Source organism: Enterobacter sp. Acro-832 (assembly GCF_011752745.1).
In the GTDB taxonomy this organism is placed as follows: Bacteria; Pseudomonadota; Gammaproteobacteria; order Enterobacterales; family Enterobacteriaceae; genus Enterobacter; species Enterobacter quasiroggenkampii.
In genome coordinates, this window is the sequence record NZ_VWWX01000006.1 from 172,721 (window position 1) to 229,290 (window position 56,570).

General features: G+C 56.7%; 56 protein-coding genes and 1 other annotated feature (2 of these 57 running past the window's edge). Of the genes, 19 read left to right on the forward strand and 37 right to left on the reverse strand.

What is annotated here, in order from left to right:
• From F3J31_RS19280 to F3J31_RS19320, 8 genes are all read right to left on the reverse strand, one after another.
• Positions 1-379, reverse strand: partial view of an MFS transporter gene (locus F3J31_RS19280; RefSeq protein ID WP_126288224.1) — the beginning only. Its footprint begins 941 nt before the window's first position; the window shows 379 of its 1,320 coding nt (coding positions 1-379); its start codon is at positions 377-379; its stop codon lies off the left edge, out of view.
• Positions 372-1,877 carry a signal transduction histidine-protein kinase/phosphatase UhpB gene (uhpB, locus tag F3J31_RS19285; protein ID WP_167214793.1) on the reverse strand — a complete coding sequence of 502 codons (1,506 nt, stop codon included), beginning with the start codon at positions 1,875-1,877 and terminating at the stop codon, positions 372-374. The genes F3J31_RS19280 and uhpB overlap by 8 nt, the downstream gene beginning before the upstream one ends.
• Complete coding sequence (gene uhpA, locus F3J31_RS19290; protein ID WP_022646555.1) at positions 1,874-2,467, reverse strand: transcriptional regulator UhpA; 594 nt, start codon at positions 2,465-2,467, stop codon at positions 1,874-1,876. The genes uhpB and uhpA overlap by 4 nt, the downstream gene beginning before the upstream one ends.
• A gap of 81 nt (positions 2,468-2,548) precedes the next feature.
• Positions 2,549-2,836, reverse strand: coding sequence for an acetolactate synthase small subunit (gene ilvN, locus F3J31_RS19295; protein WP_008500144.1), 288 nt, complete (start codon positions 2,834-2,836; stop codon positions 2,549-2,551).
• Positions 2,837-2,839: 3 nt separating this feature from the next.
• Complete coding sequence (ilvB, locus tag F3J31_RS19300; RefSeq protein ID WP_167214796.1) at positions 2,840-4,528, reverse strand: acetolactate synthase large subunit; 1,689 nt, start codon at positions 4,526-4,528, stop codon at positions 2,840-2,842.
• A 106-nt stretch (positions 4,529-4,634) separates the two neighbouring features.
• On the reverse strand, positions 4,635-4,733 hold the full coding sequence (gene ivbL / locus F3J31_RS19305) for an ilvB operon leader peptide IvbL (RefSeq protein WP_057979964.1): 99 nt from the start codon (positions 4,731-4,733) through the stop codon (positions 4,635-4,637).
• Positions 4,734-4,840: 107 nt separating this feature from the next.
• Positions 4,841-5,320, reverse strand: a complete 480-nt coding sequence (tssD, locus tag F3J31_RS19310; protein WP_167214799.1) for a type VI secretion system tube protein TssD — start codon at positions 5,318-5,320, stop codon at positions 4,841-4,843.
• A gap of 207 nt (positions 5,321-5,527) precedes the next feature.
• Positions 5,528-6,232, reverse strand: coding sequence for a hypothetical protein (locus tag F3J31_RS19320; RefSeq protein WP_069719808.1), 705 nt, complete (start codon positions 6,230-6,232; stop codon positions 5,528-5,530).
• Positions 6,233-6,924: 692 nt separating this feature from the next.
• Here F3J31_RS19320 and tisB point away from each other — a divergent pair.
• The 4 genes from tisB (at position 6,925) to emrD (ending at position 9,781) form a co-directional block, all read left to right on the forward strand.
• Entirely contained in the window at positions 6,925-7,014 is a 90-nt protein-coding gene (tisB, locus tag F3J31_RS19325; protein ID WP_008500146.1) for a type I toxin-antitoxin system toxin TisB, read from the forward strand.
• A 64-nt stretch (positions 7,015-7,078) separates the two neighbouring features.
• Positions 7,079-7,525, forward strand: a complete 447-nt coding sequence (locus F3J31_RS19330) for a GNAT family N-acetyltransferase (protein ID WP_167214802.1) — start codon at positions 7,079-7,081, stop codon at positions 7,523-7,525.
• Positions 7,526-7,587: 62 nt separating this feature from the next.
• A complete protein-coding gene (locus tag F3J31_RS19335; RefSeq protein WP_069719807.1) occupies positions 7,588-8,421 on the forward strand; it encodes an EamA family transporter in 834 nt (277 codons plus the stop codon).
• 175 nt (positions 8,422-8,596) lie between these two features.
• The gene (gene emrD / locus F3J31_RS19340; protein ID WP_032676063.1) at positions 8,597-9,781 is read left to right on the forward strand and encodes a multidrug efflux MFS transporter EmrD; all 1,185 of its coding nucleotides are present in this window, start codon (positions 8,597-8,599) and stop codon (positions 9,779-9,781) included.
• On the opposite strand, the gene F3J31_RS19345 is transcribed toward emrD, so the two are convergent.
• Together F3J31_RS19345 and dsdC are read right to left on the reverse strand one after the other, a co-directional pair.
• Positions 9,684-10,772: a cellulase family glycosylhydrolase gene (locus F3J31_RS19345; RefSeq protein WP_126535082.1), complete on the reverse strand. Its 1,089-nt coding sequence runs from the start codon at positions 10,770-10,772 to the stop codon at positions 9,684-9,686. The two genes, emrD and F3J31_RS19345, sit on opposite strands and share 98 nt — an antisense overlap.
• 84 nt (positions 10,773-10,856) lie before the next feature.
• Positions 10,857-11,783, reverse strand: a complete 927-nt coding sequence (dsdC, locus tag F3J31_RS19350) for a DNA-binding transcriptional regulator DsdC (protein ID WP_048030332.1) — start codon at positions 11,781-11,783, stop codon at positions 10,857-10,859.
• 204 nt (positions 11,784-11,987) lie between these two features.
• Between dsdC and dsdX the strand changes: the two genes are divergently transcribed.
• Together dsdX and dsdA are read left to right on the forward strand one after the other, a co-directional pair.
• On the forward strand, positions 11,988-13,325 hold the full coding sequence (dsdX, locus tag F3J31_RS19355; protein WP_024907381.1) for a D-serine transporter DsdX: 1,338 nt from the start codon (positions 11,988-11,990) through the stop codon (positions 13,323-13,325).
• A 17-nt stretch (positions 13,326-13,342) separates the two neighbouring features.
• Entirely contained in the window at positions 13,343-14,629 is a 1,287-nt protein-coding gene (gene dsdA / locus F3J31_RS19360) for a D-serine ammonia-lyase (protein WP_048030329.1), read from the forward strand.
• 83 nt (positions 14,630-14,712) lie between these two features.
• Here the strand turns inward: dsdA and F3J31_RS19365 are convergent, their stop codons facing one another.
• The 4 genes from F3J31_RS19365 to F3J31_RS19380 all read right to left on the reverse strand — a co-directional run bounded on the left by F3J31_RS19365 (position 14,713) and on the right by F3J31_RS19380 (position 18,431).
• Positions 14,713-15,060, reverse strand: a complete 348-nt coding sequence (locus tag F3J31_RS19365; RefSeq protein WP_045909368.1) for a DUF202 domain-containing protein — start codon at positions 15,058-15,060, stop codon at positions 14,713-14,715.
• Positions 15,050-15,397, reverse strand: a complete 348-nt coding sequence (locus tag F3J31_RS19370; RefSeq protein WP_024907384.1) for a YidH family protein — start codon at positions 15,395-15,397, stop codon at positions 15,050-15,052. The genes F3J31_RS19365 and F3J31_RS19370 overlap by 11 nt, the downstream gene beginning before the upstream one ends.
• A gap of 92 nt (positions 15,398-15,489) precedes the next feature.
• Entirely contained in the window at positions 15,490-16,812 is a 1,323-nt protein-coding gene (locus F3J31_RS19375; RefSeq protein WP_167214805.1) for a 6-phospho-alpha-glucosidase, read from the reverse strand.
• A complete protein-coding gene (locus F3J31_RS19380) occupies positions 16,809-18,431 on the reverse strand; it encodes an alpha-glucoside-specific PTS transporter subunit IIBC (RefSeq protein ID WP_024907386.1) in 1,623 nt (540 codons plus the stop codon). Before F3J31_RS19380 ends, F3J31_RS19375 begins: the two co-directional genes overlap by 4 nt.
• Before the next feature lie 221 nt (positions 18,432-18,652).
• Here F3J31_RS19380 and F3J31_RS19385 point away from each other — a divergent pair, with 221 nt between their 5' ends.
• On the forward strand, positions 18,653-19,399 hold the full coding sequence (locus tag F3J31_RS19385) for a GntR family transcriptional regulator (protein ID WP_023618235.1): 747 nt from the start codon (positions 18,653-18,655) through the stop codon (positions 19,397-19,399).
• Here the strand turns inward: F3J31_RS19385 and F3J31_RS19390 are convergent.
• From F3J31_RS19390 to ibpA, 3 genes are all read right to left on the reverse strand, one after another.
• Positions 19,367-21,028, reverse strand: a complete 1,662-nt coding sequence (locus tag F3J31_RS19390; RefSeq protein WP_111967621.1) for a putative transporter — start codon at positions 21,026-21,028, stop codon at positions 19,367-19,369. The genes F3J31_RS19385 and F3J31_RS19390 overlap by 33 nt on opposite strands.
• A gap of 172 nt (positions 21,029-21,200) precedes the next feature.
• Positions 21,201-21,629, reverse strand: coding sequence for a small heat shock chaperone IbpB (ibpB, locus tag F3J31_RS19395; RefSeq protein WP_008500161.1), 429 nt, complete (start codon positions 21,627-21,629; stop codon positions 21,201-21,203).
• 136 nt (positions 21,630-21,765) lie between these two features.
• The gene (ibpA, locus tag F3J31_RS19400) at positions 21,766-22,176 is read right to left on the reverse strand and encodes a small heat shock chaperone IbpA (protein ID WP_008500162.1); all 411 of its coding nucleotides are present in this window, start codon (positions 22,174-22,176) and stop codon (positions 21,766-21,768) included.
• Positions 22,170-22,241: a sequence feature (ROSE (Repression Of Heat Shock gene Expression) occurs in the 5'-region of heat shock genes and acts as an RNA thermometer to modulate expression.), on the reverse strand. It overlaps the preceding gene by 7 nt.
• A gap of 249 nt (positions 22,242-22,490) precedes the next feature.
• On the opposite strand from ibpA, the gene F3J31_RS19405 reads away from it, so the two are divergent.
• Entirely contained in the window at positions 22,491-22,823 is a 333-nt protein-coding gene (locus tag F3J31_RS19405) for a YceK/YidQ family lipoprotein (RefSeq protein ID WP_167214808.1), read from the forward strand.
• Here the strand turns inward: F3J31_RS19405 and F3J31_RS19410 are convergent.
• The 3 genes from F3J31_RS19410 to F3J31_RS19420 all read right to left on the reverse strand — a co-directional run bounded on the left by F3J31_RS19410 (position 22,820) and on the right by F3J31_RS19420 (position 26,052).
• Positions 22,820-24,049 carry a DUF3748 domain-containing protein gene (locus F3J31_RS19410; protein ID WP_167214811.1) on the reverse strand — a complete coding sequence of 410 codons (1,230 nt, stop codon included), beginning with the start codon at positions 24,047-24,049 and terminating at the stop codon, positions 22,820-22,822. The two genes, F3J31_RS19405 and F3J31_RS19410, sit on opposite strands and share 4 nt — an antisense overlap.
• A 50-nt stretch (positions 24,050-24,099) precedes the next feature.
• On the reverse strand, positions 24,100-24,912 hold the full coding sequence (gene yidA, locus F3J31_RS19415; RefSeq protein ID WP_008500165.1) for a sugar-phosphatase: 813 nt from the start codon (positions 24,910-24,912) through the stop codon (positions 24,100-24,102).
• Between the two features lie 114 nt (positions 24,913-25,026).
• The gene (locus tag F3J31_RS19420) at positions 25,027-26,052 is read right to left on the reverse strand and encodes an NAD(P)-dependent alcohol dehydrogenase (RefSeq protein ID WP_167214814.1); all 1,026 of its coding nucleotides are present in this window, start codon (positions 26,050-26,052) and stop codon (positions 25,027-25,029) included.
• Positions 26,053-26,161: 109 nt separating this feature from the next.
• Between F3J31_RS19420 and F3J31_RS19425 the strand changes: the two genes are divergently transcribed.
• Positions 26,162-27,097: a LysR family transcriptional regulator gene (locus F3J31_RS19425; protein ID WP_045909363.1), complete on the forward strand. Its 936-nt coding sequence runs from the start codon at positions 26,162-26,164 to the stop codon at positions 27,095-27,097.
• A gap of 34 nt (positions 27,098-27,131) precedes the next feature.
• Here F3J31_RS19425 and gyrB read toward each other — a convergent pair whose 3' ends face one another.
• From gyrB to dnaA, 4 genes are read right to left on the reverse strand one after another with little or no spacing between them, the layout of a single operon-like run.
• Complete coding sequence (gyrB, locus tag F3J31_RS19430; protein ID WP_045909362.1) at positions 27,132-29,543, reverse strand: DNA topoisomerase (ATP-hydrolyzing) subunit B; 2,412 nt, start codon at positions 29,541-29,543, stop codon at positions 27,132-27,134.
• 28 nt (positions 29,544-29,571) lie between these two features.
• Positions 29,572-30,645 carry a DNA replication/repair protein RecF gene (gene recF, locus F3J31_RS19435; protein ID WP_048030318.1) on the reverse strand — a complete coding sequence of 358 codons (1,074 nt, stop codon included), beginning with the start codon at positions 30,643-30,645 and terminating at the stop codon, positions 29,572-29,574.
• Entirely contained in the window at positions 30,645-31,745 is a 1,101-nt protein-coding gene (gene dnaN, locus F3J31_RS19440) for a DNA polymerase III subunit beta (protein WP_008500170.1), read from the reverse strand. The genes recF and dnaN overlap by 1 nt, the downstream gene beginning before the upstream one ends.
• A gap of 4 nt (positions 31,746-31,749) precedes the next feature.
• A complete protein-coding gene (gene dnaA / locus F3J31_RS19445; protein WP_039267117.1) occupies positions 31,750-33,144 on the reverse strand; it encodes a chromosomal replication initiator protein DnaA in 1,395 nt (464 codons plus the stop codon).
• A 599-nt stretch (positions 33,145-33,743) separates the two neighbouring features.
• Here dnaA and rpmH point away from each other — a divergent pair.
• The 9 genes from rpmH (at position 33,744) to F3J31_RS19490 (ending at position 41,263) form a co-directional block, all read left to right on the forward strand.
• Positions 33,744-33,884 carry a 50S ribosomal protein L34 gene (rpmH, locus tag F3J31_RS19450; protein ID WP_000831330.1) on the forward strand — a complete coding sequence of 47 codons (141 nt, stop codon included), beginning with the start codon at positions 33,744-33,746 and terminating at the stop codon, positions 33,882-33,884.
• Positions 33,885-33,900: 16 nt separating this feature from the next.
• Positions 33,901-34,260 (forward strand): ribonuclease P protein component, encoded by a 360-nt coding sequence (gene rnpA / locus F3J31_RS19455; RefSeq protein WP_024907873.1) that lies wholly within the window; start codon positions 33,901-33,903, stop codon positions 34,258-34,260.
• Positions 34,224-34,481, forward strand: coding sequence for a membrane protein insertion efficiency factor YidD (gene yidD, locus F3J31_RS19460; protein WP_001307474.1), 258 nt, complete (start codon positions 34,224-34,226; stop codon positions 34,479-34,481). The genes rnpA and yidD overlap by 37 nt, the downstream gene beginning before the upstream one ends.
• 2 nt (positions 34,482-34,483) lie before the next feature.
• Positions 34,484-36,127 (forward strand): membrane protein insertase YidC, encoded by a 1,644-nt coding sequence (yidC, locus tag F3J31_RS19465; protein WP_023617679.1) that lies wholly within the window; start codon positions 34,484-34,486, stop codon positions 36,125-36,127.
• Between the two features lie 72 nt (positions 36,128-36,199).
• On the forward strand, positions 36,200-37,564 hold the full coding sequence (gene mnmE / locus F3J31_RS19470) for a tRNA uridine-5-carboxymethylaminomethyl(34) synthesis GTPase MnmE (protein ID WP_021242672.1): 1,365 nt from the start codon (positions 36,200-36,202) through the stop codon (positions 37,562-37,564).
• A gap of 111 nt (positions 37,565-37,675) precedes the next feature.
• Entirely contained in the window at positions 37,676-38,851 is a 1,176-nt protein-coding gene (locus F3J31_RS19475) for an MFS transporter (protein ID WP_167214817.1), read from the forward strand.
• Complete coding sequence (gene yidZ / locus F3J31_RS19480; protein ID WP_045909359.1) at positions 38,820-39,791, forward strand: HTH-type transcriptional regulator YidZ; 972 nt, start codon at positions 38,820-38,822, stop codon at positions 39,789-39,791. Before F3J31_RS19475 ends, yidZ begins: the two co-directional genes overlap by 32 nt.
• Positions 39,792-39,913: 122 nt before the next feature.
• The gene (locus F3J31_RS19485; protein ID WP_167214820.1) at positions 39,914-40,660 is read left to right on the forward strand and encodes a phosphopantetheinyl transferase; all 747 of its coding nucleotides are present in this window, start codon (positions 39,914-39,916) and stop codon (positions 40,658-40,660) included.
• A gap of 36 nt (positions 40,661-40,696) precedes the next feature.
• Positions 40,697-41,263: an NADPH-dependent FMN reductase gene (locus F3J31_RS19490; protein ID WP_014833835.1), complete on the forward strand. Its 567-nt coding sequence runs from the start codon at positions 40,697-40,699 to the stop codon at positions 41,261-41,263.
• Positions 41,264-41,354: 91 nt separating this feature from the next.
• Here the strand turns inward: F3J31_RS19490 and adeP are convergent, their stop codons facing one another.
• Entirely contained in the window at positions 41,355-42,692 is a 1,338-nt protein-coding gene (gene adeP, locus F3J31_RS19495) for an adenine permease AdeP (protein WP_021242668.1), read from the reverse strand.
• A 165-nt stretch (positions 42,693-42,857) separates the two neighbouring features.
• Between adeP and yieH the strand changes: the two genes are divergently transcribed.
• Positions 42,858-43,523, forward strand: coding sequence for a 6-phosphogluconate phosphatase (yieH, locus tag F3J31_RS19500; RefSeq protein ID WP_032648584.1), 666 nt, complete (start codon positions 42,858-42,860; stop codon positions 43,521-43,523).
• A 31-nt stretch (positions 43,524-43,554) separates the two neighbouring features.
• On the opposite strand, the gene F3J31_RS19505 is transcribed toward yieH, so the two are convergent.
• The 12 genes from F3J31_RS19505 to atpA all read right to left on the reverse strand — a co-directional run.
• Positions 43,555-44,730, reverse strand: coding sequence for an alpha/beta hydrolase-fold protein (locus F3J31_RS19505; protein ID WP_045909357.1), 1,176 nt, complete (start codon positions 44,728-44,730; stop codon positions 43,555-43,557).
• A 134-nt stretch (positions 44,731-44,864) separates the two neighbouring features.
• Positions 44,865-45,590, reverse strand: a complete 726-nt coding sequence (phoU, locus tag F3J31_RS19510) for a phosphate signaling complex protein PhoU (RefSeq protein ID WP_008500182.1) — start codon at positions 45,588-45,590, stop codon at positions 44,865-44,867.
• A gap of 26 nt (positions 45,591-45,616) precedes the next feature.
• Entirely contained in the window at positions 45,617-46,390 is a 774-nt protein-coding gene (gene pstB, locus F3J31_RS19515) for a phosphate ABC transporter ATP-binding protein PstB (protein WP_008500183.1), read from the reverse strand.
• Positions 46,391-46,437: 47 nt separating this feature from the next.
• Positions 46,438-47,328, reverse strand: coding sequence for a phosphate ABC transporter permease PstA (gene pstA / locus F3J31_RS19520; protein ID WP_024907882.1), 891 nt, complete (start codon positions 47,326-47,328; stop codon positions 46,438-46,440).
• A complete protein-coding gene (pstC, locus tag F3J31_RS19525; RefSeq protein WP_023309793.1) occupies positions 47,328-48,287 on the reverse strand; it encodes a phosphate ABC transporter permease PstC in 960 nt (319 codons plus the stop codon). Before pstC ends, pstA begins: the two co-directional genes overlap by 1 nt.
• Before the next feature lie 126 nt (positions 48,288-48,413).
• Positions 48,414-49,454 carry a phosphate ABC transporter substrate-binding protein PstS gene (pstS, locus tag F3J31_RS19530; protein ID WP_032675678.1) on the reverse strand — a complete coding sequence of 347 codons (1,041 nt, stop codon included), beginning with the start codon at positions 49,452-49,454 and terminating at the stop codon, positions 48,414-48,416.
• 321 nt (positions 49,455-49,775) lie between these two features.
• Positions 49,776-51,605 carry a glutamine--fructose-6-phosphate transaminase (isomerizing) gene (glmS, locus tag F3J31_RS19535; protein ID WP_021242665.1) on the reverse strand — a complete coding sequence of 610 codons (1,830 nt, stop codon included), beginning with the start codon at positions 51,603-51,605 and terminating at the stop codon, positions 49,776-49,778.
• A gap of 224 nt (positions 51,606-51,829) precedes the next feature.
• Positions 51,830-53,200 (reverse strand): bifunctional UDP-N-acetylglucosamine diphosphorylase/glucosamine-1-phosphate N-acetyltransferase GlmU, encoded by a 1,371-nt coding sequence (glmU, locus tag F3J31_RS19540; protein WP_126535069.1) that lies wholly within the window; start codon positions 53,198-53,200, stop codon positions 51,830-51,832.
• A gap of 138 nt (positions 53,201-53,338) precedes the next feature.
• Positions 53,339-53,758: a F0F1 ATP synthase subunit epsilon gene (locus F3J31_RS19545; protein WP_003862360.1), complete on the reverse strand. Its 420-nt coding sequence runs from the start codon at positions 53,756-53,758 to the stop codon at positions 53,339-53,341.
• A 20-nt stretch (positions 53,759-53,778) separates the two neighbouring features.
• Complete coding sequence (gene atpD, locus F3J31_RS19550) at positions 53,779-55,161, reverse strand: F0F1 ATP synthase subunit beta (protein WP_003862362.1); 1,383 nt, start codon at positions 55,159-55,161, stop codon at positions 53,779-53,781.
• Positions 55,162-55,192: 31 nt separating this feature from the next.
• On the reverse strand, positions 55,193-56,056 hold the full coding sequence (atpG, locus tag F3J31_RS19555) for a F0F1 ATP synthase subunit gamma (RefSeq protein ID WP_024907886.1): 864 nt from the start codon (positions 56,054-56,056) through the stop codon (positions 55,193-55,195).
• 51 nt (positions 56,057-56,107) lie between these two features.
• Positions 56,108-56,570, reverse strand: partial view of a F0F1 ATP synthase subunit alpha gene (gene atpA / locus F3J31_RS19560; protein ID WP_003862367.1) — the final stretch only. Its footprint extends 1,079 nt past the window's final position; 463 of the gene's 1,542 nt are visible here — the last part of the coding sequence; its start codon lies off the right edge, out of view — the gene reads right to left on this strand; the stop codon is at positions 56,108-56,110.

Sequence of the window (56,570 nt, forward strand, 5' to 3'; positions counted from 1 at the left end):
AGGCGTTAAGCGCCCACAGCAGGGCAAAGGCCCACAGCGAGGTAGAGAAGCCAAACAGAATGTTCACCACGCCGGTGGCGATCAGCCCTACGCCCATGAAATAACGCGCGTTGGAGCGATCGCTGACGATGCCGGAGAAGAACTTCGACAAGCCGTAGGTGATGTAAAACAGCGTCGCCAGCAGGCCGATGTCGGTGCGCGTCATCACGCCGCTGGCGAGAATTTCCGGCGCGGCGGCGTTGAAGCTTTTGCGGGTAAAGTAGAACAGCGCGTAGCCGAGCCAGATGGCGATCAGAATATGGCGACGCCAGTAGCGGTAGCGGGCGTCGATTTCCGCTTTGTCGCCAATCGGCGCGGCGCTGGCAGGGGTTTTAAACATGATAACTCCGTAGCGGCAGGCTGACGCTGACGCGCGTCCCGTGGGTGCAGGAGAGGTTTAGCGTGCCGCCCAGCGCCTTTACGCGCTCGCGCATGCCCGCCAGGCCAAAGCCCTGGTGGCCGGAGCCCGGCGGCAGGCCGCAGCCGTCGTCTTCAATTATCAGCATCAGGCGTTCGTCCTGCTGCCAGCCCTGGATCGTGACCGCGCTGGCATTGGCGTGTTTAACAATATTGTTCAGCCCTTCCTGACAGACGCGGAAAAGGGTTACGCGCTGGCCTTCGCTCAGCACAGATTCGTTAATTCGCCAGTTGAGATGGCTGACAATGCCGCGGCTTTCCAGCTCCATCTCGCGCATCAGGGAACGCACCGCCTGCTCCAGCGACAGGTCGTCGAGCTGGCGCGGACGCAGCCTGCCGAGCAGGCGTCGCACCGAGTCATACACACCCAGTGAAAGCTGCTCGATATGCGCCCCACCCTGCTTTACGCCCGCGTTTTCCGCCGCCAGACGCTGGACAATGCCCGCCTGGGTGCGGATGGCGGTGATCGTCTGGCCGATGTCATCATGCAGCTCGCGGGCGACCTCCTGCCGCACGCTCTCTTCGGTCTCCAGCAGGCGTTCAGCCAGACGCCGGTTGCGCGCCAGCTCGGTTTGCAGGGACTGGTTCAGCTCGCGCAGACGCTGAATGCCCGCCCCGAGCAGCAGCCCGGTCAGGCTCTGGGCCAGCAGCGAGAGCAGCAGATCCACCGGATGGTCGTGCCAGGTCTGGCTGGCAATCAGCGCGATGGCGTTCATCAGGGTCGCGATCAGCGCCCCCTGCCAGCCGTAGTGCCAGGCCAGGGCAATAATCGGCAGCGCCAGGCAAAACGGCGTGAAGCGTGAAAGCTCGGCAGGTAAACCGAGCTGAAGCCAGAGGCTCACCACGAACAGCAGCAGATACCAGATGAGATGCCGGGCGCGCCAGTTCACCGGTTGGGACACCAGCCCCGGCCCAAGCGGTTGCCAGACGGTGCTGGAGAGATAGTGCCAGATAACGAGGCAGGTCGGCGCAAGCGTCAGGCCACCGGTGAGGGTGAGCAGCAGCGCGTTGAGCATCTCCTTGTCGCCAACCCACGGCAGGGACTGCAGCAGCGCGGCGGCAATCAGTGCCGCCCCCTGACGCAGCAGCGTGCGCCAGTCGCGCTGGTGACGATAGCGGGAAATGAGCGCAACCGGGAGAAGCGTAAGCAGGCTTCCGGTCATCAATAATGGCAGATGCGCCAAAGCGACTTCCTGCGCCAGCCAGACCAGCAGCAGCCACTCTGCGCCCAGCAAAACGGGCCAGTAGCCGCGCGGGCACTGGAGCATTAACCCCAGTCGCAGGCCGAAGGGAAAGAGCAGCACCGCCAGTTCAGGACGTTCCACCAGATGCAGGCTGATGCTCCACAGGCAGAACCACGCGGCAGAGAAGATAAAAAAGCTCGCAACGACGGCGATCAGCCGCGAAAACACGGGACTCATTGCCAGCTGTCGAACATGCGGCGCGCCAGCTCGACGTCGTTGCTGACGTTGAGTTTTTCCATCAGGTTGGCGCGATGGACGTGCACGGTCTTCGGCGACAGATCCAGCTCGGCGGCAATCTCTTTTACCGACATCCCCTGCGCGAGCTTCTCAGCCACCTGACGCTCGCGTCTGGTGAGCGGATCCTGTCGTCCGGCCGCCAGCTTGATGGCGATATCCGGCGTCAGGTAGCAGCCGCCGGTGGAGACGGTGCGCACGGCGGCAATCAGCTCGTCCGGGCTACAGCGTTTGGAGAGGAACCCGCGCGCGCCCGCGTTGAGCGCCTGCTCGACCAGCGCCGGGCTGTCGTGGACCGAGAGCATAATGGTTGCCATCCCTTTCGGCAGCTGGCTTAACAGCTCCAGCCCGGAGAGATCCGGCATCGAAATGTCGCAGATACAGACCTGCACTCCGCGCCCCGGCAGACCCGCCAGCGCTTCGCGACCGGAGCCAAACTCGGCCACGACCTGGAAATCCGGTTCGAGGTTGAGAAGCTGGGCAAAGCCAGAGCGGACGATAAGGTGGTCGTCGATAAGGGCGATGGTGGTCATGTGTGTTCCTGCGGTCTGAAATGCCGGATAGCGCTGCGCTTATCCGGCCTACAAGAGCGAAAGACGCTTACCTTAAGCGATCTATTCGAAGAACACCGCAATTTTGTTAAACATGGTGGGATCGGACTGGTTGCGCGCCACGTTGGTGACGTCCTCCAGCTTGTCGATCTGCGCCATCATCTGCTCCAGACGCTGGTCATCGTTGACCAGTAGCCAGATGCGGCTGTGCTCGCTGCCCTGAATCGGCAGGCAGAGAATGCCTTCCACGTTAAACGCCCGGCGGGCAAACAGCCCGCAGACGTGAGTCATGACGCCAGGATGGTTGCGGACGGTGAGTTCCAGAATGACGTTATCATGTTGTTTCTGCATGGCTTATTCTCCCACCATCTCAGTATTTGCCGCACCCGGCGGCACCATCGGATACACTTTTTGTTCAGGGTCGATACGGACGTGGATCAGCGCCGGGCCCGGACGCGAGATCGCCGCCTGCAGCGCCGCGTGGGCATCCTCTTCCGCGTTCAGATCGCAGGTGTGCAGGCCAAAGCCGGCGGCAATCTGCATAAAGTTAATCATCCCCGGATAGGTTGCCGCAAACACGCCCTGCTTGTAGAACAGGCTCTGCTGCTGGTGCACCAGGCCCAGCGCCTCGTTGTTCATCAGGATGATTTTTACGTCTAATTGGTTTTCGGCTGCGGTCGCCATCTCCTGAATGTTCATCATCAGGCTGCCGTCGCCGGAGAAGCAGATGACCTTGCGGTCCGGATTCGCCAGCGCCGCACCAACTGCTGCAGGCAGACCGAAGCCCATGGTTCCCAGACCGCCGGAGGTCAGCCACTGGCGTGGACGGTTCAGCGGGTAGGCTTGGGCGGTCCACATCTGATGCTGTCCCACGTCGGTGGTGATAATCGCGCTGTCGTCGACGCAGGCGGCCACGGCGTTGATCAGGCCGTAATGGCTCAGCGGATCGCCTTCAGTTGGGATCGCGCCCGGGAACTCGCGCTGCAGGTCGGCCACCAGCTGGCGCCAGTCGGCGCGATCGGTCGCCTCGGTTTGCGGGATCAACTGCGCCAGCACTTCGGCTACGTCGCCCTGAATCGCCACGTGCGGCTGCTTGATTTTACCCAGCTCGGCGCGATCGATATCCACGTGAATGATTTTGGCATTCGGACAGAACTGCTCGGTTTTGCCAATCGCCCGGTCATCAAAACGCGCGCCCATAACAATCAGCAAATCCGCCTCTTGCAGGATGTAGTTGGTGCTGCGCGCGCCGTGCATGCCCAACATCCCCAGGGACAGCGGGTGCGCTTTTGGCAGCATGCCGAGCGCCATCAGGGTCATGGTGGTCGGCAGGTTGGCTTTTTCCGCAAACTGGCGGATTTCATCCGCGGCGTTGATCGCCCCGCCGCCCAGATAGAGCACCGGACGTTTGGCGGCGTTAATCATGGCGGCGGCGTCGCGCACGCTCTCCGCGCTAAATGCTGGCGCGGGGGCACGCTCGCCCGGTTCAGGCAGAACGTCGATCTCAATTTCTGCGGTCTGGACATCCTTAGGAATGTCTATCCACACCGGGCCCGGGCGGCCAGACTGCGCAATGCGGAAAGCATCGCTGATAACCTGAGGAAGCTCGGCGATGTCGCGAACTAAATAGTTATGTTTGGTGATGGGGATAGAGATGCCGTAGGTATCCACTTCCTGGAACGCATCGGTACCGATCATCGAGGACGGCACCTGGCCGGTAATGCAGATCAGCGGAATGGAGTCGAGACGCGCGTCGGCGATGGCAGTGACCAGGTTGGTTGCGCCCGGGCCGCTGCAGGCCATACAGACCGCCGGTTTACCCTGTGTGCGCGCCATGCCCTGAGCGATGAACCCCGCCCCCTGCTCGTGGCGCGCCAGCACGTGGCGGATCTGCGTGCTTTGGCTTAACGCATCGTACAGCGGCAGCACCGTGCCGCCGGGGATGCCCGCAACCGTGGTAATGCCCTGTCGCTCCAGCAGATGAACGATCAGCTGCGCGCCGGTAAAACGCGTCTTGGTGGATGTTGTGCCCGAACTTGCCATGCTCCAGTCCTTTTCTTCTGAGCCGACTTTCCGGGGAGGGTCCTAAACGAAAAACCCCGCCCGGTTTGCGCCGGCGGGGTTTTGGATTCGTGTGTTGATCCAGTCCCTACGGCGCATTGCCGACGACCACCACCACACGCACGACGACCACTGCGGCTGGTTGCGCAGTTTTTAGTAGGGTCGAAGTGAAGATGGATGAAGTCATTGGGGACCTGTGTTTGGAATCATTGATTGAATTTATACAAACACAGGTTTTCGGGCGTGACAATGGAAAAATTTTCATCTGCGCAAAAATGCGTCAGGGATCACGTTTCAGTACGTTGCCCGCTCATTCCAGGAGTCACTATAGATGACATTGCCGTCGCAATGCTTCCAGGTGATTTGCTCATAGCGTATAAGAACCGTTTCAAGGTGTGTTCCCGTGTTTGCGCCGGGATACAGGTCAGGTGTGATTGAGGTTATTTTCACATTCTCCAGGAGGATATTAAAATATTCCTGTTCTAAACCCGCCTCATTAATCTGATACATCTTAATGGTGGCTGACTGGAGTGTTCTTCCCGTACTCAGCGCGCGAAAGAGAAGCGGGGTTACACGATCAAATTCTTTCTGAAACATGATGGGCATGTGGATGCGCGTGCCCGTCAATTTCCCGGTATTCCCGTCGACTGGGATGTTGACATTATGAGTGAACGATTTAAGTTCAATTGAACCTTCACGCCCTGTCACAAGGCAGGGGCCAACCATGGGGGAACCATTTTCATCTGTAAGAAATAAATAAGCCGGATTTGACATAAGGAATACTTTTTTTTAAAAAATCAATCGTACTTATCAAAACGACCGAAAATTATTGGATGAACAATGATAAATACACCGATAGCAATAAATGTGAGTAATACCCAGTGGTCAGGTACCAACCACAGAAAAAAAGAGGCGCATACAAAAACATAAACAGGAAATAAAATATCCGTAAAGAGAATTGATAACAGACTCTTAAACACGCTACTTGTCCCTTAAGTCGTCATAAATCGCTTCAAAATCCCTGTAGAATCCCATTTGAACCTTCTTAATGAGTTCAGACAGGAATGGTTCAATAAAGTAATAGAGCATCTCCAGTTGTGCGGCATAGAGAGTGGCGTAATACTTTGGGTCCAACGTTTTCAGGCGACGAGCAGCAAGCGCGCACTTCTGGTCCGTGCCAATGAGTTGAAATGCCATGACAACGTTCGGTACACGACGTGCAAGCCGTTCGACGACGATTTCTGAGAGCAGGCCAGATTTGGAAAGATATATTGCCAACCCCCATGCTATTGCTAAACGCGCTGCTTTGCTTGTAGGGATATTTTTAACAAGTCCGGTTACTTGTGAACCCGTCTTGCGGGCGCGATTTTGTTCATTTCCATTTTCAGAGTCATTTAGAATACTTTTAAAATAAAGATAAAGCATCTGTGCTATTACATCGCGATAACGGTAAAGAGACACAATTGAGAGGTACATCCTCTTTTCTTCTGAGAGAAGCTCATCACATACATCGTGATAGCTGGGGATTAAGCATGATGAGTACCAGCTTACACGCTCCATTCCTGAATAGATATCAGAGCCGATTCCCTTTAATGCTTTCCATGTCCCGGCAACGCCTTGCTGTCCATAAATAGCCAACTGTCTGTCGCTCTGGAACTTCATCTTCAAATAATCCGATGCTTGCATAACATATCCATATCATGCCTGTGGTTATAAGAATATACATTGGAAAGCAGAGTAATTCAAACCGGTGAAATTGCCTCAAAAACACATTCACGAGAAAAATAATTCGATTAAATATTATTTTTTACGTCTATATGCGTTGCGATTTTAATATCCTGGTGAGTCTGTTGTTTATATTAAATGGCTTATTTGGTGCTGCATCTCGTAAAACTATCCTTGTTCACCTGCATAAAATTGATTTCTTAAGAAGCCTAACCAGGCCACTGCTTATCCCGGTATTTTTTTGTGGGCAGACCAGAAAACAAAAAACCCCGCCTAAGCGAGGTTTTTATCAGGGTTTTGCGGTTGGTCGCCGCAGAACACACTGTGTTACGTCAACGCGAAAAGTATACGCGATCGAAGACGAACGCGCAATTCCGGCACGGATTTTGACGTTTTTGAGTATGGATCGCCTTTCGATTTTTGTCCAAAAAATACTGTTCATACATACAGTATTTATCTATACTGAGGGTGTTCGCAGTGAGCGAAGGGGCCGCAGTTCTACCGGCGCAACGAAGTCCTGGCTGAAACGGGTGGTGCCGTCAGTGCCTTAACCCCTGAAGTGAGCACACTGTGTTACGTCAATCCAGGTGCTGGCAACAGGCGGCGGAAAGGTAAGCCAGCATCGTGCTCCTTTTAACCAAAAGGAGACGCGTATGAGCGTAGTGGATATGGTGATACTTATCCTTAAACTCATTGTTGCTGTACTGCAACTGCTTGATGCTGTCCTGAAATTCGTTCGGTAATTCAGGTTCAAGTCGCACCTGAGAGGGGCGGGCAACCGCCCCTCTTTAATAACGAGGGAATGCTATGTCGCGTCTGTTAATTGAGCCTGTTACGCCTGATGAGCCGGGGTTTATCGCCCTGAAGGCGGAAAGTATTGCACTGAATTTTAACATGCTGCGCAGGCTTGAAGAGAGCTGGCAGCGGGGTGAGAACCGCTTTAACGCGCCGGGCGAAAAGCTGCTGGGTGCGTTTCTTAACGGCAAGCTGGTAGGCGTGTGCGGCCTCAACCGCGATCCGTTCAGCCAGCAGCCGCGCGCTGGACGTATTCGCCATCTCTACGTCAGCGAGAAGTGCCGCGGGCTGGGGATTGGCAAGCAGCTTTTAACCGTCGTGATGGCCGATGCCAGCATCTGGTTTGATTTCCTCAATACCCATGCGCCGGACGCTGCCTACGGGTTTTATCGCCGGGCAGGTTTTACGCTGGTCTCGGACGAACCGCGGGTGACGCACCGCCTTTTTTGTGCGGTGTAACCGGCTGGCAGCTTCAGGACGTGAATGTTACAGTTGAGTGACAATTCATCACCCGATACGCCATGACCATCACCGTATTCTGCATTTTGCTGTTCGCAGCCCTGCTGCATGCCAGCTGGAATGCCATCGTTAAAGCCGGAACGGACAAGCTCTATTCCGCGATTAGCGTCAGCGGCTCCGCCACGCTGATTGCCCTGGTGCTGCTCCCCTTCTCTCCACAGCCCTCTGCCGCAAGCTGGCCGTTTTTGTTAGTCTCCTGCGCCTTACAGGTGGTGTACACCGTGCTAGTGGCAAAGACCTATCAGGTCTCCGATATGAGCCAGACCTATCCGCTGATGCGCGGCACCGCACCGCTGCTGGTGGCGCTGATCAGCGTGCTGGCGCTTGGCGATCGTCTCTCCTGGCTCGCCTGGTCCGGCATTGGGGTAATTTGCCTGTCGATTCTGGCGATGGCGATGAACGGGCGCATGCAGTCGCGCAAGGGGATCTGGCTGGCGCTGCTGAATGCCTGTTTTATCGCCGGGTATACCCTGGTGGACGGCACCGGCGTGCGGCTGTCGGACACCGCACTGGGCTATACGCTGTGGACCTTCTTTATGAACGGCTTCTGCCTGCTCGGCTGGGCGATGCTCGCGCGTCGACGCGAGGCGTCCGGCTACCTGCGTCTGCACTGGAAAAAGGGGCTGCTCGGCGGCGTTGGCACCATGGGCTCGTACGGTCTGGCGCTGTGGGCAATGACGCAGGCACCGCTGGCGGTGGTCGCGGCGCTGCGGGAAACTTCCATACTCTTTGGCGCGCTGATCGCATTTTTGCTTTTAAAAGAAAAGGTTGCGGGCCTGCGCATCGCGGCGGCGCTGGGCATTGCCGGCGGCGCCATTCTGCTGCGTCTGGCGTAAAGCACTGGCAACATTAGTTGCCGTTCTTGTTTACAAATCCTGCCTTTACCGGTTTTTTCATTCACCACAACAATGCTTAAATTGTCATCTCTCTGTGGTAGATTCCTCGCGCATTTATGGGAATGCGCAGTCACTTATTCTTCATTTTTCTCTTTTGGCAAAAGTATTCAGCGACATGAAAAAGCAACGGAACGTTAACTTATTGTTGATGCTGGTGTTACTGGTGGCCGTCGGTCAGATGGCGCAAACCATCTACATTCCGGCGATTGCCGACATGGCAAAGGAATTAAACGTCCGCGAGGGCGCAGTACAGAGCGTAATGGCAGCTTACCTGCTGACCTATGGCGTTTCGCAGCTCTTCTACGGCCCGCTCTCCGACCGCGTCGGGCGTCGCCCGGTGATCCTGGTGGGCATGAGCATTTTCATGGTGGCGACCGTCATTGCGATGACCACCCATAACCTGACCGTATTGATTGCCGCCAGCGCCCTGCAGGGCGTCGGGACCGGCGTCGGCGGGGTGATGGCGCGAACCTTACCGCGCGATATGTATCAGGGTACCCAGCTGCGCCATGCCAACAGCCTGTTGAATATGGGCATTCTGGTCAGCCCGCTGCTGGCCCCGCTGATCGGCGGCCTGCTGGACACCATGTGGTCCTGGCGCGCCTGTTACGCCTTCCTGCTGGTGCTCTGCATGATTGTCACCTTCAGCATGGCGCGCTGGATGCCGGAAACGCGCCCGCAGGACGCGCCGCGCACGAAGCTTATCGCCAGCTATAAAACGCTGTTCGGCAACGGCGCGTTCACCTGCTACCTGCTGATGCTGATTGGCGGCCTGGCGGGTATCGCGGTGTTTGAAGCCTGCTCCGGCGTGCTGCTGGGCGCGGGGCTTGGCCTGAGCAGTATGGTGGTGAGCATTCTGTTTATTCTGCCGATCCCGGCGGCGTTCTTCGGCGCGTGGTTTGCCGGGCGACCAAACAAACGCTTCTCCACCCTGATGTGGCAGTCGGTGATCAGCTGTCTGCTGGCGGGTCTGATGATGTGGATCCCGGGGCTGTTTGGCGTGATGACCGTCTGGACGCTGCTCATCCCGGCGGCGCTATTCTTCTTTGGCGCGGGGATGCTGTTCCCGCTCGCTACCAGCGGCGCGATGGAGCCGTTCCCGTTCCTCGCAGGTACGGCGGGCGCGCTGGTGGGCGGTTTGCAGAACATCGGTTCCGGCGCGCTGGCCTGGCTCTCAGCGATGATGCCGCAGACCGGGCAGGCTAGTCTGGGGTTGTTGATGACGCTGATGGGGCTGCTGATTTTACTGTGCTGGCTGCCGCTGGCGTCGCGTGTCCCGCATCACGAGCAGCCGGTTTAACCGCATGATGGCCCGGCTTCTCGCCGGGCTTTTCACAGACAGGGGCGATCATCGCCTGCAATAACGGCTCTGGCGCAGGCCGCCAGGCGCCCTCTTCCCCGTCGTAAAACTGGAAATCCGCGTTAAGCGCATACGGGATTTTCGCCTTTTGCAGCTCGCAGGCCATAAAGGTAGCGAACGCTATTTGCGAGGCGGTTGGCGTAAAGCGGCTTGATTCTCCCACGCCCCAGCCCCCAACCCAGCTAACGTGCCCGGTTTTTTGCTGCCAGTGCAGCGCGGCATTGATGCGGTTACGGATTGCCGCTTTCTCCGCCGCCGTGCCGGACGTCCACGGGTATTTACCGCCATTCTTCAGCGGCCCCCACGGGAAAATATGCCACTCCGCCAGCAGATAGTTTTGGCTGTGCGCGGGCAGCTTCAGACTGGATAACTCCTCCGGCGCGGCACGCAGGCGCGGCGCAATGAAGATCATGCGCTGTGGGTCGATGTCGTGGATCGCTTTGATGGTCTTTTCATAGACGCGGTTTAACGACGCCAGATTGTGGTTGAGCTTGTCGGCCGGTTCATAGATGAGGTCAAAACCCAGCAGCGGGTAGCTCTGACCGAAATAGTGCGCCACGGCAATCCACCAGTTGACCGTCTCTTTCTCGTTATCGGCTTTCGGGTCGTTTTTATATTCATCAGCCTGATACGCGACTATCGGGATCACGCCATACTGCTCGCAGGCTTCCACCAGCTTGCGCAGGTGGATCAGCCGCGCTTCCGTCGGCTCATCGGCGACGCGGATGCGCACGTGGGTAATGCCTTTAGCCCGAAAATCGCGTACCACCAGCGGGTCGAATTCACGTATGCCGCGCTCGGTGCGTGCCCAGTCCACATCCATCCCGACGCCCAGCTGCTGCGCATAAAGGGCGGCCGTCAGCGGCGGCTCAGCGGCAATGGCCCAGCCGGAAGAGATCAGTAATGCACAGGCAATAAAAGGCTTTAACACGGTTTACCCTGGATAAATCGAAAGCATTACCTGTATTTAGCACGCTTTTTCACATTTGGTGTAGCGCGAAAGCGTAATAATTCTTCAACCTGCCAGTTCTCTCAGCCAGCTGATAAAGGCGTCAATTTTCGGCCACTGACGGCCAGAAAGCGTCGAAATATAGTAGTGCTGATGACATTTCAGGGTCTTGTCACCAAACGGAGCGATCAGTTCGCCCCGTTCAAGCCGTTTTTGCACCAGCCGCTTTCTGCCCATCGCGACGCCGACGTGGTTGATGGCCGCAATGATCGCCAAATCGGAACGATCGAAACCAATGCCCGATGATGGCGGCATATTCACCGCAAAGTGCTGCGCCCAGCTCAGCCACTCATCCGTACCAGAATCATTACTCCAGGCCTGACGGTCATGCAGCAGCGTGCAGTGGCTGAGGTTATCGGGGTTTTTCAACAGCTCATGCTCGCGGGCATACTGCGGCGAGCAGACGGGCAAAATCTCTTCGTCCATCAGGAAGTGGTGAGACAGATGGTTTGGCGGGGTATCGTCGAAGTAGAGCGCCAGATCGACACCTGTTCGCTGCATATTGACGTAATCATTACCGGTCAGGATGGTGAGCGAAATTGACGGATAGCGGCGGGTAAAGTCGCCCAGCATGGGTACCAGCCAGCACTGGGCGATCGACGGCCGGGAGTAGACCGTCAGCGTGCCGGACAGCGCCTGGTTTTTGATGTCCAGGATCTCCTGATTCAGGGTGTCGAGGGACGATTTTAGCGTCCAGTAAACGCGCTTTCCCTCCTGCGTCAGCTCAACTTTACGGTGCGAACGGACAAACAGCTGAATACCCAGCTCCTCTTCCAGCAGATTAATGCGGTGGCTCACCGCGCTGGGGCTAAGCGACAGTTCCTCCGCCGCCAGCGCGAAGGATTCATGCCGGGCCGCCACTTCAAAGGTGTACATTTTCGACAGTTGCCAGCCGTTGAGCAGCCGGTTTCTGGCTTCATTTGCATCGGTCATCACAATTCTCACGCGTGGTTTCTGCGCTCAGCATACCGTTTAAGGGTGAATTTATGTGAACCTAATGCGGATTAAGTGCGTTTTTTAGAGCGCAGTCACTCAGTTGATTCAATCTGGCTCACCTGAACGCCAATTTATATCGTTTGTCAGCCCACGCCGCTTTTTCGTCCAATACCCCCAGATGACATAAGGGTGAGGTGAGATATGGGATCTCAGGTCTGGGTTGTGGCAACGCTGCTGGTCAGCATTGTGTTGATTGTTTTAACCATCGTAAAACTGAAGTTTCACCCGTTCCTCGCGCTGCTGCTGGCGAGCTTTTTCGTCGGCGCAATGATGGGAATGAGCCCGCTGGATATGGTAAACGCCATTGAGAGCGGGATTGGCGGCACGCTGGGCTTCCTGGCGGCCGTGATTGGTCTTGGGACCATTCTCGGCAAGATGATGGAGGTTTCCGGCGCGGCAGAGCGCATCGGGATCGCCCTGCAGCGCTGCCGCTGGCTGTCAGCAGACGTGATTATGGTACTGGTCGGCCTGATCTGCGGCATTACGCTGTTCGTGGAAGTGGGCGTGGTCCTGCTGATCCCGCTGGCGTTTTCCATCGCCAAAAAGACCCACACGTCGCTGCTCAAGCTGGCCATTCCGCTCTGTACCGCGCTGATGGCGGTGCACTGCGTGGTGCCGCCGCATCCGGCTGCGCTGTTTGTGACCAATAAATTAGGGGCGGACGTCGGGACGGTGATCGTCTACGGCCTGCTGGTGGGCCTGATGGCCTCTCTGGTCGGCGGCCCGCTGTTCCTGAAACTACTCGGCAATCGTCTGCCGTTTAAACCGGTTCCGGCGGAATTTTCAGACCTGAAGGTGCGGGAGGAGCATACCCTGCCGTCGCTGGGCGCCACGCTGTTTACGGTGCTGCTGCCGATTGCCCTGATGCTGGTGAAGACCATCGCCGAACTGAATATGGCAAAAGACGGCACGCTGTATACGCTGCTGGAGTTTATCGGCAACCCGATCACCGCGATGTTTATCGCCGTGTTTGTCGCCTACTACCTGCTGGGGATCCGCCAGCACATGGGCATGGGCGCGATGCTGACCCATACGGAGCACGGCTTTGGCTCTATCGCCAACATTTTGCTGATTATCGGCGCGGGCGGCGCGTTCAACGCCATCCTGAAAACCAGCGGACTGGCGGACTCGCTGGCGCATATTCTCTCGAACCTGCACATGCACCCTATTCTGCTCGCCTGGCTGGTGGCGCTGGTGCTGCATGCCGCCGTTGGCTCCGCGACGGTCGCGATGATGGGTGCCACGGCCATCGTCGCGCCGATGCTGCCCCTCTATCCGAACGTCAGTCCGGAGATCATTACCATTGCCATCGGTTCCGGCGCAATTGGCTGCACGATCGTCACCGATTCCCTCTTCTGGCTGGTGAAGCAGTACTGCGGCGCGACCCTGAATGAGACCTTCAAATACTATACGACGGCGACGTTTATCGCCTCGGTGCTTGCACTTGGCGGCACATTCCTGCTTTCTTTCATTATCTGAGCGCGAAGAGACGTATTATGGAAAACGCAACTATCACCACTTTAACCGCACAGTTTCCTCTGGTTGAGGATCTGATTGCCCTGAAAGAAACCACCTGGCTTAACCCGCGCACCACCACGCTGGCGGAAGGGCTGCCCTATGTCGGGCTGACCAAAGCCGACGTGGACGACGCCCATGCGCGACTCAACCGCTTCGCGCCGTATCTGGCGAAAGCCTTCCCGGAGACGGCGGCAACGGGTGGGATTATTGAATCCGAACTGGTCGCGATCCCGGCAATGCAGGCGCGGCTGGAGAAAGAATCTGCTAAGTCTATTCCCGGCACGCTGCTGCTGAAAAAAGACAGCCACCTGCCGATTTCCGGCTCGATTAAAGCGCGCGGCGGTATCTATGAGGTGCTGACCCACGCGGAAAAGCTGGCTCTGGACGCCGGATTACTGAGCGTGGAGGATGACTACAGCATCCTGCTGGAGCCGCGCTTTAAGGACTTCTTCAGCCAGTACAGCATTGCGGTAGGCTCAACCGGCAACCTGGGGATGTCCATCGGTATCATGAGCGCCCGCATCGGCTTTAAGGTGACGGTGCATATGTCCGCCGACGCCCGCGAGTGGAAGAAAGCCAAACTGCGCAGCCACGGCGTCATCGTCGTGGAATATGAGCAGGATTACGGCGTGGCGGTGGAGCAGGGACGCAAAGCGGCAGAAAGCGATCCGAACTGTTTCTTCATTGACGATGAAAACTCCCGCACCCTGTTCCTGGGCTACGCGGTGGCAGGCGAGCGGCTAAAGGCGCAGTTTGCCGCACAGGGCCGCGTGGTGGATGCCGATCATCCGCTGTACGTCTATCTGCCGTGCGGCGTCGGCGGCGGCCCTGGCGGCGTGGCGTTTGGCCTGAAGCTGGCCTTTGGTGACAACGTCCACTGCTTCTTCGCGGAGCCCACGCACTCCCCGTGCATGCTGCTGGGCGTCTACACCGGCCTGCACGACGAGATTGCCGTACAGGACCTGGGCATTGATAACGTAACGGCAGCGGACGGGCTGGCGGTAGGACGCGCGTCCGGCTTCGTGGGCCGCGCCATGGAGCGCCTGCTTGACGGGTTCTATACGCTTTCCGATCAGAGCATGTACGACATGCTCGGCTGGCTGGCGCAGGAGGAAGGCATTCGGCTGGAACCGTCCGCGCTGGCGGGCATGGCCGGGCCGCTGCGCGTGCCTTCAGATGCCAGCGTTACCCACCTGGTGTGGGCGACCGGCGGCGGCATGGTGCCGGAAGACGAGATGGCGAAGTATCTGGCGAAAGGGAAGTAATTATGCCGGGTGGCGGCTGCGCCTTACCCGGCCTACGGTTCGCGGCAGTTGTAGGCCCGGTAAGGCGTAGCCGCCACCGGGCTTTAAAAGCTCACAATTTGCTGAATGTGGGTCATCGCAAACAGCAGTGAGAGAGAAAGCACGGCCAGGGCGATCAGGAACTTATCCCGCACCGCCTTCGGCTGCACAACATCCTCTTTTGCCACGTCCATCAGGTTACGACTGCGGGTATAGCGCCATAAAACGATCGCCACCAGCGCCAGCACAACAAGCGAGATCCAGAACGGCACCCCGGTACGGTGCCAGTTGTGCTTAATCGCCAGGGCAATCAGCGCACCATACCCCAGCAGCGTGCGCAGCCAGGCGAGTGACGTCCGCTCCGGCTGCAGGCCGGGGTCCGCTTCGCGTCGCGCTTTGCGGCTATCCGCCATAGAACACCAGCACCATCACCACACCCGCCACCGCCAGCAAAATCGCGCTGATGATAAGTAATCCACGCGTATAGGGCAGATCCTGCTTCAAACGCATCGCCTTCTCATTGCGCAGCCAGCGCAGGTAGCCGTAAATTGCCAGCACGCCCGCGAACAGGCACAGCAGCAGCGCCAGCACCTCGCGAATCAGCGGGGTGGCGAAATCAGGCGCGAGCTGGTCGAGCCCCACCCCGGCGGCAAGGAATCCCAGCGCGGTGCGGATCCACGCTAAAAACGTGCGTTCATTAGCCAGCGAGAAGCGGTAGTCCGGCGCTTCGCCGAGGCGGGAAATTTTCATGAAAGTTCCTTGTCGAGCTACGGGCAGGCTTCAGCATAGCGTAAATCGACAAGGACAAGGAGACCGGCATCGGGCGATGCCGGTCGGGACGATCAGTGCAGCGCTGGCCAGTAATCCTTGTTGGCCTCGATCAGGTCATCCAGAATCGCTTTCGCAACAGACGCGCTCGGCACGGTTTTCGACAGGGTAATCGCCTGCCAGAGTTTCTGGTACGAACGCTGCTCCCAGGCATCCACCACCAGTTTTTCCACCGCCACCTGCTGGCTCATCAGCCCTTTCTGGAAGTGCGGAATATCGCCCACCGTGAGCGGCTCCGGTCCGTTATGGCCCACCAGGCAAGGAATTTCCACCATCGCATCGGCATCAAAGTTATGGATGGCCCCGTTGTTTGGCACAATCAGCAGCATCCGCTCCTGGGTGTTAAAGGCAATGGCGGTTGCCAGATCGACGATGTACGACGCGTGTTCGTCGATTTCCAGCTCACCGGCGGAGGATTTTCCCGCCTCGATAATCGCCCGGCAGGAACTGAATACGTTCTTCTCACGGTGGTCCATGACCTCATTGGCGCGGGTGCGTTCCGGGTTGGAATGCGCGACCACGTAGTCCGGGAACAGATAATACTTGAGGTAGGTGTTCGGCATGGTGTCCGGATCCAGCGCCTGCACGTCTTTGGCTTTGGCGAACGTATCGTTCCAGCTCGCCTCGGTGTGAGCGTTGTCAGAAGGCGGGACATAACCGTTTTTCGCAACGTATTCGCGCAGCTTCGGCATCAGATCGTTGCCGTTCAGGTCTTCAATTGACGTCCACCAGCCGAAATGGTTCAGGCCGTAGTAGCGCACGCGCATCTCTTTGCGGTCTTTCAGGCCGACAATCTGTGCCATGCGCCCTTCGATGCCGATCGGCATATCGCAGATATTGAGGATTTTGGCGTTCGGACGCAGGCGGCGCGTGGCTTCCGCGACAATCGCCGCCGGGTTGGAGTAGTTCAGCATCCACGCGTTCGGGGAGTACTGCTCCATGTAATCCACCAGCTCCAGCACGCCGCCGATAGAGCGCATGCCGTAGGCAATCCCGCCCGGGCCGCAGGTTTCCTGGCCCAGCACGCCGTGGCGCAGCGGGATTTTTTCATCTTTTTCGCGCATCGGGTATTTGCCCACGCGGATATGCGCCATCACGAAATCGACATCGCTAAACGCCGCTTTCGGATCGGTGGTGTAGCTGAATTCAATCTCCGGAGCCTGCTCCTTAAGGATGATTTTGCACGCTTCGGCGATGGTCTCCTGACGCGCGCCGTCGTTGTCATAGAACTTCAGCGCGCGCAGCGGGAAACGGTCACGGTTGGCTAACAGCATCAGGACGATACCAGGCGTAAAGGTGCTGCCGCCGCCTGCAATGACAACTGAGAATTTTTTCATGATATAGCCTCTGTCAGGGTGGTTTGTTCATTCGTTAAGGGGGTTTTCATCAGCGATTCCAGCTGGTCGCGCACCTGAGGAACGTGCAGGCCGACAATCACCTGAATGCCGTTACCGCGTCGCACCACGCCGTGGGCGCCGAGGGCTTTGAAGACGTCATCGCTTTGCGTTTTCGCCATATCGACCAGGGCGATGCGCAGGCGGGTGGCGCAGTTGTTGATGCTTTCGATGTTGGCCGCGCCGCCGAGCGCCTGCAGGAATCCGGCGGCCTGCCCGACCTGCTGGCTGGCCGCGGCCGGGGCGGTGGTTTGCCCGCGCGCCGCCTTATAGTCGGCCTTGCTGTAGAGCTTGATTTCGCTCTCCTCCCGGCCCGGGGTTTTCAGGTTCAGACGTGCAATCAGCGTTTTGAAGACCACGAAGTAAATTCCGGTGAAGCAGACGCCAATGCCGATCTGGGTAAAGACCGTCGCGGCGTGGTTATGGAACATCGGGATCCAGTTTTGCGGCAGGAACTGGTCCAGCAGGCCGCCGCCCATGTTCCCGACCACGCCGAAGGTGTACATCACCGTCGCCATGGTCGCCGCCAGCACGGCGTGAACGGCAAACAGCAGCGGCGAGATAAACAGGAAGGTGAATTCGAGCGGTTCGGTAATGCCCACCAGCACCGCGGTAAGCGTGGCCGGGACCAGCAGCCCCGCGACCTTGACGCGGTTTTCCGGCGACGCGGTGTACCAGATCGCCAGCGCAATCCCGACCGAACCGAACACTTTTGAGTTACCGTGCAGGGCGAAGCCGCCTTCCGGGAAGAGGGTTTTCAGCGGCAGGGTGCTCTGGCTGAATTCCTGCAGATGCTGCGCCCAGTAGACCTGAATCCCCCCTTCCACCGCCGCCGGGCCGAAGATGAACGGACCGTAGACGAAGTGGTGCAATCCGGTTGGGATCAGAATGCGTTCCAGGAAGGTATAGACCCACACGCCCAGCGCCCCGGCAGAGCGCAGGAACGCCTGCAGGGACTCAATGCCCATCTGCACTTTCGGCCAGCCCAGCAGCGTCAGCCAGGCGCAGGGGATCATGACGAAGAACGCGAGGATAACGACAAACGAGCTGCCCTGGAAAATCCCCAGAAACACCGGCAGCGGCTTGTCAAAATAGCGGTTGTGGATGGCGGTGACGATGCCTGAAATCACGATGGCGCCGATGATGCTGGTATCGAGCGTTTTGATGCCGGCAATCATCGCCAGCCCGCTACCGGCCGTCGGTTCGGCGGAGAAGTCGACGCCAAAGAAGTGGCCCCAGGTCATCCCCATAGCGTTGATGAAATAGTTCCAGGTCAGGAAGCTAATCAGCACCGCCAGACAGGCGCGGCCCTGGGCCTGCTTCGCCAGGCCAATCGGCAGGCCGACGGCAAAAATCAGCGGCATATTGCGGAACACCGCCCAGCCGCCTTCTTCAATGATGTGAACAATCTGCGCGAAAAGATGATCGGGGGCCGTTAAGGCTTCGCCGACAAACAGCGGGTTGCGAAGCATGATGGCGATTCCCACCACGATCCCGGCGAACGGAAATAGCAACACCGGGGTAAACATGGCACCGCCAAAACGTTGTATTTGACTGAGCATTTTTAAATCCTCATGAAACAACCTGTAGGGGTAGAGGCCTTTATGGTTTTTTGCTGGCCTGAGGTGAGCATAAGAACTTACTGATGCGCGAACATGGCGTGCCGCTGCGATTCGTGATCGCATTCATGGTTTTATTTTGACCAATCAGGTCTACTTTTTGCGGTAAATATGGACATGTCAGGACGCCATCCACGCCCTGATAAGGGCAGAGAGGTCTACTGGTGATCTACAAATCCATTGCTGACAGATTGCGGCTGCGGCTGAATTCGTCGGACTACAACATCGGCAGTCCGCTGCCGGGCGAGAAAGCGCTGGCGCAGGAGTTCGGCGTGGCGCGAATGACCATCCGCAAGGCGCTGGATCTGCTGGTGAGCTGGGGGCTGGTTGAACGGCGGCACGGCAGCGGCACGTTTGTGTCACGCAAAGACGTTCACCACGAAACCACCAACCTGACCGGGCTGGTGGAAGTGCTGCGTCAGCAGGGAAAAGAGGTGCAGAGCAAGGTGCTGCAGTTCGAAGTGATGCCCGCCCCGCCCGCCATCGCCAGCCAGCTGCGAATTCAGGTGGATGAGCGGATCTACTTTTCCCGACGGGTGCGCTACGTGGACGGAAAGCCGCTGATGCTGGAGGACAGCTTTATGCCGGTGAAGCTGTTTCGCAATCTGTCGCTGGCGCATCTTGAAGGGTCAAAGTTTGATTACATCGAGAAGGAGTGCGGGATCACCATCAGCGGCAACTACGAGAGCCTGACGCCGGTGCTGGCCGATAAGCAGCTGGCGGGTTATATGAACCTGCCGGAACAGACGCCGCTGCTGCGTATCACCTCCCTTTCCTACAGCGACAGCGGCGAGTTCCTCAATTATTCCGTGATGTTCCGCAATACCAGTGATTACCAGGTGGACTACCATCTGCGGCGCATCCACCCGGACGACCTGCTAGCCCATCCCCCAGAACAGCACCGCCAGTAGCTGCGGGGTGATGATGCGCAGGAACATCACCAGCGGGTAGACGGTGGCATAGGAGAGCGCAGCCGCGCCGCTGGTGGTATGCAGGTTGTTGGCAAAGGCCAGCGCGGGCGGATCGGTCATGGAGCCCGCCAGCATGCCGCACAGCGTCAGGTAGTTCATTTTGGCGAACATCCGCGCCAGTATGCCTACCGTCAGCAACGGAATCGCCGTGATAAAGATGCCGTAGCCGACCCAGCTCATCCCTTCGCCCTTAATCAGCGTATCGACAAAATCCCCGCCGGACTTCAGCCCGACCACCGCCAGGAACAGCACGATGCCCAGCTCGCGCAGCGCCAGGTTGGCGCTCGGCGGCATAAACCAGTAGAGCTTACCGATGCAGCCGATACGCCCGAGGATCAGCGCCATAATCAACGGCCCGCCCGCCAGGCCCAGCTTGAGCGCAACCGGGAAACCCGGCACGTACAGCGGGATGGAGCCAAGGAGTACGCCAAGTCCAATACCGATGAACACCGGCAACATCTGCACCTGCTGCAGCTTCTGCTGGGCGTTACCCACCATATCCGCCACGGCGTCGATGGACGAGGGGCGACCGACCAGGTTGAGGATATCCCCGAACTGCAGGCTGGCCTCGGGGCTGGCGACCAGCTCGACACCCGCACGGTTGAGGCGGGAGATCACCACGTCATAGCGTTCTTTTACCTGCAGATCGCGTATTTTTTTGCCAAGGACGTGCTCGTTAGTCACCACAACGCGTTCCACGCGCATATCGGTGCCACGGGTTGAGAGAGAGGTATCCACTTCCTGACCAATCACCAGCCGCGCGTTGTTTAAATCGCCGGGCTGGCCGACCAGATGCAGCAGATCGCCCTGCTGAATGATGGTGCCAGGCGCGGGCACCATCAGCATATCGTCGCGCTTAAGGCGCGAGCAGATGATATTGGCGCTGTTCAGGATCGGTACGTCCTGAATCGCCATATTGTTCAGGTTGGGGTTATCAACCCGAATGTTGATGGTTTTAATCGGCATATGGCCGTTGGTGAGCGTGGTTTCGTGGTCTTTCGCCTCTTTATCAACGTTAATGCGAAACAGGACGCGGACCAGCCACATGGAGAGCAGAATGCCGCAAATGCCAAACGGATAGGCCATGGCGTAGCTCATCCCCATCTGGTCGACGATGCCGGGTTCGATGCCCAAATCGCGCAGGATTTGCTGTCCGGCACCGAGCGCGGGCGTGTTGGTGACCGCTCCGGAGAAAATGCCCAGCACCACGGGCAGCGGGATAGCAAAGATTTTATGCAGAATGGCGGTGACCAGCCCGCCCATCACCACAATGCCGAGGGCAAACAGGTTGAGCCGCAATCCGGAAACCCGAAGTGAGGCGAAAAACCCCGGCCCCACCTGAATCCCGATGGTATAGACGAAGAGGATCAGGCCGAACTCCTGAGTAAAGTGGAGCATCTCGGCGCTCAGCACCAGCCCGAGCTGGTCGGCAAAGTGGCCGACAAAAATGCCGCCAAACAGCACCCCGCCGATCCCAAACCCGACGCCGCGGATTTTGATATTCCCTATCCACAGGCCAACAACAGCGACCAGGGCCAACACGCTGACGGTTAACGCGATATCACTCATGATCCACTTCCTTGGCATAACCTTAGTTATGCTAAGGATTCTCTCAGAGCCGTGGGCGGTTGTATGGGCGATGGCGCACAAAAAAGCCCTGCCGGGGCAGGGCCTTGTGCGGTCTGTGAGCGGTGTCGGGTGGCGGCTGCGCCTTACCCGACCTACAGGTTCGGTGGGCTTGTTAACTGTTTAACGCCGGCCGGTCGCTAATGGCGATACGCTGCGGCGCGATGGCTTCCGGTACGTTACGGGTCAGGTCAATATGCAGCAGCCCGTTGGTAAACGTTGCGCCGGAGACGTCCATATGGTCTGCCAGAGTAAAGCTCAGGCTAAACGGCTGATTAACCAGCCCCTGATGCAGCCATTTGGTCTCGGTCTCTTGTTTCTCCGGCGTACCTTTCACGGTCAGACGCGTGCCTTCGAGCTGGATATCCAGATCCTCCTGACGGAAGCCGGCCAGCGCCAGGGTGATGCGATAGTGGTTATCGTCGCTTTTTTCGATGTTGTACGGCGGAAACGTCTGTTGCTCAGCGGTGTTTTGCAGGGCATTAGCCAGTTTGTCAAAACCAATCCACTGACGAAGTAAGGGGGATAAATCGTAGTTACGCATACTAAATCTCCTTCTGAGAAGCGAGTTCGGCACAGTTTAATTTTGTGCGCAGTTGTTCCTGCAAATCCGGATGGATTCGCATATGCTCCCGTTACGGCAAGCAAGTCTGGGTGGGCCGCTCGCGCGACCCGCATAATTAGTTAATTTCGATACGACGCGGTTTTTTCTCTTCCGGAATCACACGTTCCAGTTCGATAAACAGCAGGCCGTTGACCAGGTTCGCGCCTTTCACGTGAATGTTCTCGGCTAACTGGAACTTGCGTTCAAAGTTGCGCTCAGCGATGCCCTGGTAAAGGTAGGTACGTTCTTTCTGCTCGGCCGTATGGGAACCTTTCACCACCAGCAGGTTGTCCTGCGCGGTGATCTCCAGTTCGTTTTCTGCAAAACCGGCGACGGCAATGGCGATGCGGTAGTGGTTTTCATCAACCAGCTCAACATTGTATGGAGGGTAGCCGTTGCTCTGGCTTTGGTTATTTTCTAAATGGTTAAACAGGCGGTCAAAACCAATTGCAGAACGGTATAGCGGAGAAAGATCGAAGTTACGCATAAATAAAACTCCTGAAATCAGCGAGAAAATTAAGCCTTCCACCATGGACAGGCCTTTGCGCCCCCCGAACACCCATCAGGCGAGTTCGTTATCGGGTCGTATTCTTAAAATGGGTCTGCAACCGGGCTTTTCAAGCACGACGACTGCACTTTTTTTTGCACTTTCCTGCATCTCGCTTAGACTGGGACAACAGCACAAAGGGTTAAATTGCGATGGCTGCCACAGTGCGGGGTTATCGGGCTATCCATTTTGGTTAAGGCTCGTTATAACCCTGAGTTGCAGGTCTATGCAGTGCCATTAACGATGACTGAGTGATGATGAAAAATGTTCTGATAAAGCTGACGACGTTCAGCGGGGCTGTTTTACTTTGCGGGTGTTCGAGCGTGATGTCTCACACCGGCGGTAAAGAAGGAACATATCCGGGGACGCGCGCCAGCGCGGCGATGATCTCCGATGACGATACAAACTGGGGCACCAAATCCCTGGTTATCCTGGATATGCCGTTTACGGCTGTGGCGGATACGCTTTTGCTGCCGTGGGATATGTTTCGTAAGGACAACTCCGTGCGCTCACGGGTAGAAAAAAGCGAGCAGGAGAATCTGGCGACAAACGCCGTTATCCCGCCCGCTGACATGCCTTCACGCTAGTTCTGCGCGGTTTCCGTTAACCAAAGTTGACGGAAACCGCCTGTCTCTTCCATCCACGCGATAAAGCGCCCGTCCGGGGAAAACACGACGGCATCAGCAGACGGCGGATTGCCGTGATCGGACGTCAAAAACGTCACCTCTCCAGTCTGCGCGTCACAGCAGGCGATCCGGTTTTCGAGCACAACCCCCAGTCGGTCACCCGCCGGATGCCAGTTAAACGCAGACTGAATACCGCTCGCGGTCTGCGTCAGCTGGCGCGGCTCGCCGCCCTCAGGCGAGATCAGCCACAGCTGCACAATGCCGTTATCGTCGCGCATCAGAAACGCGATCTGCGTTCCCTGCGGGTTGCTGCGAACCCAGTGACGCGGCACGTTCACCAGACCCGGATAAGCCCTCTGATGCGTAAAGGTCAAACGACGCTGCTTCACCCCTGCAGGCGGGGCTGGCAGGGTCTCTTCGGTGCCCTGCAGCGGCGCATCGCCCGCACGCTTCCAGCCCTGCTCGTCTTCCGGCAGGTCGACGATAAACAGTTCCGGGACTTTTTCGCCCTGCGCAGAGAGGGTATCGCCGATAAACGCCAGCCTGGTGTTGCCCACCCAGCCCTCTTCATAGGCGCGGTTAATCTCGTCGCTGCCCGGCTTCGGGTTGGGCGTCGTGCGGCTGACCAGCACGCTCCAGTAAGCGCCCGGGTATTCGCGGGAATGGTTACCCTGCGGATTCACCGGGCCATAAGGCGCCGCCACGCCGACGTTGCGTAAATCACGTTTAGGATCGCGCACGTGCAGCACGTGGTCGTTATAGGTAAAGCTGACAAGCTGGCCGTTCGGGCTGAAGACATGGACGTGGCTGCCGCCGCGCAGCGCGCCAGGGGTGTACGGCGAAGTGATATCCATCGCGTCCAGGTTGCTCACCTGACCGTGATGCGCAATCACCCCCTGACGATGATGAAAATCGTAGTGCCAGTCTGCATCCGGGTTTTTCGGACCGTGGATAAAGACGTATTTCTCTTGCGCAGGATGAACGGTCACCACGCCAACGTGCGCGCCGTCAGTGGCGCGATAAACCACGTCTACCTCGCCCGTGCCGACGTTGACCCGCTCGATGGTTTCTCCGGTGAACGATGCACCTGACGGGCGCACGTCATAGACCAGCCACTGGCTGTCCGGCGTCCAGGTATTGATGTTGGTCAGCTGGTGGTTGCGGGAAGCGAAGGTGATTTGTTTCATGAGGATACCCTGATGCGCTGTTATCGCATCAGGGTATAGCAAGCGGGTGTTTAGTTCAGCACAAACTTCTCAATGGCGTAAGCCACGCCGTCTTCGAGGTTAGATTTGGTGACAAAATTAGCCACTTCTTTCACCGACGGAATGGCGTTATCCATCGCCACGCCCATGCCCGCGAATTCAATCATCGCGATGTCGTTTTCCTGGTCACCCAGCGCCATGATTTCGTCCGGCTTGATGCCCAGCGCGTCGGCCAGCGATTTCACGCCGGTGCCTTTATTGACGCGTTTATCGAGGATTTCAAGGAAGTACGGCGCACTTTTCAGCACGGTGTATTTCTCTTTCACCTCGGCCGGAATGCGCGCAATCGCTTTATCCAGTATCTCCGGCTCGTCGATCATCATCACTTTCAGGAACTGGGTGGCCGGATCCATTTTCTCGGCTTCACAGAACACCAGCGGAATGGTCGCCACGTAGGATTCATGTACCGTGTAGTAGCTGATATCACGGTTGGCGGTATAAAGCGTATTGCGATCGAGGGCGTGGAAGTGGGAGCCCACTTCACGGGACAGTTTTTCCAGGAACCGGTAGTCATCGTAGCTCAGCGCGGTTTGCGCAACCGTACTGCCATCCGCGGCTTTCTGTACCAGCGCGCCGTTATAGGTGATGCAGTAGTCGCCAGGCTGATTCATGTGCAGCTCTTTCAGGTAGCTGTGCACGCCCGCATACGGTCGCCCCGTGGTGAGGACCACATTCACACCCTTGGCGCGTGCCGCGGCGATCGCGTTCTTAACGGCTGGAGAGATAGTGTGGTCTGGCAGCAACAGCGTGCCGTCCATATCGATTGCAATAAGTTTGATAGCCATGAGTTCCCCGGGATAAATGAGTGCTGCCTCATGCTAACGCGATTAAGCACACAAAAATAGAGCTATATTGCGCAACAAAAGCCCCCTTTTACGCTTCTCCCGGGGAATAAAAAATTACTCGCGAGTGAGAACGATTTTACCAAACGCACCGCGATCCAGATGCTCAAGTGCCTGTTCAAGCTCGTTAAAACGGTAGCGATGCTCAATCACGGGTTTCAGTCCGGTGACATCAACAGCGCGGACGAAATCTTCCAGCGCCCTGCGGTGTCCTACGCCGATCCCCTGAATGACGGGAGATTTCAGCAACAGTTCGCCAGCAGAGAGCGAAATGTCAGTGCCGGCCAGCACGCCAATGACCGAGATACGTCCATGAACGGCAACGGCGCGCAGGGAGTGCTTCAGGTTCTCCCCGCCCACGGTTTCAATAATATGGTCGATGCCGCGATCCTGCGTCAGTGCCAGCGTATTTTCAGCCCAGTCGCCTTTCAGGCGGTTGATGCCCTGGCTGGCCCCCAGTTTTTTGGCCAACGCCAGCTTTTCATCGCTCCCCGAGGTGACAAATACCTCTGCGCCGTGCGCTTTGGCAATTTGCAGGGCGAAAATCGCCACGCCGCCCGTCCCCTGTACCAGCACCGATTGCCCGGCGCGCAGCTGGCCGCGTTCCACCAGCGCGAACCAGGCGGTAAGCCCTGCACAGGGTAAGGTGCTAGCCTCTGCGTCATCCAGGGTTTCCGGTGATGCCGCCAGCGCGTCTTCCTTCACAATCACATACTCGGCCAGCATTCCCTGGAAGTATCCGCCGGACGTTCTATAGGGCAAATTGCGCGCGTCCGCCTGCGGTTTACCGTCGATCCACTCCGGGAAGAAGGTTGAGATAACGCGAGCGCCGGGCTGGAAACGCGTGACGCCTTCACCAACGCTGTCTACGACGCCCGCCATGTCAGACGCCGGAGTAAACGGGAAGGAAAGCGGAATCGGCATCGTGCCTTCAATCACCATTTTATCGCGATAGTTGAGCGCAACGGCATTCACCCGTACGCGTACTTCACCCGGGCCTGGCTGTGGAATGGGCTCCTGAGTGAGTGTGAGGCTCTCGCGCCCGAGGGCGTTCATCGTCCAGCGTTGCATTGTCTGCGTCATTTCTATCTCCTGCGATCAAATAAGCTTCAGTACCGACAGTCTAGCGTTGACTCCTAGTTACCAGTGGCGATAAGTTTTCGCTTTATTGATGCCTGAATGGATACAATCCATGACCGATACGCTGAAAGATATTCCTGTTTTTGTCGCTGCCGTGGAGGCAGGAAGCTTTGCACAGGCCGCAGTTCGCCTGCACCTGTCGCGCTCGGCGGTGGGAAAAAGCATTGCTCGCCTTGAGGAACGCCTCGGAGTACGGCTCTTTCAGCGCACCACACGCAGCCAGCGGCTGACCGATAACGGTGCCCTGTTCTACGAGCGCTGTCTGCGCGCGCTGGAGGAGATTCGGGGCGCAGAGTCGCTGCTTGAAACAGGGAAACAGCAGGTCAGTGGCCGCCTGCGTGTTGCCATGCCGGTGCTCTTTGGTCGCCAGTGTGTCGCGCCGCTGTTGATTGAACTGGCGCAGGAACACCCCGGGCTTGAGCTTGAAATGTCGTTCAGTGACCGCGTGGTGGATCTGGTAGAGGAAGGGTTTGATATGGCGGTGCGTAACGGCACGCTGCAGGACAGCAGCGTGCTGGTCGCCAGAAAGCTGGGGGAACACCGCATGGTGCTATGTGCCGCGCCGGATTATCTGCAGAAGAAAGGCCAGCCGCAAAGCGTGGCTGATTTACCCCATCATACGGCGATTAACTATCTGCGCGCAGGCAGAGTCCTCTCCTGGCAGCTGATGGATAATGAAGGGACCTCGCACAGCTTTACTCCTCGTTCATCACTCAATATGGATGATTTGCAGGCCATATGCGACGCGGCGTTGACCGGGCACGGCATTGCCTGGCTCCCCTGCTGGATGGCCATTAAAGAAATCCATCAGGGAAAACTCGTCCCGCTCCTGAAGCAGGCGCCGGATGTCCATTTTGACGTCCATGCTGTCTGGCAGCAGACGCCGCACCTGCCGCTGAGGGTAAGAATGGCCATAGACACGCTGGCGAGCCGTTTACCGTCCGTGATGTCGCTGGATATGCCTGCGCCCATAAAAAAGCCGCGCTAAAAGCGCGGCCAGTTATTGTGCGGTATAACGTCGATTAAATATCGATATTTGCCGCTTTCAGGGCGTTCTCTTCGATGAAGGCACGACGTGGTTCAACCGCATCGCCCATCAGGGTGGTGAACAGCTGGTCTGCAGCAATCGCGTCCTTAACGGTAACGCGCAGCATACGGCGGCTTTCCGGATCCATGGTGGTTTCCCACAGCTGCTCCGGGTTCATTTCGCCCAGACCTTTATAGCGCTGGATGGCGAGGCCGCGACGGGACTCTTTCACCAGCCAGTCCAGCGCCTGCTCGAAGCTGGCTACCGGCTGACGACGTTCGCCACGTTCGATGAACGCATCGTCTTCGATCAGGCCGCGCAGCTTCTCGCCGAGTGTGCAGATGCGACGGTATTCCGGACCGGTCACAAATTCGTGCTCCAGCGGGTAGTCGGTATCGACGCCGTGGGTACGCACGCGAACGATCGGCTCGAACTGATGATCGGCGTTCTGCTGAACATCGCATTTCCACTGGCTGCCGTGCTGCTCTTTCTCGTTCAGATCGGTCACCAGGGCGTTCACCCAGCGGGTGACGGTCTGCTCGTTGCTCAGATCGGCTTCGGTCAGGGTTGGCTGATAAACCAGCTCCTTCAGCAGCGTTTTCGGATAACGGCGTTCCATACGCGTAATCATTTTCTGCGTGGCGTTGAACTCGGACACCAGACGCTCCAGCGGCTCACCGGCCAGCGCAGGGGCGTGCGAGTTCGCGTGCAGGGTTGCGCCATCAAGTGCGATTGCGATTTGGTACTGATCCATCGCTTCGTCATCTTTGATGTACTGTTCCTGCTTGCCTTTCTTCACTTTGTACAGCGGCGGCTGGGCAATGTAGACGTGGCCACGTTCAACGATTTCAGGCATCTGACGATAGAAGAAGGTCAACAGCAGCGTACGAATGTGCGAGCCGTCGACGTCCGCATCGGTCATGATGATGATGCTGTGGTAGCGCAGTTTGTCCGGGTTGTACTCGTCACGGCCGATGCCGCAGCCCAGCGCGGTGATGAGCGTCGCCACTTCCTGAGAAGAGAGCATCTTGTCGAAGCGCGCCTTCTCAACGTTGAGGATTTTACCCTTCAGCGGCAGGATAGCCTGGTTCTTACGGTTACGGCCCTGCTTCGCAGAACCGCCCGCAGAGTCCCCTTCCACAAGGTACAGTTCGGACAGCGCCGGGTCGCGTTCCTGGCAGTCAGCCAGCTTGCCCGGCAGGCCGGCTAAGTCCAGCGCGCCTTTACGACGGGTCATTTCACGGGCTTTACGCGCCGCTTCACGGGCACGCGCCGCATCGATAATTTTGCCCACCACGATTTTCGCGTCGGACGGGTTTTCCAGCAGGTATTCGCTCAGCAGTTCGTTCATCTGCTGCTCAACCGCCGATTTCACCTCAGAAGAGACCAGCTTGTCTTTGGTCTGTGAGGAGAACTTCGGATCCGGCACCTTCACGGAGACAACGGCAATCAGGCCTTCACGGGCATCGTCACCGGTGGCGCTGACTTTCGCTTTCTTGCTGTAGCCTTCTTTGTCCATGTAGGCGTTCAGGGTACGGGTCATCGCCGCACGGAAGCCTGCAAGGTGAGTACCACCGTCACGCTGTGGAATGTTGTTGGTGAAGCAGTAGATGTTTTCCTGGAAACCGTCGTTCCACTGCAGCGCCACTTCTACGCCGATACCGTCTTTTTCGGTGGAGAAGTAGAAGATATTCGGGTGAATAGGCGTTTTGTTCTTGTTCAGATACTCAACGAACGCCTTGATACCGCCTTCGTAGTGGAAGTGGTCTTCTTTGTTGTCACGCTTGTCGCGCAGGCGAATCGAGACGCCGGAGTTCAGGAACGACAGTTCACGCAGGCGTTTCGCCAGGATGTCGTACTCGAACTCGGTGACGTTGGTGAAGGTTTCGAGGCTCGGCCAGAAACGCACCATGGTACCGGTTTTGTCGGTGTCGCCCGTAACGGCCAGTGGTGCCTGCGGCACGCCGTGCGTATAAAGCTGACGGTGGATTTTGCCTTCGCGCTGGATAACCAGCTCCAGCTTCTGCGACAGGGCGTTTACTACCGAAACACCCACGCCGTGCAGGCCGCCGGAAACTTTATAGGAGTTATCGTCGAACTTACCGCCTGCGTGCAGGACGGTCATGATCACTTCCGCCGCTGAGACGCCCTCTTCCGGGTGAATACCGGTTGGGATGCCACGACCGTCATCGGTAACGGAGACGGAGTTGTCCGCATGGATGGTGACCACGATGTCTTTACAGTGACCCGCGAGCGCTTCGTCGATAGCGTTATCTACCACCTCGAATACCATGTGGTGCAGACCGGTGCCGTCATCCGTGTCGCCGATATACATACCCGGGCGCTTACGCACCGCATCCAGCCCTTTCAGGACTTTGATACTGGAGGAGTCATAAGAATTCGACATCAACGTTTCTCGCTCATTTCAACTTGGGTTAATCCGTTATTTTACCCTTTTCCACGGTAAACATCTTCGAATTTTCGTCCGACATGTCTATAACGTGTTCAGCGCTTATTGCACTGACGAAAACCTGCGACTGCGTGGCTTTTAAGCGGCTGGCAAGCAGCCCGCGCCGCGCGTCGTCAAGTTCCGAGGCAAAATCATCTATCAGGTACAGGCAGCGTCGCCCGCTCTCGCGGGTGAGAAACTCCCCCTGTGCCAGGCGTAGCGCGCACATCAGGAGCTTGAGCTGCCCGCGCGACAGCGTGTCTTCCACCGGCGCACCGTCAGCACGAATGCGGAAATCCGCCTTGTGCGGGCCGTGCGCGGTGTAGGTCAACATGCGGTCGCGCTCGAAGCTTCTCTCTAACACCTCGGCATAGTCCGTCTCTTTCTCCCAGCCGCGCTGGAAGGAGAAGGTGAGAGAGAATTCAGGTAAAAACTGTTTGCAGGTGTCGGCCATGTCTTCGGCGATACCTGCGCTGTATTCGGCACGCCAGCGGCTGATCTGTTCCGCGAGAGGGATTAACTCCATGTCCCACGGACGCAACTGGGCGTAGCGCGTCACCTGACGCAGTGCGGCGTTACGCTGCTTGAGCAGACGCTTCAGATTGCTCCAGGCGTTAAAGAATCCGGCTTCGTTGTGAAAGCATCCCCAGTCGAGGAACGCTCTTCTGTATTTGGGGCCGCCGTTGAGTAAAGTAAACCCCTCGGGCGTGATCAGCTGCATCGGCATCAGCAGCGCCAGCTCGGCCACCTTGTGACCGTCGGTACCGTCGATGCGCACCTTGCTGTCGCCCTGCTTGTCTTTGGTCAGGCCGATGGCGGTCTCCCGCTCCTCGCCCTGTAAACGCCCGTGCAGAACAAAGGATTCCTGCTCGTGGCGAATGACGCGACCAATCTGCAAACTGCGAAACGCCCGGCCGTGGCCGAGCGTATAGATGGCTTCCAGCACGCTGGTTTTGCCGCTGCCGTTCGCGCCAACCAGGAAGTTAAAGCCAGGGGATAAAGCGAGATCCGCGCTCTCGATGTTGCGAAAGTCGCGGATCAACAGACGGGTGAGCGACATTACAGTCTCATTGGCATGACAACATAGGCAGCCGACTGTGATGCGGCATCTTCAATCTGTACGCTCGAAACGGAGTCGGTCAGCAGGATGCGCACGTTCTCGCATTTCAGCGCGTTCAGCACATCCAGCACGTAGCTAACGTTGAAGCCGATTTCCATCTCAGCCCCGGCGTAGGTGACGTCCAGAATCTCTTCTGCCTCTTCCTGCTCCGGGTTGTTGGCGGTGATTTTGATCTGGTTTTCACTCACGTACAGACGCACGCCGCGGAATTTCTCGTTAGAGAGTATGGCCGCACGCGCAAACGCCTGCTTGAGGCTATCACAACCGGCTTCCAGCGTTTTGTCCGGATTCTTCGGCAATACGCGGCGATAATCCGGGAAACGGCCATCAACCAGCTTCGATGTGAAGACAAAGTCGCCCACGTGAGCGCGGATGTTATTGCTGCCGATCTGCACGCGCAGCGGCGTGTCGCCACCGTCGAGCATACGCATCAGCTCAATCACCCCTTTACGCGGCACGATCACCGAATGGTTTGGCAGTGAGTCGCCAATCGGCATGGAACAGACCGCCAGACGGTGGCCGTCGGTCGCCACGGTACGCAGCTCTTCACCTTCGGTTTCGAACAACATGCCGTTTAAGTAGTAACGCACGTCCTGATGCGCCATGGAGAACTGCGTGGCTTCAATCAGACGCTTCATCGTCGCCTGCGGCAGGGTAAATTCCACTTCGCTCTGCCAGTCGTCCAGGTTCGGGAAGTCCGCAGCAGGCAGCGTGGAGAGCGAGAAACGGCTGCGGCCAGAGCGCACCAGCATACGGTCGCCTTCCAGCTGCACAGCGATTTCAGCGCCTTCCGGCAGCCCGCGGCAGATATCAAAGAATTTACGTGCCGGAACCGTGGTCGCGCCCGCGTCGTGCGGCTGCGTCAGCGTAACGCGCGCGATCATTTCCATTTCCAGATCTGTACCGGTCAGCGACAGCGTACCGTCCGCGACCTGAAGCAGCAGGTTTCCGAGAATAGGCAGCGTTGGGCGGCCGCCTAATGGGCCACTCACCTGTTGCAGCGGTTTTAATAAATGTTCACGTTCAACGGTAAATTTCATAGCGTCACGATGATAATGTTCTGATTAGATTGGAAAAATCTTCTTTTATGTCGTGGCTTTCTTCGCGTAACTGCTCAATCTTGCGACAAGCGTGCAGCACGGTCGTATGGTCACGGCCACCAAACGCATCCCCGATTTCCGGCAGACTGTGGTTGGTTAACTCCTTTGCCAGCGCCATCGCCATCTGACGCGGACGCGCCACCGAGCGGGAACGACGTTTAGACAGTAAATCTGCCACTTTGATCTTGTAGTACTCAGCCACCGTCTTTTGAATATTGTCGATAGTGACCAGTTTTTCCTGCAATGCCAGCAAATCGCGCAGCGCTTCACGCACAAAATCGATGGTGATCGCACGACCGGTGAAGTTGGCATTGGCGATAACGCGGTTCAGTGCCCCCTCCAGCTCACGCACGTTGGAGCGCAGACGCTTGGCAATGAAGAACGCCACTTCACCCGGCAGGCGAATGTCGTTTTCATCGGCTTTCTTCATCAGGATCGCGACGCGGGTTTCCAGCTCCGGTGGCTCGATCGCCACGGTCAGGCCCCAGCCGAAGCGGGATTTCAGACGATCTTCAACACCGTTGATCTCTTTTGGATAACGATCCGAGGTCAAAATGATCTGCTGATTACCTTCCAGCAGGGCGTTGAAGGTGTGGAAAAATTCTTCCTGCGATCGCTCTTTGTTGGCAAAGAATTGAATGTCATCGATCAGCAGCGCGTCAACGGAACGATAGTAGCGTTTAAACTCTTCGATCGCATTGTTTTGCAGGGCTTTTACCATGTCCTGAACGAAGCGTTCGGAGTGCATATACACCACTTTGGCATTGGGCTTGCGCGCCATAATGCCGTTGCCCACCGCATGAAGAAGGTGCGTTTTACCCAGACCCGTGCCGCCATACAGAAACAGCGGGTTGTAGGCCCCACCGGGGTTATCAGCAACCTGGCGAGCCGCCGCGCGCGCCAGCTGGTTCGACTTACCTTCAACGAAGTTATCGAACGTGTGTTTCACGTTTACGTTAGAGCGGTAGGTTGGCTCAGCCGGTGCGGGAACATTATCCCAGCCCTGACGAGCGGGTGCGACGCGAGGGGCCGGAACAGGAGCGGCCTGAGCAGGCGCTGCGACGTTCACGGTTTCACGAACGGTTTGGGTGACCGGCTTTGTACCCACTTCAAAGCGCAGCTGTGGGGCATCTGACCCGCAGAAATCGTTCAGCAGTCCATTGATGTTATTAAGGTATTTGTCCCTTACCCAATCGAGCACAAAACGGTTTGGCGCATACAAAGCCAGCGTGTTATCGCTCAGTTCCGCCTGCAACGGGCGGATCCACATACTGAATTCTGTGGCTGGTAACTCATCCTGCAATCGGGCAAGACACTGCTGCCAAAGCGAAAGTGACACGGCGGACTCCACTCGAACAATAAAAGAAAACTATTGAATATTCATGATTGTTGGCGCACATCGGCATGACCCTGTGTAAAGGGGGACGTGCGAATTGCTATCTGCAATTTATCCTGACCAGGATCCTGGGATCCCGATCGGGACCGCGGATCATAGCCTAAACTGAGCCAGAGATCTTCTGTTTCTCACAGATTCTTCCCGATTTATCCACAGGAAGATCAGAAACCGGTTAAGTGTAAACGATCCTGGCGCGAGTGCCCCACGATTTAGCCCGCATATTGGAAAAATTAATGAGCACAGACAATTTATTGCTTAAATGATCTAACGAAGATCCGGGACGATCCTTGCGCTTTGTCGGTGAGCCCGTATAATCCTCGACCCGGCGCGTGATGCTCATCTTCCTGCGTCGTCCGTTGCTCATTTTCCACGCGAAAACGTGCGGAAATACGCGGGAAATAAGGAAAGAGAATTGACTCCGGAGTGTACAATTATTACAATCCGGCCTCTTTAATCACCCACGCTGAGGCGTTAGTCGTTCGAAACTCGTTCGGGTATACGCAAAAGTCAGTGAATTTATTCAAGTTTAGGTAGAAATCGCCATGAAACGCACTTTTCAACCGTCTGTACTGAAGCGCAACCGTTCTCACGGCTTCCGTGCTCGTATGGCTACTAAAAATGGTCGTCAGGTTCTGGCACGTCGTCGTGCTAAAGGCCGCGCTCGTCTGACCGTTTCCAAGTAATAAAGCTAACCCCTGAGTGGTTAAGCTAGCATTTCCCAGGGAGTTACGTTTGTTAACTCCCGCTCATTTCACTTTCGTCTTCCAGCAGCCACAACGGGCTGGCACGCCGCAAATCACCATCCTCGGCCGCCAAAATTCGCTGGGGCATCCCCGCATCGGTCTCACAGTCGCCAAGAAAAATGTTAAGCGTGCGCATGAACGCAATCGGATTAAACGTCTGACGCGTGAAAGCTTCCGTTTACGTCAGCACGAACTGCCTTCAATGGATTTCGTGGTGGTGGCGAAGAAAGGGGTTGCCGACCTCGATAACCGTGCTCTCTCGGAAGCGTTGGAAAAATTATGGCGCCGCCACTGTCGCCTGGCTCACGGGTCCTGATAGCCCTCATTCGGGTCTATCAACGCCTGATTAGTCCGCTACTCGGGCCGCACTGCCGTTTCACACCAACATGCTCAAGCTACGGAATTGAGGCATTGCGCAGGTTTGGAGTGATAAAAGGCAGTTGGTTGACGGTGAAACGCGTATTAAAATGCCACCCTTTACACCCAGGTGGAGACGACCCCGTCCCCCCAGGACCCTTTGATACCAGAGAACACTAACGATGGATTCGCAACGCAATCTTCTTATCATCGCTTTGTTGTTCGTGTCTTTCATGATCTGGCAGGCGTGGGAGCAGGATAAAAATCCTCAACCACAACAGCAGGTCACGCAGACAACGACCACCGCAGCGGGTAGCGCCGCCGACCAGGGCGTACCGGCCAGTGGCCAGGGGAAACAGATTACGGTTAAGACCGATGTGCTTGAGCTGACTATCAACACCCGTGGTGGTGATGTTGAGCAGGCGCTGCTGTTAACCTACCCGAAAGAGCTGAAGTCTAACGAACCGTTCCAGTTACTGGAAACCACGCCTGAGTTTATCTACCAGGCGCAGAGCGGCCTGACCGGTCGTGATGGCCCGGATAACCCGGCTAACGGTGCGCGTCCACTGTATAACGTCGAGAACGACACCTTTGTGCTGGCTGATGGTCAGAACGAACTCGTGATCCCGATGACGTACACCGACGCCGCAGGCAACACCTTCACCAAAACCTTCACCCTGAAGCGCGGTGAATATGCGGTGAACGTGGGCTACAGCGTACAGAACGCCAGTGCGAAACCGCTGGAGCTGTCGACCTTTGGCCAGCTGAAGCAGTCCATCAATCTGCCGTCACACCGTGACACCGGAAGCAGCAACTTTGCGCTGCATACCTTCCGTGGCGCGGCGTACTCCACGCCTGACGCGAAGTACGAGAAATACAAATTCGACACCATTGCCGATAACGAAAACCTGAACGTCAGCGCTAAAGGCGGTTGGGTGGCGATGCTGCAGCAGTATTTCGCAACGGCATGGGTGCCAAATAACGACGGTACCAACAACTTCTACACCGCGAACCTGGGTAACGGTCTTGCCGCCATCGGCTACAAATCTCAGCCGGTTCTGGTACAGCCGGGTCAAACTGGTAAGCTGGCAAGCACCCTGTGGGTCGGCCCTGAAATTCAGGACAAAATGGCCGCTGTTGCGCCGCACCTGGATCTGACCGTGGATTACGGTTGGTTGTGGTTCATCTCTCAGCCGCTGTTTAAGCTGCTGAAGTTCATCCACAGCTTCCTGGGTAACTGGGGCTTCTCCATCATCGTTATCACCTTCATCGTTCGTGGCATCATGTACCCGCTGACCAAAGCGCAGTACACCTCCATGGCGAAGATGCGCATGCTGCAGCCGAAGATTCAGGCAATGCGTGAGCGTCTGGGCGATGACAAGCAGCGTCAGAGCCAGGAGATGATGGCCCTGTATAAAGCAGAGAAAGTGAACCCACTGGGTGGTTGCTTCCCGCTGCTGATTCAGATGCCAATCTTCCTTGCACTGTACTACATGCTGATGGGTTCCGTTGAGCTGCGCCACGCGCCGTTCGCACTGTGGATCCATGACTTGTCCGCACAGGACCCGTACTACATCCTGCCGATCCTGATGGGCGTGACGATGTTCTTCATCCAGAAGATGTCGCCGACCACCGTGACCGACCCGATGCAGCAGAAGATTATGACCTTTATGCCGGTCATCTTCACCGTGTTCTTCCTGTGGTTCCCGTCAGGTCTGGTGCTGTACTATATCGTCAGCAACCTGGTGACCATTATCCAGCAGCAGCTGATTTACCGTGGTCTGGAAAAACGTGGCCTGCATAGCCGCGAAAAGAAAAAGTCCTGATCCGATAAGTTAACGCTAAAATAAGGGCGGTCGATTGACCGCCTTTTTTATTTGTATTGAACGAGAGCAACCATGAGCCATAACGACACTATCGTCGCCCAGGCAACCCCACCGGGACGCGGTGGTGTAGGCATTCTGCGTATCTCCGGCCTGAAGGCACGCGAGGTGGCCGAAGCGGTACTGGGTAAGCTGCCAAAGCCGCGCTACGCTGATTACCTGCCGTTTAAAGATACCGACGGCACGCCGCTGGACCAGGGCATTGCGCTGTGGTTCCCCGGCCCGAACTCCTTTACCGGTGAAGACGTACTGGAGCTACAGGGCCACGGCGGCCCGGTTATCCTCGACCTGCTGTTAAAACGGATCCTGACCCTGCCGGGCCTGCGCATTGCGAAGCCGGGCGAGTTCTCCGAACGTGCCTTTCTCAACGACAAGCTCGACCTGGCGCAGGCGGAGGCGATTGCAGACCTGATCGACGCCAGTTCTGAACAGGCGGCCCGCTCCGCCCTGAACTCGCTGCAGGGGGCATTTTCCGCGCGTGTGAATCACCTTGTGGAAGCACTTACTCACCTGCGCATCTACGTGGAAGCGGCTATCGACTTCCCGGATGAGGAGATCGATTTTCTCTCTGACGGTAAAATTGAAGCCCAGCTCAACCAGGTGATGGCCGATCTCGACGCCGTTCGCGCCGAAGCGCGCCAGGGCAGCCTGCTGCGCGAAGGGATGAAGGTGGTGATTGCCGGACGCCCTAACGCCGGGAAATCTAGCCTGCTAAACGCCCTGGCGGGCCGTGAAGCGGCAATCGTGACCGACATTGCCGGTACCACTCGCGACGTGCTGCGCGAGCACATCCACATCGACGGCATGCCGCTGCACATCATCGATACCGCCGGTCTGCGCGATGCCAGCGACGAGGTTGAGCGCATCGGTATCGAACGCGCCTGGCAGGAGATCGAGCAGGCCGACCGCGTGCTGTTTATGGTGGACGGCACCACGACCGACGCCGTTGACCCGGCGGAGATCTGGCCGGACTTTATCGCCCGTCTCCCGGCTAAACTGCCGATCACCGTGGTGCGTAACAAAGCGGACGTGACCGGCGAAACGCTCGGTATCAGCGATGTGAATGGTCACTCACTGATTCGCCTGTCGGCGCGGACCGGTGAAGGCGTGGACGACCTGCGTAACCATCTCAAGCAGAGCATGGGCTTTGACACCAGCATGGAAGGCGGCTTCCTCGCGCGTCGCCGTCACCTTCAGGCGCTGGAAGAAGCGGCGAACCATCTCGTTCAGGGTAAAGCGCAGCTGATCGGCGCGTGGGCGGGTGAACTGCTGGCGGAAGAGCTGCGTCTGGCGCAGCAGAATCTGAGCGAGATCACCGGGGAGTTTACGTCGGACGATCTGCTGGGACGGATCTTCTCGAGCTTCTGTATTGGTAAGTAATTCCCGCTAATCCATGGTGATTTCCTCCAGGGAAATCACCATTGTCCAAATGGCAACTCGCCTAATCCCTTTTCACCCCCTATCCTGCATGCCTGCATCTATGGGGGGTTTATGGCGCGTTTTCTGTTTTGTAGTTTCGCATTAGTTCTGCTTTATCCGTCCGGTATTGATATGTATCTGGTGGGATTACCGCATATCGCCCGCGATCTGGGCGCCAGCGAAGCGCAGCTGCATATTGCGTTTTCGGCCTACCTCGCGGGGATGGCGTCGTCGATGGTCTTTGCCGGGAAGATCGCGGATAAAGCAGGCCGCCAGCCTGTCGCTATCGCCGGAGCCATCGTTTTTGCCCTGGCGTCCCTTCTTTGCTCACAGGCGCAGAACAGCACCGTGTTCCTGACCGGGCGCTTTATCCAGGGCATCGGGGCGGGTGGTTGCTACGTGGTGGCGTTTGCCATTTTGCGCGACACCTTAAGCGCCCAGCGTCGCGCCAAAGTGCTGTCGATGCTGAACGGCATTACCTGCATCATCCCGGTGCTGGCCCCGGTCGTGGGCTATCTGATCATGCTGAAATTCCCGTGGCAGAGCCTGTTCTGGACCATGGCAGCGATGGGCGCGCTGGTGTTTATCCTGTCGATCGCCGTGCTGAAAGAGACCCACCCAGGCTCGCAGAATACCGGCCATACCGCAACCATTCACCCGGCAGAGAAGCTTCTCAACCGCTTTTTCCTCAGCCGTCTGACCGTGACCACGTTAAGCGTGGCGGTGATCCTGACCTATGTAAACGTTTCCCCGGTGTTGCTGATGGAGACCATGGGCTTCGATCGCGGTGAGTATTCCACGGTGATGGCATTGACCGCTCTGGTCAGTATGGCTGTGTCGTTCTCCACCCCGTTTGCGCTGAATATCTTCCGCCAGCGCACGCTGATGCTGACCTCACAGGTTTTATTCCTCGCCGCAGGCGCGATCCTGGCGACTACCAGCTCACATGCGGTGATGCTGGTGGGCATTACGCTCATTTGTGCCGGGTTCTCGGTTGGCTTTGGCGTGGCGATGAGCCAGGCGCTTGGTCCCTTCTCGCTGCGGGCAGGCGTGGCCAGCTCGGTGCTGGGTATCGCGCAGGTCTGCGGCTCGTCGCTGTGGATTTGGCTGGCGGCAGTCATCGGGCTTAACGCGCTGAATATGCTGATCGGGGTTCTGATTGGCTGTAGCATACTGTGCATTACCTTACTTATGGTCATCCGGCCCGCGGCGCACTATGAAGAAGCCCATCAGCAGTCTCGATCTTAACCTGTTGCTCTGCCTGCAGCTTTTGCTGCAGGAGCGCAGCGTTACCAAAGCGGCGAAGCGGATGAACGTGACGCCGTCAGCGGTGAGCAAATCGCTGGCTAAGCTGCGCGACTGGTTCGATGATCCGCTGTTTGTCAAAACGCCGCTAGGGCTGCTGCCGACGCCGCTGACGGTGAGCCTGGAGCAGGATCTGGCTGACTGGATGCAAATCGGCAACCAGATCCTCGATAAATTCCACCATGACTCTCCGGGCGGGCTGACGTTCGTGCTGGCCGCGGAAACGCCGCTGATGCTGATCCGCTTCAATACCCTGCTGGAGCAGGTGAACCAGCGCTATCCGCAGGCGACGGTGAAAATGCGCCAGTGGGATTACGACTCGCTGGACGCGATTACGCGTGGCGAGGTGGATTTGGGCTTCACCGGGCGTGAAACGCATCCGCGATCCCGCGAGCTGCTTAAGCTGATGCCGTGGTTTATCGACTACGAAATCCTGTTCAGCGACCGCCCCTGCGTCTATCTGCGCGAGGATCATCCGGCGCTTCAGCAAGAGTGGAATCTGGAGACCTTCCTGCGCTATCCCCATATCAGCATCTTCTGGGAACGCAGCGATACCTGGGCGCTGGATGAGGTGCTAAAGGAGATGGGACGCGAGCGCACGATCGCCATGAGCCTGCCGGGCTTCGAACAGGCGATGTTTATGGCGGCGCAGCCCGGCCATCACTATATCGCCACCGCCCCGCACTACTGTCACCACTACAATGAACTCCACCAGCGGAAGCTGATCGCCCTTCCCATTCCGATTGATGAGGAGCAGGCGGAAAAATTGACCGTGCCCTTCACGCTGATCTGGCATAAGCGGAACAGCCATAATCCAAAAATCCTCTGGCTGCGGGAGACCATCAAGGCGCTGTACGGTGCGAGCGATCCAATTTTTGCCTAAGAAAATGTAAAGTTCGGTCCTAAGGCTTCTCTTACGCCCATTTACTGATTAAAACAGGAGGCAAGTTAAGCGATAATCATGTAACCGTTTAACCGATTACGACCATTATCAAGGAGCGAAAAATGGCTACGCACTTTGCAAGAGGGATACTGACAGAAGGACGTCTCGTATCGGCAAGAATTTCTTCAGCCTGTCACCGTGAAGCACTCACGCTTCCGGAGCACCGCAGGTCGCGGTTTTTAGCGTCCCGGGCGCTTCTCGCGGAACTGCTGTTTATGCTGTACGGCACCAGCGAGCTGCCGGATATCATTACCCAGCCAGAAGGCCGTCCGGTCTTTTCTGACCCGGATCTCCCTCGTTTTTCCATTGCCTACACGGGCAATATCATTGGCGTCGCGCTAACCACCGAGGGGGACTGTGGGCTCGATATGGAACTTCAGCGTGCGACGCGCAGCTTCCATGGCGCTAATGCGCATGAAGACTATCCACTCTCCAGCAATGAGAAGCTGTGGGTACGCAACCAGAACGATCCTGTCGAAGCCAGAGCGCAGCTCATTACCTTGCGCCAGAGCATTCGTAAGCTCTGCGGATGCGCCTCAGACGACGCCAGCCTGCTGCAGCTGTTGCCAGGCTCCGGACGTCTGCGCGCCACCCAGGCCACGCTGGTAGAAGCGCTCTGCGACGCTGAGGATGTGCTCATTTGGTCCATCGCGGTGACCCCCGCCATCGAACGCATGAAAATCTGGGAATTTGACAGTCAACAGGGATGGCGTAGCCTTCCTGATGTGCCCGAGCGCGCCAACGAGCCCGCCGCACGTCTGATGCGATTAACCAGTTTACCGGCAGAAAAAGCATTTACCCTAAGCTGATCCAATCAGGGTCATCATGATGAAACAGGAGTAATCATGTCTGATACGTTGAAAGTCGTTACGTTACTGGGAAGCCTGCGCAAAGGTTCATTTAACGGGATGGTCGCCCGCACGCTGCCACAGCTGGCGCCTGCAGGTATGGAAATTAGCGCCCTGCCGTCTATTGGCGATATTCCGCTTTATGATGCTGACGTACAGCAGGAAGAAGGGTTCCCTCAGAGCGTTGAGGCGCTGGCCGAACAGATCCGCCAGGCTGACGGCGTGGTCATCGTCACGCCAGAGTACAACTACTCTGTACCCGGTGGTCTGAAGAATGCCATCGACTGGCTGTCCCGTTTACCTGAGCAGCCGCTGTCAGGCAAACCGGTGCTGATCCAGACCAGCTCCATGGGCGCGATTGGCGGCGCGCGCTGCCAGTATCACCTGCGTCAGATCCTGGTCTTCCTCGATGCGATGGTGATGAACAAGCCGGAATTTATGGGCGGAGTGATTCAGAACAAGGTCGACCCGCAAACGGGTGAGGTGGTGGATCAGAGCACGCGCGACCATCTCTCTGGCCAGTTGACGGCGTTCGGGGATTATATTAAGCGGGTTAAAGCCTGATAAAAAAGCCCGGTGGCGCTAGCGCTTACCGGGCCTACACTCGTCAGTAGGTCAGGTAAGCGAAGCGCCACCTGACACCACAAACCGCACCTTAGTGCGCGTCAATAAACACAATCTTCAGCACAAACAGCAGCGCCACAACGATGACGCACGGGCTGAGGTCGCGGAAACGACCGGTACCGATCTTCATTACGCAGTAAGAGATAAAGCCCAGTGCGATACCTTCGGTAATCGAGAAGCTGAACGGCATCATCACGGCGGTAATAAACGCCGGCACCGCTTCGGTTAAATCATCCCACTTCACGCGAGACAGGCTGGAGGTCATCAGCACCCCCACGTAGATCAGCGCACCCGCCGCCGCGTACGGAGGCACCATGCCCGCCAGTGGCGAGAGGAAGATCACCAGCAGGAACAGAATACCCACCACAACCGCCGTCAGGCCGGTACGGCCACCCACAGAAACCCCGGAAGAGGATTCAATGTAAGCGGTAACAGACGAGGTTCCGATAAATGAGCCGGTCACAGAGGAGATACTGTCCACAAACAGCGCCTGCTTCATGCGCGGGAATTTGCCTTTCTCATCTGCCAGACCCGCTTTGTCGGTCACGCCGATCAGCGTACCGGAGGAGTCGAACAGGTTCACCAGCATGAAGGAGAAAATCACGCCCGCCAGGCCCAGGTTCAGGGAACCCGCCAGATCAACATGACCAACAACGGTAGAGACGCTCGGTGGCGCGGAAACGATGCCGTTATAGTGAACGTCGCCCAGCATCCAGCCCAGCAGCGTGGTGACCACGATGGACACCAGCACCGCCGCATGAATATTGCGGGAAGCCAGGATCGCGATGATAAAGAAGCCCAGCACTCCCAGCAGCACGTTATGAGAGGTCAGGTGACCGATGCTCACCAGCGTATCCGGGTTCGCCACGATAACACCGGCGTTTTTCAGCCCCATCATCCCGATAAACAGACCGATACCGCTGGTAATGCCCACGCGCAGGCTCACGGGGATGTTCGCAATCATCCAGTAACGCACGCGGAAAATGGTCAGCAGCAGCAGGCCAACCGCGCCCCAGAAGATGGCGCCCATACCCACCTGCCACGGCAGACCCATCGCCTGAACCACCACGAAGGCAAAGAACGCATTCAGACCCATCGCCGGGGCCAGCGCGACCGGCAGGTTAGCGAACACGCCCATCAGAATGCTGCCAAGGGCTGCGATCAGACAGGTTGTTACGAAGACGGCGCTGGTATCCATGCCAGCAACGCCCAGAATTTGAGGGTTAACAAAAACGATATAGACCATCGTCAGGAAGGTGGTGAAACCGGCGATCACTTCGGTGCGTGCCGTCGTGCCGTGCTCGCGCAGTTTAAACACGCGCTCAAGCAGACCCTGACCAGATGTCTGGGTAGTGTGTTGTTGACTCATCATCAATTTCCGAACAAGGAGGGAAAATTCGTCGCTATCCTATACCAAAATGCGACAATAGTGGCGGTTACGTGATACTTTTTTCATTGAATTTGCTTATACGGCAACGATTGCGTTCCGGTGAACTGCCGTACGTAAACGTTAAACTGGTTAAAAGGGAAAGGCATGTCCGGAATTGAAGCGGTATTTTTCGACTGCGACGGTACGCTGGTCGACAGTGAGGTCATTTGTTCCCGCGCGTATGTGGCCATGTTCCAGGAATTTGGCATTACGCTGGAACTCGAAGAGGTGTTTAAACGCTTTAAGGGCGTGAAGCTCTACGAGATCATCGACATCATTAACGAAGAACACGGCGTCGTTCTTGAGAAGGCGGCTCTGGAACCGGTGTACCGCGCCGAGGTTGCACGCCTGTTCGATTCGGAGCTGGAGGTGATTCCGGGCGCAAACGCGCTGCTGGATGCCATGACGGTGCCGATCTGCGTGGTCTCCAACGGTCCGGTCAGCAAAATGCAGCACTCGCTGGGCAAGCTTGAGATGCTGCACCACTTTCCGGAAAAATTGTTCAGCGGCTACGATATCCAGCGCTGGAAGCCGGACCCGGCACTGATGTTCCATGCGGCAAAGGCGATGAACGTTAACGTAGAGAACTGCATTCTGGTGGATGACTCGTCTGCGGGCGCGCAGTCGGGGATTGATGCGGGAATGGAGGTGTTTTACTTCTGCGCCGACCCGCACAACAAGCCGATCGATCATCCCAAAGTCACGACCTTCACCGATCTGGCGCAACTACCCGCGCTGTGGAAGGCCCGCGGGTGGGATATTACGCGTTAAGCAGACCCTCCCGGCAGGGAGGGCGACAGGTTTATCTGAAGAGTTTTTGAACAAACTCAGCATAGGCCGGACGCCAGACATCCATTTCGTGATTCAGACCGGGGTACATTTTATAGTCGAATTTGATGCCCTGCTTTTCCAGCTCCGCTTTCAGACCGGCGATATCTTTGCCGGTCACCGAATCGCGCTCTCCCACGACGACGGTGAAGTTATGCAGCTGACGATTAATGGCCTCCGGCTGCTTAAAGCGTGCGGCCACGCCGTCGTCAGGTACGGTTGTTGTGGTAACGCCGCTGAACGTTCCCAGCCAGCCGAAGCTGTCCAGATGGTTCATACCGGATACGAGCGCCTGATAGCCGCCCTGTGACAACCCCGCCAGCGCCCGGCCATCAGCATCTTTACGCACGTTGAAGCGTGTATCCACCAGCGGAATAATCTCGCTCATCAGTTCACGGTCTGCGGCTTTCGCATTGAGCGGATAGAAAGACTTCCGTCGTTCTGCCGGGGGGAAATTCTCGGGAATGGCCTCAGCGCTCTCCGTCTCGGTATCGGGTACGACCACCAGCATCGGTTTGATTTTCCCCTCGGCCATCAGGTTATCCATCATTTGCGGCAGGCGGCCCTGATCGATTGCCGAGAGCCCGGTATCCCCAAAGCCATGGTAGAAGTAGAGCACCGGTAGAGGTTCCCCTTTGCCGTTGTAGCCAGGGGGAGTCCATACATAAACGCGACGCTCTGACTTGAGTGACGGCGAGTGCCAGGTCAGGGTGGTGAGATCGCCATGCGGTACGGCACGATCGTCGAGAATGCTGCCCGGAACCAAAATCAGGCTGGTGTTCACCTGCCGCTGAGGTTTTTGATAGCGGCTTCCCGTGTCAACTGAACGGAAACCATCGATATCGAAATAATATTCGTAGAGATTCGGGGCCATCGGCTCACTTTTCCATGTCCAGACGCCATTTTTCTCTTTCGTCATATCATGGGAAACCTGGGTTTCAGGCATTGACCCTGTCACCACGGAGACTCGCGTTGCGCCGGGCGCAAACAGGCGAAACGTAATGCTTTTATCCGCATTGACCTGCGTCACATAGCGGCTGACCGGGGTAGCCGGGTCGGGTGTCGCTGGCAATGGTGCGGCAATCACGTTTGTTCCAGCACCGATCCCGATGCTGATAGCCATCGCCAGGCACGCTAATGAATTTTTCATATCCCATCCTTTGCTGTTTTTTTCGTCTCACGTTAGCGCGTTTCGAACGTCAGGCAACGGATGAAGGGGAGAATTGTGATTACTATAGAAATAATAACGCCGGTAAGTACCGGCGTTATTATCAGATGACAGGATTACTCTTTCGGATCTTTACCCGCCAGCAGCTTGTCCAGCTCGTCGCCGCCCACGTGACGGAAGTCCTGACCCTTCACGAAGTAGAAAATGTATTCGCAAATGTTCTGGCAGCGGTCGCCAATACGCTCGATGGAGCGCGCGCAGAACAGGGCCGTCAGTACGCTTGGGATCGTACGGGAATCTTCCATCATGTAGGTCATCAGCTGACGCACGATGCCTTCATACTCCTGATCGACCTTCTTATCTTCACGGTAGATACGCACCGCTTCGTCCAGATCCATACGTGCAAAGGCATCCAGCACGTCGTGCAGCATCTGCACGGTGTGGCGGCCCAGCGACTCCAGGCTGACCAGCAGCGGCTGATGCTGCTGAGAGAACTTCTCCAGCGCGGTGCGGCAGATTTTATCGGCGACGTCACCGATACGTTCCAGCTCGGCGATGGTTTTGATGATCGCCATCACCAGACGCAGGTCGCTCGCCGTCGGCTGACGCTTCGCGATAATGCGCACGCAGGCTTCGTCGATAGCGACTTCCATCATGTTGACGTTTTTATCGCCTTCAATGACGCGCTTCGCCAGCTCGCTGTCCTGGTTGTGCATCGCCGTAATCGCATCAGAAAGCTGCTGCTCGACCATGCCGCCCATGGTCATCACCTGGGTGCGAATGCTTTCCAGCTCTGCGTTGAACTGGCCGGAAATGTGTTTATTAAGATTGAGGTTGTCCATGGTTTCTCCACATGCACTAAGGCAAATCAACCGTAGCGGCCAGTAATATAATCTTCGGTTTGTTTCTTCGCGGGCTTAGTGAACAGATCGTCCGTGTTACTGAACTCAATCAATTCACCCAGGTACATAAACGCCGTGTGATCGGAACAACGTGCAGCCTGCTGCATGTTGTGGGTCACGATAACCACGGTGTAATCCTGCTTCAGCTCGGTGATCAGTTCTTCAATACGACCGGTTGAAATCGGGTCCAGCGCTGAACACGGCTCATCCAGCAGCAACACTTCCGGGCGAATCGCAATACCGCGCGCAATGCACAGACGCTGCTGCTGACCACCGGAGAGAGAGTACCCGCTCTGGTGCAACTTATCTTTGGTTTCGTTCCATAATGCGGCCTTGGTCAAAGCCCACTGCACGCGCTCATCCATATCGGCACGGGAGAGCTTTTCAAACAGGCGAACGCCAAAGGCGATGTTGTCATAAATGGACATCGGGAACGGCGTGGGTTTCTGGAACACCATCCCCACTTTCGCGCGCAGCAGGGCAATATCCTGAGCCTGGGTCAGAATGTTTTCACCGTCGAGGATGATTTCCCCTTCAGCGCGCTGCTCCGGATAGAGCGAATACATTTTGTTAAAGGTACGCAGCAGCGTGGATTTCCCACAGCCGGACGGACCGATAAATGCCGTGACCTGGTTCTTTGCGATATCCAGGTTGATGTTCTTCAGGGCATGGAATTTGCCGTAGTAGAAGTTCAAATCACGAACCTGAATCTTACCCGGGGCAGTATCAACCATACTCATTGACTCATTTCCTCATTCGGCGCCGCGAGCTGCCGCGCCGTAAAAAATTAACCGTGTTTCTTCTTCGCGAAAATGACGCGCGCCAGAATGTTCAGCAACAGTACGCAAAGGGTAATGATCAGCACCCCGGCCCAGGCCAGCTGCTGCCATTCCGCGAAGGGGCTCATCGCAAATTTAAAGATCGTCACCGGCAGGTTGGCGATCGGCTGCATCATATCCGTGCTCCAGAACTGGTTGGAGAGGGACGTAAACAGCAGCGGCGCCGTTTCACCCGCGATACGCGCCACCGCCAGCAGGATACCGGTCATGATCCCGGAGACCGACGCCTTCAGCGTAATCGCAGAGATCATCTTCCATTTCGGCGTACCCAGCGCGTAAGCGGCTTCACGCAGGCTGTCCGGCACCAGTTTCAGCATGTTCTCGGTGGTTCGAATCACAATCGGCACCTGCAGCAGCGCCAGCGCAATGACGCCCGCCCAGCCGGAGAAGTGTTCCATCTGCGCCACCACCACGGTGTAAACGAACAGACCCACGACGATAGACGGGGCTGACAACAAAATGTCGTTAATGAAGCGAATCACTTCCGCCAGCCAGGATTTACGGCCGTATTCTGCCAGGTAGATGCCCGCCATGATGCCCAGCGGCGTGCCGAAGACCGTCGCCCAGAGGATCAGCAGTCCGCTGCCCGCCAGGGCATTCGCCAGGCCACCACCCGCCGTGTTCGGCGGCGGCGTCATTTCGGTGAACAGCGACAGTGACATTCCGTCAATCCCACGAACGACCGTCGAGAAGAGGATCCAGACCAGCCAGAACAGGCCGAATGCCATCGTCGCCATAGAGAGCGTCAGGGCAATGCGGTTTTTCATGCGGCGTCTGGCCTGCATTTTGCGGCGGGATTCCGCCAGTTCAGCAGTTGCTTGCATTTCGAGAGTGGCCATTAGCGTGCTCCCTCATTTTTAGCGAGACGCATAATCATCAGCTTGGAAATCGCCAGAACAATGAAGGTAATAACGAACAGAATCAGACCCAGCTCCATCAGCGCCGCGACGTGCAGACCCGATTCCGCTTCCGCAAATTCATTCGCCAGCGCAGAGGTAATACTGTTACCCGGCATATAGAGCGACGCGCTGTCGAGCTGGTAGGTGTTACCGATGATAAAGGTGACCGCCATGGTTTCACCCAGCGCGCGACCTAAGCCCAGCATCACGCCCCCGATCACCCCATTTTTGGTGAACGGAAGGACGATGCGCCAGATCACTTCCCAGGTGGTGCAGCCGATACCGTAGGCCGACTCTTTCATCATCACCGGCGTTTGTTCGAAGACATCGCGCATAACCGCCGCAATGTACGGAATAATCATGATGGCGAGGATCACGCCAGCCGCCAGAATGCCGATACCGAAAGCCGGGCCAGAGAACAGGGCCCCCACAAACGGAATGGCAGAGAGGACGTTACCCACCGGTTCCTGGAAGTACGTGGCGAACAGCGGCGCAAAGATGAACAGGCCCCACATGCCGTAGACGATACTCGGAATAGCTGCCAGCAGTTCGATGGCGATCCCCAGCGGACGACGCAGCCAGCCCGGCGCCAGCTCCGTCAGGAACAGGGCAATACCAAAGCTTACCGGAACCGCAATCAGCAGGGCGATGAACGAGGTCACCAGCGTGCCGTAAATTGGCACCAGGGCACCGTAGATGTCGTTCGGCGCGTCCCACTCTTTGGTCCACAGGAAGGAGAAACCGAATTTCTGGATGCTCGGCCAGGAGGAGAAAATCAGAGACACGATAATGCCGCCCAGCAGCAATAGCACAATCAGCGCAGCCAGTTTGACCAGCGCGCTGAAAATCATGTCACCTTTTTTACCCGGAGGGTTAAATGCAGGCTTGGTTGCAGCCATAAATTACTCTTCTGTTAAACGCGTTTACGAAATCGCCGGGTGGCGCTTGCGCTTACCCGGCCTACAGTCGGAACCGTAGGGCGGGTAAGCGCAAGCGCCACCCGCCATTTTCGTCAGAATGCTAAATTAATACAATGCTTTACCGCTGCTGTCTTTTACGTTGGTTTTCCATGCAGCGCGAATCTGCTCAACCACGTTGTCTGGCAGGGTGGCGTAATCCAGAGCGTTAGCCTGTTTGCCGCCGTTTTTGTATGCCCAGTCGAAGAACTTCAGCACTTCAGCGCCCTGCTCAGGTTTCTTCTGCTCTTTGTGCACCAGGATGAAGGTGGTAGAGGTGATTGGCCATGCACCTTCGCCCTTCTGGTTAGTCAGATCCTGCGCGAAGGATTTGCTCCAGTCAGCGCCTTTCGCGGCGTTAGCAAAGTTCTCTTCGGTCGGGCTAACCGGCTTGCCGTCGGCAGAAACCAGTTTGGTGTAGGACAGGTTGTTCTGCTTCGCATACGCATACTCTACGTAGCCGATGGAGCCAGGCAGACGCTGTACGAACGCGGCGATACCGTCGTTACCTTTACCGCCCAGGCCGGTAGGCCAGTTAACGGTAGAGCCGGAGCCGACTTTAGATTTCCACTCTTCGTTCACTTTCGCCAGGTAGCTGGTGAACACGAAAGAGGTACCGGAACCATCCGCGCGGCGAACCACGGCGATGTTCTGAGAAGGCAGCTTCAGGCCTGGGTTGAGCTTAGCGATCGCTTCGTCATCCCATTTTTTGATGTTGCCCAGGTAGATGTCACCCAGCGTTTTGCCGTCCAGCACCAGCTCGCCCGACTTCACGCCCGGCAGGTTGATCGCCAGAACCACGCCACCGATCACGGTAGGGAACTGGAACAGGCCTTCCTGAGCCAGTTTGTCATCTGACAGCGGAGCGTCAGACGCGCCGAAATCAACCGTGTTCGCGGTAATTTGTTTCACGCCACCGGAGGAGCCGATACCCTGATAGTTAACCTTGTTACCGGTTTCTTTCTGGTAGGTATCCGCCCATTTGGCATACACCGGCGCAGGGAAGGTTGCACCAGCGCCAGTCAGGCTTGCTTCTGCAAATACAGAGAACGCGCTCAGAGATAAGGTCGCGGCGACAACAGTTGCGACAGTGGTACGCATAACTTTCATAATGTCTCCTGCAAGATTTTCGTAAATCGTTGTTTAGTGGCTACGATGAGCAAAATAGGACAAACAGGTGACAGATAAATGTACGAATTATGACAGTTTTATGACAATGAAAATTTAACTTAAAATTAAACAAAACAAAGCTTAATTTTCATCGGGTTAGCCACTTTTATGACAGGTTGTTTTCAGAAATATTTTCTTTATGTGACACTGAAAAAAGTAGCTGAAGATGACAAATTGTCATTATTAAAAATGAGAAAGGATTGATGAAAAACAAACCAGGCAGGATAAAAAAGCTCCACCCGAAGGTGGAGCCTGAAGGGTTTATTCTACAGTGACCGATTTCGCCAGGTTACGCGGCTGGTCGACGTCGGTGCCTTTGATCAGCGCCACGTGGTAAGCCAACAGCTGCAGCGGAACGGTGTAGAAGATCGGTGCAATCACCTCTTCCACATGCGGCATCTCGATGATGTGCATGTTGTCGCTGCTGGCGAAACCGGCATCTTTGTCGGCGAAGACGTACAGGACACCGCCGCGGGCGCGCACTTCTTCGATGTTAGATTTCAGTTTTTCCAGCAGTTCGTTGTTTGGTGCCACAACGATGACCGGCATATCGGCGTCAATCAGCGCCAGCGGGCCGTGTTTCAGTTCGCCTGCCGCGTAGGCTTCAGCGTGAATATAGGAGATCTCTTTCAGCTTCAGCGCGCCTTCCAGCGCAATCGGATACTGATCGCCACGACCCAGGAACAGGGCGTGATGCTTGTCAGAGAAATCTTCCGCCAGCACTTCAATGCGTTTGTCCTGAGACAGCATCTGCTCAATACGGCTCGGCAGCGCCTGCAGACCATGAACGATGTCATGCTCAACGGAAGCATCTTCGCCTTTCAGGCGTGCCAGCTTCGCCACCAGCATCAGCAGAACGGTCAGCTGAGTGGTAAACGCTTTAGTGGAGGCCACGCCGATTTCGGTACCCGCTTTGGTCATCAGCGCCAGATCGGATTCACGCACCAGGGAAGAGCCCGGGACGTTACAGATGGCCAGAGAGCCCAGGTAACCCAGCTCTTTAGAGAGACGCAGCGCGGCCAGCGTGTCCGCCGTTTCGCCAGACTGGGAAAGGGTGATCATCAGGCTGTTACGACGCACCGCAGATTTGCGATAGCGGAATTCAGACGCGATTTCCACATCGCACGGCACGCCCGCCAGGGATTCAAACCAGTAGCGAGAAACCATACCGGAGTTGTAGGAGGTGCCGCAGGCCACGATCTGAATGTGCTCAACCTTGCTGAGCAGTTCGTTCGCGTTTGCGCCCAGCTCGCTCAGATCCACTTCACCGTGGCTGATGCGCCCGGTCAGGGTGTTTTTGATGGCGTTTGGCTGCTCGTAAATCTCTTTCTGCATGTAGTGACGGTAAGCGCCTTTATCGCCCGCGTCGTACTGCAGGTTAGATTCGATCTCCTGGCGCTTCACCTGCTCGCCTTTGGTATCGAACACGGTCACGCTGCGGCGAGTCACTTCGGCGATATCCCCCTCTTCCAGGAAGATAAAGCGGCGGGTTACCGGCAGGAGCGCCAGTTGGTCAGAGGCGATAAAGTTTTCACCCATGCCCAGACCGATAACCATCGGGCTACCGGAACGCGCAGCCAGTAGCGTGGACGGATCGCGGGAATCCATGATCACCGTACCGTACGCACCGCGCAGCTGAGGGATAGCACGCAGCACCGCATCACGCAGTGTGCCGCCCTGCTCCAGCTCCCAGTGCACCAGGTGAGCAATCACTTCGGTGTCGGTTTCAGAGACGAAGGTGTAGCCGCGCGCTTTCAGTGCTTCGCGCAGCGGTTCGTGGTTTTCGATAATGCCGTTGTGCACTACCACGATGTGTTCAGACACATGCGGGTGCGCGTTGCCTTCAGACGGTTCGCCGTGCGTCGCCCAGCGGGTATGCGCAATACCGGTTCCCCCGTGCAGCGGATGTTCTTCCGCGGCCTGGGCCAGCATCTGCACTTTACCGAGACGACGCAGACGGGTCATATGACCTTCTGCATCGACGACAGCCAGACCGGCAGAGTCGTAACCACGGTATTCCAGACGACGTAAACCTTCGAGAAGGATTTCAGCAATATCACGCTGCGCAACTGCGCCAACAATTCCACACATAATTTATATTCCGAATTTAGGCATTATGCCTGCGTTGTCGCTGACCTGTATTTGCCCTTTCCGGGCGCCCCGAGCCTTGTAGAGAGTGGGGTTATTGTTATGGGTACTGCTTGTGGGGGGAGATATATATTTATCTCCTCTCCCGGGTTTGCCTGATGACGGCTACGCCTTATCAGGCCTACTCAATCGTAGGGCGGGTAAGCGTAGCGCCACCCGCCTTGTTGTTACTTTTTCTTCACCGGGCGTTTCCAGCCCTGCTTGCTGACCTGCGGAACGCGGCTTAATACCAGCTCGTTCTCGGCCACATCGCGCGTTACGGTTGTTCCAGCGGCAATAGTCACCCCGTTACCCACGGTAACAGGCGCCACCAACTGCGTATCGGAGCCAACGAACACGTCATCACCAATGATCGTTTTAAACTTATTAGCGCCGTCATAGTTACAGGTAATCGTCCCTGCACCAATATTCACGTTATTGCCAATTTCCGCGTCGCCCAGATAGGTCAGATGACCGGCTTTAGAGCCTTTACCCAGACGCGCTTTTTTCATCTCCACGAAGTTACCCACGTGAGCGCCTTCCAGCAGCTCAGCACCCGGGCGCAGGCGCGCAAACGGGCCGATAGTACAGGCCACGTCCAGACGGGCATCTTCCACCACGCTGTACGGGCTGATTTCGCAGTCGTCACCGATGATGCTGTTTTTGATCACGCAGCCGGCGCCAATTTTGACGCGGTTGCCCAGCGTCACGTTACCTTCGAGGATAACGTTAGTATCAATCTCAACGTCACGCCCGTGAGATAATGAGCCACGCAGATCGAAACGCGCCGGATCGCGCAGCATCACGCCTGCCAGCAGCAGTTTTTCAGCCTGTTCGGACTGATAAACACGCTCAAGGCGAGAAAGCTGAAGACGGTTATTCACCCCTTCGGTTTCGCTGATGCGCGCCGGATGGACCGCCGCAATCTCGCGCCCTTCGTGGTACGCCATCGCAATAATGTCGGTGATGTAGTATTCACCCTGCGCATTGTTGTTGTTGAGCTTCGACAGCCAGCGCTTCATATCCGCGCCATTGGCAATCAGGATACCGGTGTTGATCTCCTGAATCTGACGCTGCGCCTCACTGGCATCTTTATGCTCAACAATACCCGTAACGTTGCCGTTTTCACGGGTGATACGACCATAACCGGTTGGATCGTCCAGCACGACGGTTAATAAACCGATGCCGCCCTGCGGTTTGGCTTCACGCAGGCGAGTCAGTGTTTCAACAGAGATCAGCGGGACATCGCCGTAGAGCATCAAAATGTCTTCGTCATCCGCAAAGAAGGGCGCTGCCTGCTGCATGGCATGGCCTGTACCCAACTGTTCAGCCTGAAGCACCCAGTTGAGCTTGTCGTCGCTCAGCGTCTTTTTAAGCAGATCGCCGCCGTGGCCGTAGACCAGGTGAACCTGATTAGCCCCCAGTTCATTCGCTGCATCAATGACATGCTGCACCATTGGCTTTCCTGCAAGCGTGTGAAGCACTTTAGGCAGGTCGGAATACATGCGGGTCCCTTTGCCTGCGGCAAGGATCACCACGCTCATCGCACTGTTTGACATACGCATCCTGACGGTAGTTTGAGTGAGAAGTAAAAACGTTTGATGCTTAAAATTCTACATCTTTTTCATCATGAATTAAGGCCGAAAAAAAAAGCCAGCCTGGTATACAGACTGGCTTTTGTGCTTTTCAAGCCGGTGTTACATCGCTTTTTTGGTCAACTCGATAACGCGCAGTTTCGCGATCGCTTTGGCCAGCTCCGCAGACGCCTGAGCGTAATCCACGTCACCATGAGAGCTGTTAATGTGCTCTTCAGCCTTACGCTTCGACTCCAGGGCTCGCGCTTCGTCGAGATCCTGGCCACGAATAGCGGTATCGGCCAGAACGGTCACACTGCCAGGCTGCACTTCAAGAATGCCGCCGGACAGATAGATAAACTCTTCGTGACCGAACTGTTTAACGATGCGGATCATACCAGGCTTAATGGCGGTGAGCAGCGGTGCGTGACCCGGGAAAATACCCAGTTCACCTTCACTACCCGTTACCTGGATTTTTTCGACCAGACCAGAGAACATTTGTTGCTCTGCGCTGACGACGTCCAGGTGGTAAGTCATTGCCATATCACCCTCCGATTAAGGCGTTAAAGTTTTTTGGCTTTTTCCACAGCTTCTTCGATGGAACCAACCATGTAGAACGCCTGCTCTGGCAGGTGATCGTATTCGCCTTCCATGATGCCTTTAAAGCCACGGATGGTGTCTTTCAGGGAAACGTATTTACCTGGAGAACCGGTGAATACTTCCGCAACGAAGAACGGCTGGGACAGGAAGCGCTGGATCTTACGCGCACGTGCTACCACCAGTTTGTCTTCTTCTGACAGTTCATCCATACCGAGGATGGCGATGATGTCTTTCAGTTCCTGGTAACGCTGCAGCAGGGACTGTACGCCACGCGCGGTGTCGTAGTGTTCCTGACCAACAACCAGTGGATCCAGCTGACGGCTGGTGGAGTCCAGCGGGTCAACGGCCGGGTAGATACCCAGAGACGCGATCTGACGGCTCAGTACCACGGTTGCATCTAAGTGCGCAAAGGTGGTGGCTGGTGATGGGTCAGTCAAGTCATCCGCAGGTACGTATACCGCCTGAACGGAGGTGATAGAACCGGTTTTGGTAGAGGTGATACGTTCCTGAAGAACACCCATCTCTTCCGCCAGCGTAGGCTGATAACCTACCGCTGAAGGCATACGACCCAGCAGTGCAGATACTTCAGTACCGGCCAGGGTGTAACGATAGATGTTATCAACGAACAGCAGAACGTCACGGCCTTCGTCACGGAACTTCTCAGCCATCGTCAGGCCGGTCAGCGCAACGCGCAGACGGTTTCCAGGTGGCTCGTTCATCTGGCCGTAAACCAGGGATACTTTGTCCAGAACGTTGGAGTCGGTCATTTCGTGGTAGAAGTCGTTACCCTCACGAGTACGTTCACCTACGCCCGCAAACACAGAGTAACCGGAGTGCTCGATCGCGATGTTACGGATCAGCTCCATCATGTTTACGGTTTTACCTACACCCGCACCACCGAACAGACCAACTTTACCGCCCTTCGCGAACGGACACATCAGGTCGATAACTTTGATACCGGTTTCCAGCAGTTCCTGAGAGCTGGACAGCTCTTCGTAGGAAGGTGCCGCGCGGTGGATAGCCCAACGCTCTTCTTCACCGATGTCGCCTTTCATGTCGATTGGCTGACCCAATACGTTCATGATACGACCCAGTGTTGCTTTACCTACCGGGACTTCGATCGGGTGCTCAAGGTCTTTTACTTCCAGACCACGACGCAGACCGTCGGAAGAACCCATCGCGATGGTACGCACGATACCGCCGCCGAGCTGCTGCTGAACTTCCAGCACCAGGCTCTCGTTACCATTCTGTACCTCAAGCGCGTCGTACACGCGTGGTACGGCGTCCTGAGGGAACTCGACGTCCACCACGGCGCCGATTACCTGGACAATCTTTCCAGTAGCCATCTTGAATCCTCTACGTAATTCGTAAACCTGGTTAAACCGCGGCGGCCCCCGAGACGATCTCGGTGAGTTCCTGAGTAATGCTGGCCTGACGAGCTTTGTTGTAAACCAACTGCAGCTCTTTAATCAGGCTGCCGCCATTATCGGTCGCGGCTTTCATCGCCACCATTCGTGCGGCCTGCTCGCTGGCCAGGTTTTCTACAACGCCCTGATAAACCTGAGATTCAACGTAACGACGCAGCAGGGTATCCAGCAGCGGTTTCGGATCGGGTTCATACAGGTAATCCCAGGTTTTTTGCTTCAGCTCGCCATCTTCTGATGCCGGTAACGGCAGCATCTGAGTGAGCGTTGGAACCTGAGACATGGTGTTAATGAATTTGTTGCTGACAACGTACAGTCTGTCCAGACGGCCTTCATCATAAGCCTGCAACATCACTTTAACCGGGCCGATCAGTTCGGACAGGGACGGGTTATCACCCATACCGGTCACCTGAGCGACAATGTTACCACCAACGGAATTAAAGAAAGAGACGCCTTTAGAGCCGATCATTGCGATATCGCACTGAACGCCTTTTTCAGACCATGCTTTCATATCCGCCAGCAGTTTTTTGAACAGGTTAATGTTCAAGCCGCCACACAGACCACGGTCGGTCGACACCACCAGGTAGCCCACGCGCTTAACGTCGCGTTCTTCCAGGTAAGGGTGCTTATATTCCAGATTACCGTTTGCAAGGTGACCAATCACTTTGCGCATGGTTTCTGCATAAGGACGGCTGGCCGCCATGCGATCCTGCGATTTACGCATTTTGGAAGCGGCGACCATCTCCATCGCTTTAGTGATCTTTTGCGTGTTCTGGACGCTTGCGATCTTACTACGTATCTCTTTTGCGCCGGCCATGAGCTTCTCCTCAATGCCAGGCGGCTTGTCCTGAGACAAGCCGCCGGACGATTACCAGGATTGGGTTGCTTTGAAGGAATCGAGGATAGCTTTCAGCTTGCCTTCGATTTCGTCGTTATAGCCACCGGTCTGGTTGATCTCTTGCATCAGCGGAGCGTGATCACGGTCGACGTAAGCCAGCAGAGCGGCTTCGAAGCTACCGATTTTCGCCAGTTCCACATCTTCGAGGTAACCGCGTTCAGCCGCGAACAGAACCAGGCCCTGCTGAGCAACAGACATTGGTGCGTACTGTTTCTGCTTCAGCAGCTCGGTCACTTTCTGACCGTGGCTCAGCTGTTTACGGGTTGCTTCGTCCAGATCGGATGCGAACTGAGAGAACGCAGCCAGTTCACGATACTGTGCCAGCGCGGTACGGATACCACCGGACAGTTTCTTGATGATCTTGGTCTGAGCAGCACCACCAACACGGGATACGGAGATACCCGGGTTAACTGCCGGACGAATACCGGAGTTA

Bases quoted from the DNA above. Each gene is read 5' to 3' on its own strand.
- uhpB (WP_167214793.1), bottom strand. From the start codon at position 1,877: ATGAGTCCCGTGTTTTCGCGGCTGATCGCCGTCGTTGCGAGCTTTTTT.
- uhpA (WP_022646555.1), bottom strand. From the start codon at position 2,467: ATGACCACCATCGCCCTTATCGACGACCACCTTATCGTCCGCTCTGGC.
- ilvN (WP_008500144.1), bottom strand. From the start codon at position 2,836: ATGCAGAAACAACATGATAACGTCATTCTGGAACTCACCGTCCGCAAC.
- ilvB (WP_167214796.1), bottom strand. From the start codon at position 4,528: ATGGCAAGTTCGGGCACAACATCCACCAAGACGCGTTTTACCGGCGCG.
- ivbL (WP_057979964.1), bottom strand. From the start codon at position 4,733: ATGACTTCATCCATCTTCACTTCGACCCTACTAAAAACTGCGCAACCA.
- tssD (WP_167214799.1), bottom strand. From the start codon at position 5,320: ATGTCAAATCCGGCTTATTTATTTCTTACAGATGAAAATGGTTCCCCC.
- F3J31_RS19320 (WP_069719808.1), bottom strand. From the start codon at position 6,232: ATGCAAGCATCGGATTATTTGAAGATGAAGTTCCAGAGCGACAGACAG.
- tisB (WP_008500146.1), top strand. From the start codon at position 6,925: ATGAGCGTAGTGGATATGGTGATACTTATCCTTAAACTCATTGTTGCT.
- F3J31_RS19330 (WP_167214802.1), top strand. From the start codon at position 7,079: ATGTCGCGTCTGTTAATTGAGCCTGTTACGCCTGATGAGCCGGGGTTT.
- F3J31_RS19335 (WP_069719807.1), top strand. From the start codon at position 7,588: ATGACCATCACCGTATTCTGCATTTTGCTGTTCGCAGCCCTGCTGCAT.
- emrD (WP_032676063.1), top strand. From the start codon at position 8,597: ATGAAAAAGCAACGGAACGTTAACTTATTGTTGATGCTGGTGTTACTG.
- dsdC (WP_048030332.1), bottom strand. From the start codon at position 11,783: ATGACCGATGCAAATGAAGCCAGAAACCGGCTGCTCAACGGCTGGCAA.
- dsdX (WP_024907381.1), top strand. From the start codon at position 11,988: ATGGGATCTCAGGTCTGGGTTGTGGCAACGCTGCTGGTCAGCATTGTG.
- dsdA (WP_048030329.1), top strand. From the start codon at position 13,343: ATGGAAAACGCAACTATCACCACTTTAACCGCACAGTTTCCTCTGGTT.
- F3J31_RS19365 (WP_045909368.1), bottom strand. From the start codon at position 15,060: ATGGCGGATAGCCGCAAAGCGCGACGCGAAGCGGACCCCGGCCTGCAG.
- F3J31_RS19370 (WP_024907384.1), bottom strand. From the start codon at position 15,397: ATGAAAATTTCCCGCCTCGGCGAAGCGCCGGACTACCGCTTCTCGCTG.
- F3J31_RS19375 (WP_167214805.1), bottom strand. From the start codon at position 16,812: ATGAAAAAATTCTCAGTTGTCATTGCAGGCGGCGGCAGCACCTTTACG.
- F3J31_RS19380 (WP_024907386.1), bottom strand. From the start codon at position 18,431: ATGCTCAGTCAAATACAACGTTTTGGCGGTGCCATGTTTACCCCGGTG.
- F3J31_RS19390 (WP_111967621.1), bottom strand. From the start codon at position 21,028: ATGAGTGATATCGCGTTAACCGTCAGCGTGTTGGCCCTGGTCGCTGTT.
- ibpB (WP_008500161.1), bottom strand. From the start codon at position 21,629: ATGCGTAACTACGATTTATCCCCCTTACTTCGTCAGTGGATTGGTTTT.
- ibpA (WP_008500162.1), bottom strand. From the start codon at position 22,176: ATGCGTAACTTCGATCTTTCTCCGCTATACCGTTCTGCAATTGGTTTT.
- F3J31_RS19405 (WP_167214808.1), top strand. From the start codon at position 22,491: ATGATGAAAAATGTTCTGATAAAGCTGACGACGTTCAGCGGGGCTGTT.
- F3J31_RS19410 (WP_167214811.1), bottom strand. From the start codon at position 24,049: ATGAAACAAATCACCTTCGCTTCCCGCAACCACCAGCTGACCAACATC.
- yidA (WP_008500165.1), bottom strand. From the start codon at position 24,912: ATGGCTATCAAACTTATTGCAATCGATATGGACGGCACGCTGTTGCTG.
- F3J31_RS19420 (WP_167214814.1), bottom strand. From the start codon at position 26,052: ATGACGCAGACAATGCAACGCTGGACGATGAACGCCCTCGGGCGCGAG.
- F3J31_RS19425 (WP_045909363.1), top strand. From the start codon at position 26,162: ATGACCGATACGCTGAAAGATATTCCTGTTTTTGTCGCTGCCGTGGAG.
- gyrB (WP_045909362.1), bottom strand. From the start codon at position 29,543: ATGTCGAATTCTTATGACTCCTCCAGTATCAAAGTCCTGAAAGGGCTG.
- recF (WP_048030318.1), bottom strand. From the start codon at position 30,645: ATGTCGCTCACCCGTCTGTTGATCCGCGACTTTCGCAACATCGAGAGC.
- dnaN (WP_008500170.1), bottom strand. From the start codon at position 31,745: ATGAAATTTACCGTTGAACGTGAACATTTATTAAAACCGCTGCAACAG.
- rpmH (WP_000831330.1), top strand. From the start codon at position 33,744: ATGAAACGCACTTTTCAACCGTCTGTACTGAAGCGCAACCGTTCTCAC.
- yidD (WP_001307474.1), top strand. From the start codon at position 34,224: ATGGCGCCGCCACTGTCGCCTGGCTCACGGGTCCTGATAGCCCTCATT.
- yidC (WP_023617679.1), top strand. From the start codon at position 34,484: ATGGATTCGCAACGCAATCTTCTTATCATCGCTTTGTTGTTCGTGTCT.
- mnmE (WP_021242672.1), top strand. From the start codon at position 36,200: ATGAGCCATAACGACACTATCGTCGCCCAGGCAACCCCACCGGGACGC.
- F3J31_RS19475 (WP_167214817.1), top strand. From the start codon at position 37,676: ATGGCGCGTTTTCTGTTTTGTAGTTTCGCATTAGTTCTGCTTTATCCG.
- yidZ (WP_045909359.1), top strand. From the start codon at position 38,820: ATGAAGAAGCCCATCAGCAGTCTCGATCTTAACCTGTTGCTCTGCCTG.
- F3J31_RS19485 (WP_167214820.1), top strand. From the start codon at position 39,914: ATGGCTACGCACTTTGCAAGAGGGATACTGACAGAAGGACGTCTCGTA.
- F3J31_RS19490 (WP_014833835.1), top strand. From the start codon at position 40,697: ATGTCTGATACGTTGAAAGTCGTTACGTTACTGGGAAGCCTGCGCAAA.
- adeP (WP_021242668.1), bottom strand. From the start codon at position 42,692: ATGAGTCAACAACACACTACCCAGACATCTGGTCAGGGTCTGCTTGAG.
- yieH (WP_032648584.1), top strand. From the start codon at position 42,858: ATGTCCGGAATTGAAGCGGTATTTTTCGACTGCGACGGTACGCTGGTC.
- F3J31_RS19505 (WP_045909357.1), bottom strand. From the start codon at position 44,730: ATGAAAAATTCATTAGCGTGCCTGGCGATGGCTATCAGCATCGGGATC.
- phoU (WP_008500182.1), bottom strand. From the start codon at position 45,590: ATGGACAACCTCAATCTTAATAAACACATTTCCGGCCAGTTCAACGCA.
- pstB (WP_008500183.1), bottom strand. From the start codon at position 46,390: ATGAGTATGGTTGATACTGCCCCGGGTAAGATTCAGGTTCGTGATTTG.
- pstA (WP_024907882.1), bottom strand. From the start codon at position 47,328: ATGGCCACTCTCGAAATGCAAGCAACTGCTGAACTGGCGGAATCCCGC.
- pstC (WP_023309793.1), bottom strand. From the start codon at position 48,287: ATGGCTGCAACCAAGCCTGCATTTAACCCTCCGGGTAAAAAAGGTGAC.
- pstS (WP_032675678.1), bottom strand. From the start codon at position 49,454: ATGAAAGTTATGCGTACCACTGTCGCAACTGTTGTCGCCGCGACCTTA.
- glmS (WP_021242665.1), bottom strand. From the start codon at position 51,605: ATGTGTGGAATTGTTGGCGCAGTTGCGCAGCGTGATATTGCTGAAATC.
- glmU (WP_126535069.1), bottom strand. From the start codon at position 53,200: ATGTCAAACAGTGCGATGAGCGTGGTGATCCTTGCCGCAGGCAAAGGG.
- F3J31_RS19545 (WP_003862360.1), bottom strand. From the start codon at position 53,758: ATGGCAATGACTTACCACCTGGACGTCGTCAGCGCAGAGCAACAAATG.
- atpD (WP_003862362.1), bottom strand. From the start codon at position 55,161: ATGGCTACTGGAAAGATTGTCCAGGTAATCGGCGCCGTGGTGGACGTC.
- atpG (WP_024907886.1), bottom strand. From the start codon at position 56,056: ATGGCCGGCGCAAAAGAGATACGTAGTAAGATCGCAAGCGTCCAGAAC.